Origin of the sequence: Paenibacillus sp. MER TA 81-3, assembly GCF_023713585.1 — a bacterium.
In the GTDB taxonomy this organism is placed as follows: Bacteria; Bacillota; Bacilli; order Paenibacillales; family Paenibacillaceae; genus Paenibacillus_B; species Paenibacillus_B profundus.
This window is the reverse complement of record NZ_JAMAWB010000012.1, coordinates 1-57,671: the sequence shown is the minus strand read 5'-3', so window position 1 is coordinate 57,671 and position 57,671 is coordinate 1. Positions and strand designations below refer to the sequence as shown.

Sequence of the window (57,671 nt, the reverse complement as noted above, 5' to 3'; positions counted from 1 at the left end):
TTCACATATTCTCTTACGATCATTCTTCCTGAAAACACTCTGACGTAAGCGATCTTTTCTCCCGATGGTTCCTTCTCCATTTTAAAGACGACCCCGGATAAGGGCACAGCTTCTCTGGCTTCATTCACCGGAAACAGCTCTGCCACCCCCGCCAACAGTTCGGACACGCCAATTCCCGTCATGGCAGATCCAAAAAAGACCGGATAAAGCTTCGCATCCCTAGTTTGCTGCATCAAGGCTAGTTTTACTTGCTCTTCCGATACTTGCTCCCCGTTCACGCAAGACTCAAGCAAAGCTTCATCATTCCAAGCAGCCAGCTCGATGCATCGCTCCATAAAATCTGGATCCGTATCGTTGTTAAAGCAGTGTTCAACAATGAACGCCTGCTTCGTGCCGATGTTTTCAGCTCTGTATAAAGGGATCACGTTCGCTGTCAGTTTTTCTTGAATGCACTTCATGATCCCGTCGGATTGCGCACCGCTCCGGTCTATCTTGTTCACGAACAGTATCGCAGGAATTTGCAGCTTCATTAACACCGACATTAAAATTTTGGTCTGGGCTTGAATCCCTTCCACAGCCGATATGACCAGAACCGCTCCATCAAGGACGCTGAAGGAACGCTCTACTTCCGCGATGAAGTCCGCATGTCCAGGCGTATCAATAAGATTGACCTTCAAATCGTTCACAAAAAACGAAACGACTGACGCCTTGATCGTGATCCCTCTTCTTCTTTCCAGCTCCATCGAATCGGTTTGGGTATTCCCTTTATCAACTCGGCCAACTTCATCTATGACATTCGTTACATAGAGTAAACGTTCAGTCAGGCTCGTCTTTCCTGCGTCTACGTGCGCAACAATTCCTATATTCATTGTTTTCATGAATTAAAATCCTCTTTTCTCCGTTCATAGTAAGCTCCTCTCGTGTTATATTGCGTTGCCGCATACCAATCACGCTCCAATCAGTTTATTTACACCCATTATATAACAAACTATTTATAGTTGTCACAGATGACTGCACGGAACCCTTACAATGATGTAAGAGTTCTATCACCTAATTGAATGTTGTCTTGAGCAACAACCCACTATAATGGAATCAAACAATACAACACAAAAAGGTGATGACATGAAACGAAGTATCGCAATGCTAGTTATTTTAGTCGTATTTGCATCCATTTTAGCCGGCTGCAACTTTCAACGCATGGGGAAAGATATTTATTATGTTCAGATTACAATGGATGGACAAAAAGAAGAGACTACAGACGATAAAGACAATCCATTTACAACCTATAAATATTCTCTGCCTGCCTTTGACGAAGAAGGAACCGAAAAAACAATGGAATTTACGGCGCAAAAAAACTTGCGTAAAGAAGCATATTTGCGTGTGTACTACTCTAGCAAGAAGGGCGTAACCTCCTGGGAAGAAGTGCAGAAGGACGATCTGCCTGCAAAAGTGAAAGAGAAGCTTGAGTCCGAATAGTTGAAAGAACGACAAAGAGACAGTAGAGTCTACTCTTAGGAGTATGAACCAACTGTCTCTTTTCTGTATGGAACAAGGTCAAGCTCCTATTTACTTCGGCTGCGCTTGGCAAGCTCGCTTCGCGTCATCGTTTTCATTCCGTCTGCTCCTTGCCGTCAGTAGTTTTACAGTTCAATGAAAACTGTTTGCTTATTACAGTAAAGCGCAAAGGAAACAAACACTATGAAATGTTGGGATATTGATGTGCCCCCACTCGGATGTTCATAGCAGATGCCTTCCTAGCAAAATCTTCACATGCTCAGCCATTAGTTGCGGCGGAAAAGGCATTCCTTCCTTAATCCACCATTCCACCAAACCTACGAAAGCTGAACCAACAAATGGAATGACGATATCTTTGTTTAACCCCTTATTTATTGCACCGTCTATATTCACTTCCTCATGCAGCCCTTGGAGGATAACATGAAGGAACCGTTCATGAAAATACGAGGTCCCCTGATTCACTAACATAGTCGAGTAGAATAAATAATTCCTTTCGAAGTATTGAAACACAGGCAGAAAAGAATCCATCAGCTCAATGCTTCCTTGCTCCTGATCTGACGCTGAACATACTTCTAAGAGTTCTTCAAGCTGAGCTTCGATACATTTATCCAATAAATCATATTTATCGACATAATGAAGATAGATCGTTCCTCGGTTCATATTCGCCCGGTCCGAAATATTTTGGATCGTAATGTCCTCGAATTTTTTTCTGACATCAGTTCAATAAATGCGCTCGTAACCGCTTCCCGAGTTTTAAGGATTCTTCGATCTACTTTGGACATGGCGAGGTCACCACACTTCCTAGAAAAAGTAACAAACATATTTCCATCGTATTGTTCCCTAATGAACAAGAGTAAATGATTTGACGATTGAATATGTCATGCATGAATCTATAATAATAGACATAAATTGATTAATCAACAGTTGTTCATTATATTGAGAGGGGAAAACAGAGAATGACAGACACGATAAAAAACAAAGTAGCATTAATTACAGGCGCAACAGGAGGAATCGGGAAAGCGACAGCTATGACACTGGCACGTAAGGGCGCGCAGGTCGTCATCAGCGGTCGTCGGGCTGAATCAGGGAATGAAGTCATGGAGGAAATCGTTGCTCAGGGTGGAGATGCTTTGTTTGTCCTTTGCGATGTCAACAAGGAAGAAGAAGTTCAGAGATTAATAGAGACAACGGTTTCTCAGTACGGGCAATTGAATATTCTGGTCAATAATGCCGGGATCAGCTTAGAAACTGTGCCGCTTGCCCAGGCAGACGGAAATAACTTTCAGCAGATGCTGCAGACGAATGTGATGGGTGTTTTCTATAGCATGAAATATGGAATTCAACAAATGTTACAGCAAGACCAAGGAGGGGCCATTGTCAATCTGGCTTCTATTGCAGGTCTGCATGGTATGCCTTACACAGGTCCCTATACGGCAACCAAACACGCAGTCGTCGGTCTGACTAAGACTGCAGCTCTTGAATACGCAACCAATAATATTCGAGTGAATGCGGTAGCCCCAGGGGCCATTAAGACGGATATCATCGCGAAATCCATTGACCACGGCACCTTTGATGAAGATATGATTAATCGTATGCATCCGATGATGCGTATGGGGCATCCTCAAGAAATCGCCAACGGTATCATCTGGTTGTGTTCGGATGAAGCATCTTTTACCACAGGTTCCATTTTAAACATAGATGGTGGATTTAACGCTAGATAGCATCTAATCCCCTAAAAATAGAGCACAGATCACAAAAATAATAGGGAGCTCATGATGAGCTCCCCAGAGTGTGAAACCATACGTCCACTTGGCCTGAAGTATTTCCATGGATGGCTGGGATCGTATATAAAAATGATCCGCATTGTCAAATTTCTGTCAAGCTTGTTCGGCAAGAGCCAGGCCAGACTGTCCATACATACCTGCATAGTAGGATCTGCATGCAAGCAAGCTCTGATGGGTGCCTTGTTCCACAACCGATCCTTGTTGGATGACAAATATCACATCGGCATTCTCAACGGTGCTCAAGCGGTGGGCAATCAGAATGGTCGTGCGGCCTTTCATCAATTGATTCAAGGCTTGCTGTACCCAGTACTCTGATTCGGCATCCAATGCCGATGTTGCCTCATCGAGCAGCAATATCGGAGCATTTTTGAGCAATGCCCGGGCAATCGCAATCCGCTGCCGCTGTCCGCCGGACAAAGACGCTCCGCGCTCACCCACTTGCGTCTGGTATTGCTCGGGCAATTCCTGAATAAAATTGTGGGCATAAGCAGCCTGAGCCGCGGCAATCACTTCCTCCTGTGAAGCTTGCGGATTGCCATAACGGATGTTGTCTTCAATCGTTCCGCTGAACAAGAAAGCTTCTTGCGGCACATAAGCAATCCGTTGACGAATCTCTTCCAAGGTATAATGTCCGAACGACTTGCCTTGAATTAAGATCTCGCCGCTGTCAACGGGATAGAAGCCCAGCAACAATTTAATCAAGGTGCTTTTGCCGCTGCCGCTTGCACCCACAACAGCCGCCACTTGCCCGGGGAGCACTTGCAGGGACAAATTGCACAGCACCGGGCTGTCGGATTGATAGGCAAACTCAACGCAATCAAATTCCACCATTGCCTCCGAATCACGGTCGCTTGCCACAGAGCCGATCCGTTGCGGCTCCTCCTGCTCCTCCAGCATTTCTTGAATCCGCTGCGCTCCTGCCAACGAATTTTGAATCAAAGACATGGTTGTTCCAATGTTCATGAAGGAATGCGTCAAATGAATTTGCAAGACGGCCAGGGCCGCAACGGCCCCCATGCCAATGATGCCATAGCTATACAGCAAGCTGCCAATAACAATGATTCCGCAAAATGTAATGTAGCTTACAAAATGATTGACGGCTGCCAGCACGCCTTTTTTGTGGGCGATGCGGCGGGAAAGCTGCGTCAGCTTCTCGTTCATGGCTCCATACTGAGCATATACCGGACTAATGTGGAACAATTTCACAAGCTGGATGCCCGCGATAAAGTCTGAAAATTTCTCTGTCAGCTTGGCTATAGAATGAAGAGATTGATCATACATCGCGCGAACGGAGCGCACAAAACGCGTGCTTATATAAAAGGAAACGAGCAAAATCAAAAGGGAAGCGCAAGCAAACTGCCAATGAATGATAAACATCATAATGATGGATCCAATGCTAATCATGATATCCAGCAGCAGAGCAAAAAAGATTCCGCAATACGTCACTTCCAGGGTGGATACATCGTTATTTATCCGTGATAGGAAATCTCCATTATGCGTCCGCTCCAAATGATCGGCCCGAAGCTTGCACAGCTTATGATAGAGACGTTCCCTGATGTCGACGATCGTCAGTTCCACGCTGCGACGAAACAAATAAGTGAATCCGGGTGAAGTCAGGTTCAACAGCAAGATCGAGCCTCCCAAAATATATAGCGCCTGAAACATAAGGGAAGTATCTCTTGACCCTGCAAAATCTACTAAACTCTGGACAACTAAGGTGAATGACAGGATAAACAAGGTGTTAACGAGCCCGCCTGCAATCATGCCAACATAATACTCAACTTTGCGTCGTGTGCTCATAAAGTCCATCATATACTTGATTTCCTTCACATAAGCTAACATCCCGGCGGTTTTCACGTATAGGCCACCTCCTTGCTTCCCATTCGATCCGTTTCGAATTCCTGATGGTACAAACGGGCATAAGAGCCCTTTTTCTCCAGCAGCTTAGCATGATTCCCTGCCTCTTCGATCCGCCCGTCCTCCATGACCCAGATCTCATCCGCATTCTGAATGGTAGACAGCCGATGCGCAATGACGATGGTCGTTCTCTCCTTCATAAGAACGTTCAACGCTTCCTGAACCAGTGATTCAGACTCCGTGTCCAATGCGGAAGTGGGCTCGTCCAACAGCAGGATGGGTGCATCCTTGAGCAGTGCGCGCGCAATGGTGATACGCTGACGCTGCCCGCCAGATAGCAGCGCTCCCCGTTCCCCCACGTCAGTCTGATATCCTTCCGGCAGCTCCATAATAAAGGAGTGTGCGTTGGCTGATTTTGCAGCTTCGATCACTTCATCCATCGAGGCATTCTCCCGCCCGTAAGCAATATTATCTGCAATCGTCCCGCTGAACAAATAGGAATCTTGGGTAACGACCGACAAATGGGAACGCAGTTCCTTCGGATTGCAGTCGCGGATCGATTGGCCAAATACATCGATCTTCCCGCCATCAGCCTGCAGGGGATAAAATCCGCAGAGCAGCTTTATCACAGTGCTCTTCCCCCCGCCGCTGGCTCCCACCAACGCTACAGTCTGCCCTTCCGCTACCGTGAAGCTCAAATTGCGCAGCAGAGGGGAACCACTATTCTCGTATGCGAAATTGACGTTGTGAAACGCGATGGGAGGCTGAGCAGTTCTCACAATGCAATGTCCCTCTTCATTCTCGATGGGTTGATTCATGATTTGGGCCGCTCGTTTTAAAGCTCCGGTCATCTCAAACGTATTCGTAATGAGCGTCGGGATGTTCTGCAATGGCTCCAAACACAAATTCAGCAAGTAAAGAAAGGCAATCAGTTCTCCCGTGCTGAACAATCCTTTCGATATCAAATAACTTCCGTATAGAATAGCGAACACGATCGGACTGATCATGAGCGTGAACAGCACGGGAGTGACTATCGCCTCGCGTTTATTTACGGCCAACCTCTTTTTCAGCGTCAGCAGAAGCAGGGATTGATACGATCGGAACAGGATTCCCTGCAGCAAATAGCTTTTGACCAGCGGCATGCCACTCAATGTATCCTGTAAAATGACATTCATCTGGCCCATGTTTTCCTGTGCTTCTTCCGTGAGGCGCTGCAGCTGCTTGCCTACCCATTGCGAGACGAACAAGGAAACGGGAACAAGCAACAAGCTGAGCAGCACAAGCTCCCATCGGATCCACAGCAAGTAGCCAAAGCAGCCAATAAAAAGCAGGGGATGATAAAACCATTCCGCCACATCGCGAATCATAAATTGATTGATGATCTGGAGGTCATTAGTCACCCTTGACACCATATCGCCCGAGTGTTTCTTTTCCAAATAATGAACAGGCAATTTGCCGATGTGCTTCATCATCTGGTTGCGTAGGTCCCTCATGGCTTGAGCGCTGCTTTTTTCGATGCCGTACACCATGAAATATTTCGCGGGAACTCCAATTGCAATGACGATAAATACGGTATATACAATGCGGGCGACCAACTGCCCGTCCCCGTTGCCGGCATTGGTCGTTAATTGTTCGATTAAGCTGCCGGTCCATATCTCAATAATCGCGGCCGCAACAGCAGAGATGATTCCGACGATCATCCAGCCCATATGGGGTTTTACGAATGACGATAACCAGCGGGCTGATTTCCATAGGGTCAACACATCTTTTCGTTTTCGCAGTGCCACTCATTTGTCTCCCCTTTAAACCATAGTCGTGACGGAACTCCCCAACGAACCGCCTGCATCATCAACATGCGCAGGTGTGCAGGCGGTATATGAGGATGACATGTATTATAGGTTACGTTGGACAAGCAACATCGCTGCTATCGCGATAACACCTCGTGGACGCCGCGCGTTTGCTCGATGATTTGATGGACGACCGCGTGAATCACTTTCACGTTATGCTCTATGAATCCAGGAAGCAGCACATCCTCATGGACACCAATGAGTCGATGCTCGCAATAGGCTTGCCGGGTTGCTCCATCCCATAATGCAGAAGTAACATTATCCGGTCTGTCTGCATCGGAATCCTCCGCAATCAATGCATGAATATTCGCCTCAACCGCGCCCGTATTCACGAGCTGAGATCCATACGTCCAGTACGCGCGCATCTTATGCTTGACCCGTTCGCGAATCAGAGGATTGCTGAGCAGCTGCATCTCCTGTTCACCCACCGCTTCAAGCATTTGATCGATATCGCTTTCGAACTCGTCCACCGTCTGAGCGGCCAGCTTCCGCGTGGAGTCGAGCATAATAATATCCGATACGCGGTACCCTCTCTTTTCCATTGCTTTGGCAATTTCGAACGTCAGATTGCCTCCCAGCGAATATCCGAGCAGCACATAAGGAGACTGAGACTGAATGGCAACGACCGCGTCCACATACCGGTCCAGCATGTCCTCGTAAGATTCGGCATCATCAATGAAATCAATTCCGTATAGGATGCAGCTGTTTTCCATTTGCTTCGCCAGTTCCAAGTAACTTAACCCATACCCGAAGCCGGGAGGCAAGCAAAATACGTTTACAAGACCATTTTCATTTAATTTCGTGAACTGGCTGCTGCTTTTCTCCTCGTACTCGACTTTTACGATCTCATAGGCCATCGCTTCCACTGTCGGGCGCTGAAACACGCTATGGAGAGCGATTTCCGCGCCCAATTCGATGTAGATTCGATGTATCAGCTGCATCAAGTTAATCGAGTGTCCGCCCAACTCAAAGAAATTGTCCTGCACGCCGATTTTCTCGATGCCCAGCACCTCCTGCCAGATCTGTGCCAACTGAGCTTCCTGCGTCGTGCGCGGGGCCACATATTCCGTCCCTGTCATCAAGTGATCCTCAGGCGCAGGCAGCGCCTTGCGGTCTACCTTACCGTTAGGTGTCAGCGGCATCCGATCCAGTTGAACGAAGTGCAGCGGAATCATATACCCTGGAAGCTCTTGCGCTAGAATGCCTCTCAGCTCGTTGGCCGGCAGCGGTCGATCCGCCACGTAGTAGGCGCATAACCGCTTCTCACCGCTGTCGGATTCCCGGGCGATCACGGTCGCCTCCTGAATGGGCTCCACTCTCAATAGATGCGTTTCTACCTCGCCAAGCTCAATCCGGTAGCCGCGTATTTTCACCTGATCGTCAATCCGCCCCACGTACTCGATGCTCCCATCCGGCAGCCATCTTGCCAGGTCGCCCGTCCGGTACATCCGCTCCCTCGGCGCGAATGGATTGTCGACGAACTTCGCTGCCGTCAAGTCGGGACGGTTCAAGTAGCCTCGGGCCAGTCCGTCTCCTGCTATGCACAGCTCCCCAGCCACTCCGATCGGCTGCAGATCGTTCTGAGCATTGACGATATAAATGGTCGTGTTGCTGATCGGGCGTCCGATCGGAACGGTCACGGCATCCTCTGCCACTTCATTCACATCGTGGCATGTGGCAAATACCGTGCTCTCCGTTGGCCCGTACACATGCTTGATTTTGCCCGGCCCAAGCTGATAGAGCGCTTTGCGGACGTGAGAGATGGACACGCGCTCCCCGCCGAACAGTATGGTGCGGATATGGCGCAAGCAGTCTGCTTTCATGTCAATGAGGATGTTGAAGTACGCCGTTGTGATGAACATCACCGAAATGCGCTCGCGTTCGATCAAGCCTGCCAACTTCCCTACCTCCAACAGCGTCTCCTGCGGGATGAGGACCAGCTTGGCTCCATTTAACAAAGCACCGTACATATCAAAGGTCGATCCGTCGAAAGCATAATTAGATAACTGCAGCACGTTGTCCCGTTCGCTAAAATCAATGTAGCTCGTGCCTTGCACGACCCGCACGATGTTGCGATGCGTCGCCAAATTCCCTTTTGGCTTGCCTGTCGTCCCCGACGTATAAATGACGTAGGCCAAATCGGCAGGACCGTTATTCTGTTCCAGATTCGAATCGTCCGCACTGTAAGAGTGTTCGTCATCCAACAGGACGAACGAGGCTTGCACCGGGATTCTCGACTGCAGTTCATGTTGCGTCAGTATGATTTTGGTCCCGGAGTCCTCCAACATGTAGCGGACTCGCTCTTCCGGATATTCCGGGTCGATCGGCACGTATGCTCCCCCGGCTTTTAGAATCGCCAGAATTCCAACTATCATTTCCAGAGAACGTTCAGCCATAAGACCTACCAAGCGATCTGCTTGCACTCCCTTGGTTCGTAATGTCCTTGCCAGTCGGTTCGCCCGCCCGTTCAATTCGCGGTACGTCATTCGCTCGTCTCCGTACACAATAGCCGCTGCGTTAGGAGTCCGTTCAACCTGCTCCTCGAATAGATGCTGAATCGTCTTCTCGCGCGGATATTTCGTCCCCGTGTCATTGAACACCCCGATAATCTCTTCTCTTTCTTGAGCGGACATCATGTTCAATGTTGAAAGTTGCGCGCGGGGGTCATGTGCAATTGCTGCAAGCAACTGCTTGAAATGCAGCATCATCCGCTCCACCGTATCGCGCTTGTACAAAGCGGTTGCATATACCAAGCCGCATAGGATGCCTTCTTCTCCTTCTTCGGCATGGAAAGTCAGGTCGAATTTGGCCGTCATATGTTCATTCGGATACGATTTTAATTGGAGGCCTTCGATTTCGATGCCCCCCTGCTCTGCATTCTCGAGACTGAACATCGTGTCGAACAGTGGATTCCGGCTTAAGTCCCGCGATACGCGCACCTTTTCTACCAGATCCTCGAATGGATAGTCCTGGTGCTCGAAGGCGCCCAAGGTTGTTTCTTTCACTTCCGCCAGGTAGGATAGAAATGCCTTCTCGCTTGCGGGATAATTGCGAACCGCCAATGTGTTGACGAACATCCCGATGAGCGGCTCAAGATCGCCATGGCTTCTGCCCGCAATCGGTGTCCCCACGATGATGTCTTCCTGTCCCGTATACTTATGCAGCAGCGTAGTGTAGGCTGCCAGCAGCACCATGTACAAGGTGGAACCTGTGTCTGACGCCAGTCGGCGCAATTGTTCGCTCAGATGCGGATCGATTGTGAATAACGCGACGTCTCCATCAAATTTTTGAACAGCGGGGCGCACATAATCAGTCGGCAGCTCTAGTACCGGCAATTCTCCTTGTAAACGCTCCAGCCAGTACGCTTCCTGACGCTGCAACTCCCCGCTGCGATCTTCGGATTGCTGCCATACCGCATAATCCTTATACTGAATGCGGAGCGGCGGCAAATCCTCGCCCGCATAGAGCCTAGCGAACTCATCCACCAATATCCCCATCGTAACGCCATCTGAAATGATATGATGCATATCGAACATCAGAATATGCCGCTCCCGCTCTATTTCGATAAGTCCTACCCGCAATAGAGGCCGCAGCTTCAGATCGAAGCTGCGGACAAAGCGCTGTACGAGCTTCTCTGCTTCTTCTTCGTCCGCCTGCACGTACTCCACTGTCAAGCGCGCATCCCGATGTATCCGCTGGACCGGTTCTCCGTTCACCATCTCGAAGCCGGTGCGCAGCGCCTCGTGCCGCGCAATCAGCTGCTGGAAAGCCCCGTCGAATCTAGTGCGATCCAGCGGTCCTTCGAGGGTGATGACTCCCGGCATGTTGTAGCTCAGCTCGGCCCCTTCCAATTGGCTCACGATATACAGGCGTTTCTGGGCCGAAGACAACGGGTAGACGTCTCTTTCCTCAGCCAGCGGGATCACGGCATATTCCTGCTTTTTCATCCCGGCTATCAGTTCGGCCAGCTCCTCAATCGTCGGGTACCTGAACACATCCCGCAGCGGCAGATTGATGTGCATTTCCTTGAACACCTTGCTTGCCAAGGTCGTCGCGCGCAAGGAGTGCCCGCCCAAATCGAAGAAATTATCCTTCACGCTAACGTCCGGCAGACCCAGCACCTCTTGCCAGATTCGGGCCAGCTGCGCTTCCAGCGACGTGCGCGGAGCTACGAACTCTGCTCCAGTATGTGCGCTTCCTTCTGGAGCCGGCAGCGCTTTGCGGTCGATTTTGCCGTTCGGCGTCAACGGCAGCCGCTCCAGTTGGACGAAATACGATGGGATCATATACCCCGGAAGTACTGCGGCCAATGCTCTCCGCAGCTCGCTCACCGTCAGCTCGCGTTCGGCGACGAAGTACGCGCACAATGACTTCTGTCCGCTAACGTCTTCCCGCGCGACGACAACCGCTTCACGGATGAACGGCGTTTTGAGTAGTTGGGTCTCCACCTCGCCGATCTCGATCCGGTAGCCCCGGATTTTCACTTGATGGTCGATCCGCCCCAAATATTCGACGTTGCCGTCCGGCAGCCACCGGGCCAAGTCGCCTGTCCGGTACATTCGCTCGCCCGGAGCGAACGGATTGTCGACGAATTTCTCCGCCGTCAGGTCCGGCCGCTTCCAATACCCCCGGCCTACGCAAGGTCCGCCGATATAGAGCTCGCCCGTTATCCCGACCGGCAGCAAAGAATGGTGTTCATCCAGAATGTACATCGTCACACCCGGCAGAGGTTTGCCGATTGGCACCGTTCGCAGCCCTTCCGTGCTCGCCTGCTCGAAGTAGCAGGAATCGATGGTCGTCTCCGTTACCCCATAGCTGTTGACGATCCTCATTTGCGAACCGAATCGTTCCAGCAGCTTCTGGAATTCTTCCTTCGGGCAATGATCCGCCCCCACGACTGCCAGCTTCATGCTGCTGATGTCCAGCTTGTTCTCGTATACATATTCCATCAGCGGAATGACGAGCGACGGAGTGACATCGAACATCTGAATCCGATGCTTGCGAATGAGCTCGTAGATTTCGGCCGGGTTCGCCCTGGACTCTTCCGGACATAAAATGAGTTCACCCCCATGCAGCAGCGCGCGGATCAGGTCTCCCGAGAAAACATCGAATGAAAAGCTCGCCCACTGCATCCAGCGCATGCTCTCTTCCTGCAAGCCGTATTCGCGCTCCCACGCGGCCGACAAGACTGCCATCTGTCTGTGCTCGATCATGACCCCTTTCGGCTTGCCCGTCGTTCCGGAGGTATAGATGACATAGCTCAGATGCTCCGGCTGATTCACCCGTTCCAGATTGGAACCGTCTGCGCCGTAGAACGCTTCTTCATCCAGCATGATCCTTCTGCCGGAGAATGCGGCCCGCGCTTGCAGATGGCGCTGGGCCAGCAGCACTTGCGCGTTCGAATTGTCCAGCATATAGTGAATCCGATCCTCCGGATATTGCGGGTCAATCGGCACATAGGCTCCGCCGGATTTCAAGATGGCCATAATGCCCACGATCATCTCCAGCGAGCGATCAGCCATGATGCCGACCAGTTGTTCGGGCTTCACGCCCTCGGCCCGCAGCGTGCGCGCCAGCCGGTTCGCCCGTTCGTTCAGCTCCCGGTACGTCAACTGCTTGTCCTCATGCACGACCGCAATCCGATCCGGCGTGCGCTCCACCTGCTCCTCGAACAGTTCCGGCACCGTCTTCTGCTGCGAACGCCCTGCCTCCGTATCGTTGAACACATGCCGAATCTGCTCCTCTTCCTCCTCCGTGAGCATGCCGAGCGAAGCCAGCAGCGCCTCCGGCTCGTGCGCAACGGCTTCAAGCAGCCGCCCGAAATGCTTCGCCATTCTTTCTATCGATTCCGGTCGGTATAGCGCCGTGGCGTATTCCAGACTGCACGCCATCCCTTCCGCGCCTTCCGCCACGTCCAGGCTCAGGTCGAATTTCGCCACCTTGTATTCAGCCGGGTACGGCTTCAAGCGAAGCCCTGCGAGCTCAAAATCCTTGTCGTCCATATTCTGCAAAGCAAACATCGTATCGAACAGCGGATTGCGGCTCAAATCTCGCGTGACCTGCAGCTTTTCCACCAGTTCTTCGAACGGGTAATCCTGATTCTCGAAGGCGCCCAAGCTCGTTTCTTTCACTTCTTCCAAGTATTCCAGGAACGTCTTAGAGCCTGCCGGATAATTGCGGATCGCCAGCGTATTGACGAACATGCCGATAAGCGGCTGCAAATCGCCGTGCGTTCTGCCCGCATTCGGCGTCCCCACGATAATGTCTTCCTGGCCTGTATACTTATGAAGCAGAATCGTATAGGCAGCAAGCAGCACCATGTACAATGTCGTTCCGCTCTCGGCCGCAACCCCGTGCAGCGCTTCGCTTAGCCGAGGATCGATCGCGAATTCGAAGGTATCCCCTTCATAGCTCTGGATGGAAGGACGCGCATAATCCGCCGGCAGTTCCAGCACCGGGAGCTCTCCGCCAAGCGCCTGCAACCAATAACTCTCCTGCTGCTTCATGAGCTCCTGCTGCGGCTCGGACTGCTGCCATGCGGCATAATCCTTATACTGAATGCGCAGCGGCGGCAGTTCCTCGCCCCCGTACAAGCGGACGAACTCCTCCACCACAATTCCCATCGACACGCCGTCGGAGATAATATGATGCATGTCGTACATCAGAATATGCCGATCCTGATCCAGCTCGATCAGCCCCACTCGCAGAAGCGGCGGCTTCTCCAGATCGAACGGGCGAATGAATGAGCGAACGACGGCTTCGGCTTCCTCTTCGCTCGCCTGCATTATCTCTACCGAGAAATTCACTTCGCGGCATACACGCTGCACCGGCTCGCCATTCACCATCTCAAAGCCGGTGCGCAGCGTTTCGTGGCGCCTGATCAAGCTGCCGAACGCCTCCTCGAACCGATTCCGGTCAAGCTGTCCTTCGAGGAGCATCACCCCCGGCATGTTGTAGCTCTGCTCTGCCCCTTCGAGTTGATGCAAAATGTACAGCCTCTTTTGCGCCGAAGATACCGGGTACCAATCCCTTTCATCCAGCAGCGGAATCTGTCTGTATTCCTGCCGCTCCATCCCGTCAATGAGACGTGCCAGCTCTTCAATGGTCGAATGACGGAAGATATCCCGCAGCGGCAGGCTGACATTCATCTCCTTATGCAGCTTCCCGGCGAGCGTCGTCGCACGCAAAGAGTGTCCGCCAATCTCGAAGAAACTGTCCTTCACGCTGACCTTCTCAAGTCCGAGCACCTCTTGCCACAGTTGCGCCAGCTTGGACTCCAGCGGCGTCCGCGGCGCGACATGCTCTTTTCCGGTCATGATGAGGCCTTCCGGCTCCGGCAGCGCTCTGCGATCGACCTTTCCGTTCGGCGTCAGCGGCATCTGATCGACCTGCACCAAGTGTGTCGGGATCATATAGGCCGGCAAGTCTTGCGACAGCGCTGCCCGCAGATCACCCGCCATCAGCTCTGCATGCGCTGTATAGTACGCGCACAACATCTTCTGGCCGCTTTCGTCCGGCCGCGCGATTACGACTGCGTCCAGCACCGATTCCACTTTCAACAGATGCGCTTCCACCTCGCCAAGCTCAATCCGGTAACCGCGAATTTTCACTTGATCATCGATTCGTCCCACGTATTCGAGCGTTCCATATGGCAGCCATCTCGCCAGATCGCCTGTGCGGTAGAGCCGTGTTCCCGGCACGAAGGGGTTATCCACGAACTTCTCAGCCGTCAGCTCCGGACGATTCCAGTACCCTTGGGCCAGTCCGTCTCCTCCGGTGTACAACTCGCCGACCACTCCTACCGGAAGCAGCTTGCCTGCTTCATCCAGCACGTACACTTGCGTATTGGCGATTGGACGTCCGATCGGAATAGAGAGCCGCTCCATATCGGCGGCGGAAATCTCGTGGCAGCAGGTAAAGGTCGTATTTTCCGTTGGACCGTACCCATTGACCAGACGAATGTCCTTATACCGCTCCAGCACTTTTTTGGCATGCGTTTGAGAGACGACATCTCCACCCACCAACAATTGCTGGACTCCTTGCAAGGCTTGAAGTTGGTTCTCGACCATCACGTGGAAGAGTCCTGCCGTTAACCACAGGATCGTCACTTGATACTGTTGAATGGCCTGTGTCCACTCGGTCAACGATAGATTCCCCGGAGGCAAAATGGCCAGCGCAGCTCCATTCAGCAAGCAGCCCCAAATCTCGAACGTTGCCGCATCGAACGATATCGTCGAGCCTTGCAGAAATACGTCCTTGCTGCTGATGTCCACATAATTGGCAGCGGCAACGAGCCGGACCACCCCTCGATGCGTGACGCAGACTCCTTTCGGAATTCCCGTCGATCCAGATGTATAGATGATGTAGGCCACATCGTCCGCAGTCCCTGCCGCATCCGTCAAGTTCGGCCAGCTTCCTTCCAGAGCCGTCTCGGCCGCTGCATCGAGCAGGACGGAATCGATGCTGTTCGGCATGCTGGTCTGCAGATGCGCCTGCGTGAGCAGCACGCTGATTGCCGTATCTTCCAGCATGGCGTTAATCCGTTCCTCCGGATAGTCAGGATCGAGCGGAACGTATGCCCCGCCTGCTTTGAGGATTCCCAGCAGTCCGATCACCATCTCCAGGGATCTCTCTGCGCTGATGCCAACCAATGTGCCCCGTGCTACTCCTCGTTCCCGCAGGAGATGGGCAATGCGATTAGCAGCGGCATTCAGTTCCGCATAGGTCAACCGTTTGTCCTCGAATAGCGCCGCCACCGCATCCGGCATTCGCTCCGCTTGCTCCTCGAACAGCTGGTGGATTGTCTTCTGACGCGGATATTCCGTTCGCGTATCGTTCAGAATGGCAAGCAGATGATGCTGCTCATGCTCGGACAACAGCTCCACTTTTCCGATTTCTAGCTCCGGTTGAAACAATACGACCGACAGCAGGCGGAAGAGATGAGCGATCATTGATTCGACATAGTCCGAACGGTATCGATTATCATCAAAGCTCATGCGTAATTGAATGCGGTCATTTACGAATTCAAATTGAAATGCGGCTTCTGCGGCTGCGCTTTGTTCCAATGAAGCAGTATGTATGTTTGTATAGGAAACGAGTGTATTCACGATAGGCAATCCTTGGGGATCCACTTGTAAATTCAATTGCCGAAACATTTTACGGAAAGGAAGGTGCTGATGCTCAAGCGCCTCACTGACTGACGCTTTGATTTGCCCTAACAACGATTTGAACGTGCTTTTACTGTTCACATTATTTTTAATCACCAGAAAATCATGGATAGGCGGATGCTCCCCATGTAACGCCGTATATGCAGGCATACCTACCAACACATTTTCGTGATTGGTATATTTATAGAGCAAGCTTGTCACTCCTGCCAATACGATCATGTACACGGCCATATCCGATCCGTTCGCCAGGGTGATGATTCTCTGTGACAACTCAGGCGGCAGTGTGCGATTGATGACGCCCATGGCGTTTACACGCCCCATATTGTTATTGGAGGAATTGCTATATGGAAGAACGCTTATACTGTCTTCGGAATCAAATTTCTCGTTCCAATAAGCCTCTTCCTTATCAAACACCGACTTCATTCGTAAACATCCCCTATCCTACTGTTTTATTGAAAAGACCGGGAGTGTGCGGCCCAATTTAGAGCGAACACACACTCCTGGATCCATGTGCTTGTTAGGTCCGTCTGAAATCGTCTAGAATGCGAACTCTATCGTTTCAATAGAACGCTGATTGTTAACGGATTGCTCATTGCACTTGATATCGCGTAACCGAATGTGGGGGTCTTCGACGATTTGAGCCAGCACAAGCAGGAAGTCTCTCATGATCTTATGAATCATGGCAGCCTTGAACAACTTGGTGCCGTATTGGAAGCCTCCCTTAATCACATCATTGTCTTCGGAAACGAACAGCGTGAGATCGAATTTCGCATCGATCGGATTGTCAAGCACATAAGGAGACAAGGTTAGAGCTTCCAATCGCACCTCATGGTCCTCTGTATTTTGCATGACAAACATCGTGTCGAACACCGGATTCCGGTTTGCGTCCCATTGCACATTCAGGCGTTCTACCAGTTCCTCGAACGGATAATCTTGATGCTCGAAGGCGCCCAAGGCCGTTTCCTTCACTTCCTCCAGATAGGACAGGAAGGTCTTGTCTCCTGCCAGATGATTGCGAATGGCCAATGTGTTGACAAACATCCCGATGAGCGGCTCCAAATCCGCATGCGCTCTTCCCGCGACAGGAGTTCCCACGATGATGTCTTCCTGTCCGCTGTATTTGGAGAGCAGCACAGTATATGCGGACAACAGAACCATGTATAGCGTGCTCTCGCGATTCGACGCAAGCTGGCTCAACCGTTGGGTGAGAGCGGCGTCGACTTCGAACTCGATCTGCGCTCCTTCGAAGCTGCGGACGGCAGGCCGGTCGTAATCGGTCGGCAGCTCGACAACCGGCAATTCCCCGGCCAGCTTCTCCAACCAATACGCTTCCAGACGTTTCATGTGCTCGCTGTGCACTCCGGACTGCTGCCACACCGCGTAATCCTTGTATTGAATGCGGAGCGGAGCCCGCTCCTCTCCCGCATACAACTGTGCGAACTCGCTGACCAGATTCCCCAAGGAAGCACCGTCGGAAATAATGTGATGCATGTCGAACATCAAAATATGACGCTCTCGTTCCAATTCCACCAGCCCAACACGGAGCAGAGGCGGCTTCCGCAAATCAAACGTGCGGATGAAGCGGCGAATGAGCTGCTCAGCATCCTGCACGGTAGCCGCCTTACGGTGCTCAACGACAAACTTCACGTTGCGGTGCACGCGCTGTATCGGCTCCCCGTCAACCATGTCGAAGCCGGTGCGCAGTGTCTCATGCCGCGAAATCAGCTTCAAGAATGCCAATTCAAAGCGCTCGCGATCCAGCGTTCCTTCGAGCGACACGACTCCCGGCATGTTGTAGCTCAGATCTGCCCCTTCCAACTGGCTCACGATGTACAGCCGCTTCTGGGCGGATGACAACGGGTAGACGTCACTTTCCTCAGCCAACGGGATCGCGGCATACTCCTGCTTCTCCATCCCGGCTATCATCCCGGCCATCTCCTCAATCGTCGGGCACCGGAATACATCCCGCAGCGGCAGATTGACGTGCATTTCCTTGAACACCTTGCTTGCCAAGGTCGTCGCGCGCAAGGAGTGTCCACCCAAATCGAAGAAATTATCCTTCACGCTAACGTCCGGCAGACCCAGCACATCTTGCCAGATTCGGGCCAGCTGCTCTTCCAGCGGCGTGCGCGGAGCTACGAACTCCGCTCCGGTATGCAAGCTGCCTTCCGGCTCTGGCAACGCTCTGCGGTCAATCTTTCCGTTCGGCGTCAACGGCAGCCGGTCCAGCTGCACGAAGTACGACGGAATCATGTATCCCGGCAGCTCCTGAGACAAGGCCCCTCTCAGCTCCGCCGCCGACAGCGGCCGCTCCGCCACGAAGTACGCGCACAGCTGCTTCTGTCCCCCGTCATCTTCCCGGGCCATGACGGTCGCTTCCTGCACGGATTCCACGCTCAAGAGCTGCGACTCCACTTCTCCGAGCTCAATCCGGAACCCGCGAATTTTCACCTGGTGGTCGCCGCGGCCCACATATTCGATGGTGCCGTCCGGCAACCACCGCGCCACATCTCCCGTCTTGTACATGCGCTCGCCCGGCGCGAACGGGTTAGCGATGAATTTCTCATCCGTCAGTTCTTGGCGTCCCCAATATCCGCGCCCTACGCTATCTCCTGATACATAGAGCTCACCGGCGATGCCAATCGGCTGAAGTTCCAGCTTGCCGTTCAAGATGTAGATGGCCGTGTTCGCGATTGGCGCGCCGATTGGCGGCAGCCCGACCGCGATATCGTCCGGCTCCATCGTATAAGCGGTAACCACATGCGTTTCCGACGGGCCATAATGATTGTGCAGGCTGATGCGAAGCCGCTGCAGGCACGCTTGGACCTGCGGCGTGACGACGAGCTGCTCCCCAGCGGTAATAATGTGTCTGACACAGCCTGGGAAGCGTTCTGCCCATTCCGGCTCGGCGAAGATGAATTTCAGGAACGCGACCGGAAGATACAGCACCTCAATCTCGTTGTCCTGAATCCATGTGAACAATTGCGCCGGATCTTTGCGAGCATCGTTCGGAATCAAGCACAGGCAGCCCCCAAACAGCAGTGCAGAGAACATCTCCTGATAGCACACATCGAAGCTGTTCGACGCATATTGCAAAATGCGAGATGGAAGCGGAATGCTCGTTCCGGCCTGCTCGAAATGCAGTAAATTGATCAAATTGCGCTGTTCCAGCATGACACCCTTCGGATTGCCCGTCGTGCCGGACGTGTAGATGATATAGAGCAGATTCGAAGGCACGCTCTCATTCGGCAAGTTCCCATCGTGCCCTTGATAGAGGGCTGCATCGTGAATATCTATCTTTTCCGCCTCGGCCGGAATTACCTCGAACCAGGCCTGCTCCGTCAATGTCAGCTTAGCGCCGCTGTCCTCCAGCATGTAACGGATCCGCGTCTCCGGATATTCCGGATCGATCGGGACGAACGTTCCGCCCGCCTTGAGCACAGCCAATACGCCGACGACCATGGCGCTCGAACGCTCGACCATGATTCCTACGGGCCGCTCTGATGCGACCCCTCTGTCCTTCAGCACCCAAGCCAGCTGATTCGCCTTCCGGTTCAGCTCCCGGTACGTCAGCATCTCGTCACCGAAAGCGACGGCTGGCGCATCCGGCGTTCGGTCCGCCTGCTCCTCGAACAGCTGATGGATGGTCTTCTCGCGCGGATAGTCCATGTCCGTCGCGTTGAAAATATTTTGTATCTGAGCCTGTTCTTCGGCAGTCACCATCTGCAGCGAAGCAAGACTAGCACTCGGGTTTCCGGCCACGGCATCGATTAGCTTCGCAAAGTGGCCCGCCATCCGTTCCACCGTCTCGCGCTCGTATAGCTCGGTAGCATATTCGATGCTGCACGCGATCTCCTCTTCCGCTTCCTCGGCCTGGAACGTCAAGTCAAACTTCGACACGGTATGCTCGCTCTGATAGTTCTCAATATGCAACCCGTTGATATTCATCTCGCCCTGCTCCGCATTTTGCAAAATAAACATCGTATCAAAGATTGGATTCCGGCTCATATCCCGCGCGACCTGCACATTCTCCACCAGATCCTCGAACGGATAGTTCTGGTTTTCATAAGCGCCCAAGGTCGTGTCTTTTACTTCCTCCAAGTAGGAATGGAATGTCTTCTCGCCCATCGGATAATTGCGGATGGCCAGTGTGTTGACGAACATCCCGATGAGCGGCTGCACATCTCCATGGTTTCTGCCTGCGATCGGCGTGCCTACGATGATGTCTTCCTGGCCCGTATATTTGTGCAGCAGTGTTGTATAGGCCGCCAATAGCACCATATACAACGTTGCGCCGCTCTCCGAACCGATCTGCCGCAATGCAGCGCATTGGTCCCGGCCGATAACGAATTGCAGTATATCTCCCCGGAAGCTCTGAACAGCAGGCCGTACATGGTCCGTTGGCATTTCCAGCACCGGCAGCTCTCCGCTAAGCGCCTGCAGCCAATAGGCTTCCTGTTGCTTCATCTGCTCTTGCCGCGCGTCGGATTGCTGCCATGCGGCAAAATCCTTGTACTGAATGCGCAGCGGCTGCAGTTCTTCTCCGCCGTACAAGCGGACGAATTCGTTGATGAGAATTCCCATCGAAGTGCCGTCGGAAACGATATGATGCATATCGAACATCAGAATATGGCGTTCCTGAGCCAATTCGATCAATCCTACACGCAGGAGCGGCGGCTCCTCAAGCTTGAACGCGCGCACGAATTGACGCAGCCTTGCTTCGGCTTCTTTGTCGCTTGCTTGCATATACTCCACCGCAAAGCCCACATTCTCGTATATCCGCTGCATCGGTTCGCCGTTAATCATTTCGAAGCCGGTGCGGAACGATTCGTGCCGAGCAATCAGCTCGCGGAACGCCGCTTCGAACCGCTCCCGATCGAGCGCCCCCTCCAGCAGCAGCATGTTCGGCATGTTATAGCTAAGCTCCGCTCCTTCCAGCTGATGCAAAATATACAACCTCTTCTGGGCCGAGGATAGCGGATAATGCGCTTGCTCTTCGACCAGCGGAATGGACGTGTACATCTGCTGTCCCAATCCGGCAATGCGCTCGGCCATCGCTTCGAGGGTCGGGTGCTTAAATACGTCCCGCAGCGGCAGCTCGATGCTCAGCTCCTTATGCAGCTTGCTTGCCATCGTAGTGGCGCGCAAGGAGTGTCCACCGAGCTCGAAGAAGTTGTCATTTACGCCGACCTTCTCCAGTCCGAGCACCTCCTGCCAGATTCGGGCCAACTGCTCCTCCTGAGGCGTGCGGGGCGCAATATATTCCGCGCCTGTCTGCACATGCTCTTCCGGCGCAGGCAGCTCTTTCTGGTCAACCTTGCCGTTCGGCGTCAGCGGCATCCGCTCCAGCTGGACAAAATAGGTCGGGATCATGTATCCCGGCAATTGTTGCGCCATAGCGCCGCGCAGCTCGCTAGCCGATAACGTGCTCTCCGCCACAAAGTATGCGCACAGTTGCTTCTCGCCGCTTCCGGTTTCCCGGGCGACCACGGTCCCTTCCAGGACAGACTGGACTTTCAGCAGATGCGCCTCCACTTCGCCTAACTCAATGCGATAGCCGCGTATTTTAACCTGATGGTCGATTCTGCCTACATACTCGATGTTTCCATCCGGCAGCCATCTTGCCAAGTCGCCTGTCCGGTACATCCGCTCACCCGGAACGAACGGGTTGTCCACGAACTTCTCCGCCGTCAATTCCGGACGGTTCAAGTAGCCCCGCGCGAGCCCGTCTCCGGCTACGCACAATTCTCCAGCCACCCCAATCGGCTGCAAGCCGTTCTCTTCGTTGACGATGTAAATCGTTGTGTTGCTGATCGGGCTTCCAATCGGAACATTGAGGGCATCCGCCGCCACTTCATTCACGTCGTGACAAGTGGCAAAAACCGTACTCTCCGTCGGACCGTAAACATGCTTGATTTTGCCTGGTCCCAAATGACGAAGCGCTTTGCGGACATGGCTGACGGAAACGCGCTCTCCGCCGAACAAAATGGCGCGAATATGGCGCAGGCAGTCAGCCTTCACATCAACGAGCACATTGAAGAACGCGGTAGTAATGAACATGACGGAGATGCGCTCGCGTTCAATTAGCTCTGCGAGCCGTTCTACATCCAACAAGGTCTCTTGCGGAATAAGAACGAGTCTGGCTCCGTTCAGCAAAGCTCCGTACATATCGAATGTCGATCCGTCGAAGGCATAGCTGGATAGCTGCAGCACATTGTCCTGCTCCCCAATCTCGATATAGTCAGCGCCTTGAACGACTCGCACGATATTGCGGTGCATCGTCAAATTCCCTTTCGGTTTGCCCGTCGTGCCCGACGTGTATATGACATATGCCAAGTCGGCAGGACCGTTGTTCAGATCCAGATTCGTGCTATCGCTGCTATAAGAGAGCTCATCATCTAAGATGACGCGTGTGCCTGCCCCCGGAATTCGCTCTTGCAGATGACGCTGCGCTACGATGATTTGCGTCCCGGAGTCCTCGAGCATGTAACGGATTCGCTCTTCCGGATATTCCGGGTCGATTGGCACGTACGCCCCTCCAGACTTCAAAATCGCTATTATCCCCACCATCATGTCTAGGGAACGTTCAACCATCAGACCCACCAAACGGTCAGCCCCTGCACCCTCGGCTCTCAGCGTCCTAGCCAACCGGTTCGCCCGTTCGTTCAATTCACGGTATGTCAACTGACTATTCTCATACACGACGGCAATCGCATCAGGGGTTCGTTCCGCCTGCTCCTCGAATAAGCGGTGAATCGTCTTATCCCGCGGATATTCCGTTCGCGCATTATTGAATACGGTGGTAATCTCCGCTTGCTCCGCCTCGGTCGCCAGCTCAAGTTCCCCTACGGTCACTTGCGGGTTGGCCGCGATTTGTTCCAGAACATTCACCAGATGACCTTGCAACCGCTCCATGCTCGTCCGATCAAAAACGCGCGCATTGTAATCGAAGTTAATAATAATTTCTTCTCCTGGCACGACGATGAAGTTGAAATCATAGTTCGTTTGCTCGGCCACTTCGACGTTCGTTATCGCCAGCATTCCCTGATCGTCGTTGCCTGCTTGCTCCATCTGTTCATCCATCGGGTAGTTCTCGAACACCATAATCTGCGAGATTAAATCTTGCTTTTGCGAACAGCGGGCCTGAATTTCATACAACGGATAATAGTCGTACTTACCAGATTCTAACGCCTGCTCTTGCAGCCGCCCCATCACTTCCGCGAAGCTCGTCTTCGCCTCGCAGCTGACCCGGACCGGTATCGTGTTGATGAATAACCCAATCATCGCTTCGATTCCCGGAATTTCCGCCGGTCTGCCGGATACGACGCTGCCGAACACCGCGTCACGGGTTCCGTTGTATTTCTGCAGAATGATCCCCCATGCCGCTTGCAGCAGCGTATTCAAGGTGACCTGATGCTGTCTAGCCACCCTGCCCATGTGTCCGCTCAAGGTTTTGCCTAATTCGCAGGTCAGCTTCTCGGCAACGTATTCTTCGCCCGGGCCTTGCGCCGTCTGTTGCGGCAATGCCGCTTGCTGATCATATCCAGCGAGATATTCGCTCCAATATGCGGAGGCCGCTGCTTCATCTTGCTGCTCCAGCCATTCGATATATTGACTGTACGCCGGTACCGATGTCGTCTGCTCAGGGTGGTACTGATGCAAGTGGACGGAGTACGTGTCAAATAGCTCTTTGGCAAGCTGCGGCAAGCACCAGCCGTCCATCAAAATATGATGCGAGCTCCAGATCACTTGATAACTTGTTTCTCCCGTACGCATGACCATTACGCGCATCAGCGCATCCTGCTCCAGATCGAATCCGCGAGCATGATCCTCAGCTGCCGATTTTTCGATGCATCTGTTCCGATCCGCTGCTTGCAGCTCCCGCAAATCTGCATAAGCGAATCCAATTCGCTTATCGCGGAACACGACTTGCAGCGGTTCGCCACTCCAGCCGCTCAGAAAGTTCGTTCGCAGCACGGCGTGATTGTTCGCCAATGCGTCCAAGCTCTTGACGAAGACATCTGTATCGAGCTCACCTTCTATCGTAAATCGAGTCTGTTCATGATACGCCCCCGACTGCCGGTCCATTGCGCTGTGGAACCACATGCCTTTCTGCATTGGCGTCAGCGTATAAATATTTTCGATTTCGCCGTTGCGCCGCGTTTGTTCCGCGATCCGATCAAGCTCCTCCACGCTCAATCCTTGCAGCAAGACATCGCTCGGCGTTAATTCAGGCCGTTCCTTTGCTGCGCAATGGTCAATGATCTCCTGCAGGCTCGCCCGCAGACATCCGGCCAACTCTTCGATGGTTTCCTTGCGATATTCCTTGCCGCTGTAGCTCACGTCCAGCGATAGCAAGCCATCCACGATCATTCCGCTAATATCCAAACTGTAATTGCGCGCCTGTTCGTCGCTCATATCCGAACCGCTTGAATAAGATGATAGTTCCAGCTCGTTGCCTTGCAGATCCTGATCGAACTGTCCCAAATAGTTGAAGCGAAGTTCAGGCGTGAACGCTTCCGTCCATGCAGGTTCTTGCGCAGACGATAAATATCGGCAGATACCATACCCGATGCCCTTGTTCGGAATACGGCGCAAATTCTCCTTCACCTGCTTGATCCGATAAGACAAAGTCTTGTCTGGCTCCGCTTCAATCAAAACTGGATATTCGCTTGTAAACCAACCCACGGTGCGCGTAATGTCGATATCGGTCATGATGGACTCCCTGCCGTGACCTTCGAGCGTAACCAGAACCCGATCGTGACCGCACCATTTGTGCACGGCCATTCCCAATGCCGCCAGCAAAATATCGTTCATCTCCGTGTTGTACGCCCGGTGAACATGCTTGAGCAGACGATCCGTATCCTCCCTGCTCCATTGAACGTTCACGGATTCGCTTTCGCGCTGCAACAAGCATGCCGCGTCCCAGTCTTTAGGCAGAGGCTCGGCGTCCATCTGCGCGATGCGCTGCCAGTATGCCCGTTCATTCTCCAAGGCAGAACTGTGCGCGTACGCTTCGAGTTGCTCCGACCAGATGCGGTAGCTATCGGTTTTGACCGGAAGACGAATCTCTTGTCCCTTCAACGCTTGCCCGTACCCATCTGCAATGTCTTCAAGCAATATCCGCCAAGAGATGCCGTCTATGACGGAATGATGGATGACGATCAATAGATGATCCCCGTCTGCACAGTGGAACAATCCCGCTTTCACCAATGGACCCGATTGCAGATCGATGCCGCTCTGAATCTCATTCGCCTTGGCTTCGAGCGAACGGCCGCACTCCGGATCTTCCTTGAAGTCCGCCACGTCCAAACTGTAGAGATCGCCTTCGCTGATTCCACGGTTCCATGCCTTATACCCGCCATGTTCGGTCTTGCGGAAGACCATGCGCAGCGCGTCGTGGTGCTCGACGATTTTATGCAACGTTTTGCGAATCGCCGCTTCGTCGAACCCTTCCTGCCTGTGCAGCATAATCGATTGGTTGAAGTGATGCGGATTCGCGAATTCCTGTTCCATGAACCAGCTTAAGATTGGTGTCAGAGGGATTTCCCCTGCCACTTCTCCTTGATCAGCCACTCTGGCGACTGGCCGGGCCTGTAGACTTAACTGCGTGATGGTCGGGTATTTGAACAACTCCCGGATTTCCAGCTTGTATCCGGCCTGCTGCAGCCGGGAAACGACTTGAATCGATTTGATGGAGTCGCCGCCAAGCTCGAAGAAATGATCATTCGTTCCGACCCGCTCGATGCCCAGCACCGCCTGCCATACGGCTGCGATTGTCTTCTCCACCTCAGTGCGCGGCGCGACATATTCGGTTCCGGTATGCACACTTCCCTCCGGGCTCGGCAGCGCCCTGCGGTCGATCTTCCCGTTCGCCGACAGCGGCAATCGCTCCAGCTGCACGAAGTAGGACGGAATCATATAGTCCGGCAATTCCGAGGACAGCGCTGCTCTCAGCTCGCTCGCCATCAGCTCGCCGTCTGCGGCGAAGTAAGCGCACAATGACTTCTGACCGCTCTCCTCCTCCCGCGCGACGACGACCGTTTCCCGGATGGCTGTCATTTGCATCAGTTGGGCCTCGATTTCGCCAAGCTCGATTCGATAGCCCCGAATTTTCACTTGGTGGTCGAGCCGGCCTAAATATTCGATGTTGCCATCCGGCAGCCAGCGGGCCAAGTCGCCCGTCCGGTACATCCGCTCGCCTGGCTTGAAAGGAATTTCCACGAATTTCTCCGCCGTCAGCTCCGGCCGTTCCCAGTAGCCTCGAGCCAAGCCTGCGCCCGCGATGCATAATTCTCCGGCTACGCCGATAGGCTGCAGTTGATTCTGCCGGTTCACGATATAAATTTGCGTATTATCAATCGGCTTCCCAATCGGGACACTCGTATACGGTTGCCCCGCCTCGCAATCAAAATACGTCACATCCACGGTCGCTTCCGTCGGCCCGTACAGGTTGATAAGCCGCGCTCCATTCACCGGCGCAATGCAGCTCTGGAACCGCTCCGCCTGCGAAGCGGTTAGTGCCTCTCCGCTCGCGAACACCTGCCGCAGCGAAGTGAGGCCGCGCTCCCGTTCCGCGATCGGCTGTTCCTCGACATATTCAAGGAAGGCATTCAACATGGACGGCACAAAATGCATCGTGCTGATATGCTGCCGCTCGATCGTATCCAGTATGACGGCCGGGTTCTTTTCCCCGCCGACCGGCAGCAGGCACACTTTGGAACCTACGAACGCCCACCAGAACAGCTCCCAGACAGAGACGTCAAACGTAATCGCCGTCTTCTGCATAATCGTATCGCTCGGACCGATTGGGTACCGTTTCTGCATCCACAGCAAGCGGTTAATGACCGAACCATGCTCCACCAGAACGCCCTTCGGTCTGCCTGTCGTGCCCGACGTGTAGATGACATAAGCGGCATCGCTGGCCTGGTTGACCCGTTCAGGATTCGCGCCGTCGCCGGCATAGGAGCTTGCTTCATCCAGATTGACGATGCGGCCTGCAAAGGACACGTCCTCTCCCGCACGGCTCTGAAGCAAAAGCACCTGCGCTCCCGAATCCTCCAGCAAGTAGCGGATGCGCTCTTCCGGTGAATCCGCGGCAATCGGCACATACGCCCCGCCAGCTTTCAAAATCGCCATGATGCCAACCATCATCTCCAGCGAACGCTCAGCCATGATGCCGACCAGCTGATTCGGCTGCACTCCCAATGACCGTAACGTCCAAGCCAAGCGGTTCGCGCGTTCGTTCAGTTCCCGGTACGTCAGCTGTTCCTGCTCGAACAGGACCGCCGCCGCATCCGGGGTTCGTTCGGCCTGTTCTTCGAACATCTGATGGATCGTCTTCTCCCGCGGATACTCCGCTGCCGTAGCGTTGAACGCAAGCATCAGCTGCGTTTTCTCCCCGGCGGTCGCCAGTTCCAGCTCGCCCACGGCCATGTGCGGGTTGGCCGTAATCTGCTCAAGCACATGCACGAGATGACCCTGCAGCTGCTCTATGCTCTCCCGGTCGAACACGTTGGCGTTATACTCCAAGCGAATCGCCATTTCGTCACCCGGCATGACGATCAAGTTGAAATCGTAGTTCGTTTGTTCCGCCACCTCGACATCGGCAATCGCCAGACTGCCCCGCTCATCGCTTCCCGCTTGCTCCATCTGTTCTGCCATCGGATAGTTCTCGAACACCATAAGATGGGAGATGAGATCCTGCTTCTGCGCGCACTGCGCTTGAATCTCATACAGCGGATAATAATCGTACCGCCCAGACTCCAATGCTTGTTCCTGCAGTCGTCCCATCACCTCGGAGAAGCTCGTCTCCGCTTCGCAGGCAACACGCACCGGAATCGTGTTGATGAACAATCCGATCATCGATTCGATCCCTGGGATTTCCGCCGGTCTGCCCGACACGACCCCACCGAACACCACATCGTCCGTGCCATTGTATTTCTGCAAAATAATGCCCCATGCCGCCTGAATTAACGTATTCAGCGTCACCTGATGCTGCTTGGCCACCTGGCTCATCCGCCCGGTCAAGGTCTTGCCCAATTCGCACACGATATGCTTCGCGGCGTAATCATCGTTTCGTCCTTGTCCCTTCGCTTGCGGCAGTACCGTTTGCTGGTCATAACCAGACAGGTAATTCGTCCAGTACGCGGATGCCGCCTGCTCATCTTGTTGTTCCAACCACTCGATATATTGACTGTACGAGGCTGCCGTTGTCCGCTCGAGATGCTGATTCTGGACAAAAGCGGAGTACGTGTCGAACCATTCCTGGGTTAGCTGCGGCAAGCACCAACCATCCATCAGAATATGATGGGTGCTCCACAACACCTGGTAGCTCTCTTCCGCTGTGCGCACCACCGATACGCGCATGAGCGCATCCTGCTCCAAATCGAATCCCCGTACACGGTCCTCTTGTTTCAAAGTCTCGACACGTGCTTTTCGCTCAACTTCCGGCAAAGCGCACACATCTTCATAAGTGAATCCAAGCCGCTTGTCTCTAAAGACAATTTGCAGCAGTTCGCCGTTCCAGCCGTTATAGAAGTTCGTCCGCAGTACGGCATGTTGCTTAGCCAATGCATCCAAACTATTGGCGAAAATCTCCACATCGAGTTCGCCCTGGAGAGTGAACCGTGTTTGTTCAAAATACGCGCCCGCATGCCGATCCATGGCGCTGTGGAACCACATCCCCTTTTGCATCGGCGTAAGTGCATACATATTCTCGATGTCTCCGATGCGCTGTGTCTGCTTCGCTATTAGCTCCAAGTCCTCGACGCTCAATCCTTGCAGCAGGATATCGCTCGGCGTCACCTCCGGCCGTTCTTTGGCCGTGCAATGGACGATGATCTCCTGCAAGCTTTCATATAAATATTTGGATAATTGTTCAATTGTCTCCTGGCGGTATTCCTTCCGGCTGTAACTCAGCTCCAGCGACAATGAACCGTCTGCAACCATTCCATTAATGTCCAGCGCATGGCTGCGGACTAGTTGAAGGCTCACTTCCATGCCGCTTGAATGCGGAGATGCTTCCATCTCATTGTTCTTCATGTCCTGATCGAACTGTCCCAAGTAATTGAAACTGATATCCGGCTCCGCTCCTACCCAGTCGGCTTCATCCTGAAGCCCGGACATATAGCGGCAGATGCCGTAGCCGATGCCTTTGTTCGGAATACGCCGCAGGTCTTCCTTCATCTTCTTGATGCGGTAAGACAAGCTCTTGTCCGCTTCCATCTCGAGCAGCACCGGATATTCGCTCGTAAACCAACCGACGGTGCGCGTAATGTCAATATCCGCCATGATGGACTCCCGGCCGTGGCCTTCCAGCGTTACGAGCACCTTGTCGTGACCGCACCATTTATGCACGGCCATTCCCAACGCCGTCAGCAAGATATCGTTCATTTCAGTGTTATATGCCCGATGGACATGCTTCAATAGTTGTTCGGTATTCTCTCGGCTCCATTGGACAATCACGGATTCACTATCTTGCTGTACGGAGCATTCCGCTTCATAATCCTTGGGCAGAGGCTTCGTTGCCGTCTGCGCGATACCCTGCCAATACAACCGTTCCTGCTGCATGAGAGGACTGCGCGCATACTCGGCGAGCTGTTCGGACCAAGTGCGGTAAGAATCAGTCTTGATAGGCAGACGCAGCGCTTGGCCCTTGAGCGCTTGTTCGTAGCCTGCAGCGATATCTTCGAGCAGGATGCGCCAAGAAACGCCGTCAACGACCGCATGATGGATGACGATGAGCAAATGATCACCGTCCGCGGCGTGGAACAGCCCGGCTCTCACCAATGGGCCGGCCTGCAAATCGATGCCGCCCTGTATTTCATTCGCTGCGGCTTCGAACACCTGATCACACGCTTCAACCTGCGTGAAGTCCGCCACATACAGACGATAGAGCTCGCCTTCCCTGATCTCGCGATTCCATGCGGCATATTCTTGCTCCGTCTTGCGGAACACCGTCCGCAGCGCATCGTGATGCTCCACGATTTTCTGCAGCGTCTTGCGTAGCGCGGCTTCGTCGTAGCCTTCTTTGCGATATAGCATGATCGATTGGTTATAATGATGCGGCTCGGCGAGCTGCTGCCCGAAATACCAGCGTTGGATCGGTGTCAGCGGCACCGCTCCGCTTACTTCTCCTTGGTCGGCCATTCTGCCGACAGGCTGGATATGCGGACTGAGCTCCGCGATGGTCGGATATTTGAATAAATCCCGGATTTCCAGCTTGTAGCCGGCCTGATGCAGCCGGGAAGACACTTGAATCGATTTGATGGAGTCGCCTCCAAGCTCGAAGAAATGATCCATCAATCCAACACGCTCTGCGCCTAATACAGCCTGCCACACGGCTGCCAGTGTCTTCTCCGCCTCGGTTCGCGGCGCGACATAGTCAGTTCCGGTATGCGCGCCTCCTTCCGGAGCCGGCAGCGCTTTACGGTCGATTTTTCCGTTCGGCGTCAACGGCAGCTGCTTCAACTGGACGAAGTACGATGGAATCATGTACCCCGGCAGTTCTGCGGCCAATGCTCCCCGCAGCTCGCTCACTGTCAGCTCGCGTTCGGCGACGAAGTATGCGCACAATGACTTCTGCCCGCCGGCGTCTTCCCGCGCGACGACGACCGCTTCACGGATGAACGGCGTTTTCAGCAGTTGGGACTCCACTTCGCCAATCTCGATCCGGTAGCCCCGGATCTTCACTTGATGATCGATCCGCCCCAAATATTCGACGTTGCCGTCTGGCAGCCACCGGGCCAAGTCGCCTGTCCGGTACATTCGCTCGCCCGGAGCGAATGGATTGTCGACGAATTTCTCCGCCGTCAAGTCCGGCCGCTTCCAATACCCCCGGCCTACACAAGGTCCGCCGATATAGAGCTCGCCCGTTATCCCGACCGGCAGTAAAGAATGCTGATCATCCAGAATGTACATCGTCACACCCGGCAGAGGTTTGCCGATTGGCACCGTTCGCAGCCCTTCCGTGCTCGCCTGCTCGAAGTAGCAGGAATCGATGGTCGTCTCCGTTACCCCGTAGCTGTTGACGATCCTCATTTGCGAACCGAATCGTTCCAGCAGCTTCTGGAATTCCTCCTTCGGGCAATGATCCGCCCCTACGACTGCCAGCTTCATACTGCTGATGTCCAGCTTGTTCTCGTATACATATTCCATCAGCGGAATGGCGAGCGACGGAGTGACATCGAACATCTGAATCCGATGCTTGCGAATGAGCTCGTAGATTTCGGCCGGGTTCGCCCTGGACTCTTCCGGACATAAAATGAGTTCACCCCCATGCAGCAGCGCGCGGATCAGGTCTCCCGAGAAGACATCGAATGAAAAGCTTGCCCACTGCATCCAGCGCATGCTCTCTTCCCGCAAGCCGTATTCGCTTTCCCACGCGGCCGACAAGACTGCCATCTGTCTGTGCTCGATCATGACCCCTTTCGGCTTGCCCGTCGTTCCCGAGGTATAGATGACATAGCTCAGGTGCTCCGGCTGATTCACCCGTTCCAGGTTGGAACCGTCCGCGTCGTAGAACGCTTCTTCATCCAGCATGATCCTTCTGCCGGAGAATGCGGCCCGCGCTTGCAGATGCCGCTGGGCCAACAGCACTTGCGCGTTCGAATCGTCCAGCATATAGTGAATCCGATCCTCCGGATATTTCGGATCGATTGGCACATAGGCGCCGCCGGATTTCAAGATGGCCATAATGCCCACGATCATGTCCAGCGAGCGATCGGCCATGATGCCGACCAACTGTTCGGGCTTCACGTCCTCGGCCCGCAGCGTGCGCGCCAGCCGGTTCGCCCGTTCGTTCAGCTCCCGGTACGTCAACTGCTTGTCTTCATGCACGACCGCAATCCGATCCGGCGTACGCTCCACCTGCTCCTCGAACAATTCCGGCACCGTCTTCTGCTGCGAACGCCCTGCCTCCGCATCGTTGAACACATGCTGAATCTGAGCCTTCTCCTCCTCTGTGAGCATGCCGAGCGAAGAAAGCCGCGCCTCAGGCTCTTGCGCAACGGCCTCAAGCAGCTGGCCGAAGTGCTTCGCCATTCTTTCAATCGATTCCGGTCGGTATAGCGCCGTGGCGTATTCCAGACTGCATGCCATCCCTTCCGCGCCTTCCGCCACGTCCAGGCTCAGGTCGAATTTTGCCACCTTGTATTCAGCTGGGTACGGCTTCAAGCGAAGCCCTGCGAGCTCCAGATCCTTGCTGTCCATATTGTGCAAAGAAAACATCGTATCGAACAGCGGATTGCGGCTCAAATCTCGCGTGACCTGCAGCTTTTCCACCAGCTCTTCGAACGGGTAATCCTGATTCTCGAAGGCGCCCAAGCTCGTTTCTTTGACCTGCTCCAAATATTCCAGGAACGTCTTCGAGCCTGCCGGATAATTGCGGATCGCCAGCGTATTGACGAACATGCCGATAAGCGGCTGCAAATCACCGTGCGTTCTGCCCGCATTCGGCGTTCCCACGATAATGTCTTCCTGGCCTGTATACTTCTGAAGCAGAATCGTATAGGCAGCAAGCAGCACCATGTACAATGTCGTTCCGCTCTCTGCCGCAATCCGGCGCAGCGCTTCGCTTAGCCGAGGATCGATCGCGAATTCGAAGGTATCCCCTTCGTAGCTCTGGACGGAAGGACGAGCATAATCCGCCGGCAGTTCCAGCACCGGAAGCTCTCCGCCAAGCGCCTGCAACCAATAACTCTCCTGCTGCTTCATGAGCTCCTGCTGCGGCTCGGACTGCTGCCACGCGGCATAATCCTTATACTGAATGCGCAGCGGCGGCAGTTTCTCGCCGCCGTACAAGCGGACGAACTCCTCCACCACAATTTCCATCGACACGCCGTCGGAGATAATATGATGCATGTCGTACATCAGAATATGCCGATCCTGGCTTAACTCGATCAGCCCCACTCGGAGGAGCGGCGGCTTCTCCAGATCGAACGGGCGAATAAAGGAACGGATGGCGGCATCGGCTTCCCCTTCGCTCGCCTGCATCATCTCCACCGAGAAATTCACTTCGCGGCATATACGCTGCACCGGTTCGCCATTCACCATCTCAAAGCCGGTGCGCAGCGTTTCGTGGCGCCCGATCAAGCTGCGGAACGCCTCCTCGAACCGATTCCGGTCAAGCTGCCCTTCGAGGAGCATCATCCCCGGCATGTTGTAGCTCTGCTCCGCCCCTTCCAGCTGATGCAAAATGTACAGCCTCTTTTGCGCCGAAGATACCGGGTACCAATCCCTTTCATCCAGCAGCGGAATCTGTCTGTATTCCTGCCGTTCCATCCCGTCAATGAGGCACGCCAGCTCTTCAATGGTCGGATGGCGGAAGATGTCCCGCAGCGGCAGACTGACATGCAGCTCCTTGTGCAGCTTGCTTGCGAGCGTCGTCGCACGCAAAGAGTGTCCGCCAATCTCGAAGAAACTGTCCTTCACGCTGACTTTCTCAAGTCCGAGCACCTCTTGCCACAGATGCGCCAGCTTGGACTCCAGCGGCGTCCGCGGCGCGACATGCTCTTTTCCGGTCATGATGAGGCCTTCCGGCTCCGGCAGCGCTCTGCGATCGACCTTTCCGTTCGGCGTCAGCGGCATCTGATCGACCTGCACCAAGTGTGTCGGGATCATATAGGCCGGCAAGTCTTGCGACAGCGCTGCCCGCAGATCACCCGCCATCAGCTCTGCATTCGCGGTATAGTACGCGCACAACATCTTCTGGCCGCTTTCGTCTTGCCGCGCGATTACGATTGCGTCCAGCACCGATTCCACTTTCAACAGATGCGCTTCCACCTCGCCAAGCTCAATCCGGTAACCGCTAATTTTCACTTGATCATCGATTCGTCCCACGTATTCGATCGTTCCATCCGGCAGCCATCTCGCCAGATCGCCTGTGCGGTAGAGCCGTGTTCCCGGCACGAAGGGGCTGTCTACGAACTTCTCAGCCGTCAGCTCCGGACGATTCAAGTAACCTCGGGCCAGTCCATCTCCTCCGGTGTACAATTCGCCGACCACTCCTACCGGAAGCAGCTTGCCTGCTTCATCCAGCACGTACACTTGAGTATTGGCGATCGGACGTCCGATCGGAATGGAGAGCCGCTCCGTATCGGCTGCGGAAATCTCGTGGCAGCAGGTGAAGGTCGTATTTTCCGTTGGACCGTACCCATTGACCAGACGAATGTCCTGATACTGCTCCAGCACTTTTTTGGCATGGGTCTTCGAGACGACGTCTCCTCCCACCAATAATTGCTGGACTCCTTGCAAGGCTTGGAGTTGGTTCTCGACCATCACGTGGAAGAGTCCCGCCGTTAACCACAGGATCGTCACTTGATGCTGTTGAATGGCCTCTGTCCATTCGGTCAACGAAACATTTCCCGGAGGCAAAATGGCCAGCGCAGCTCCATTCAGCAAGCTGCCCCAAATCTCGAACGTTGCCGCATCGAACGATATCGTCGAGCCTTGCAGAAATACGTCCTTGCTGCTGATGTCCACATAATTGGCAGCGGCAACGAGCCGGACCACCCCTCGATGCGTGACGCAGACTCCTTTCGGAATTCCCGTCGACCCGGACGTATAGATGATGTAGGCCACATCGTCCGCGGTCCCTGCCGCATCCGTCAAGTTCGGCCAGCTTCCTTCCAGAGCTGACTCTGCCGCTGTATCGAGCAAGACGGAATCGATGCTGTTCGGCATGCTTGTCTGCAAATGCGCCTGCGTGAGCAGCACGCTGATTGCCGTATCTTCCAGCATGGCGTTAATCCGTTCTTGCGGATAGGAAGGATCGAGCGGAACGTATGCCCCGCCTGCTTTGAGGATCCCCAGCAGTCCAATCACCATCTCCAGCGATCTCTCTACACATATGCCAACCAAAGTGCCCCGTGCTACTCCTCGTTCCCGCAGGAGATGGGCAATGCGATTGGCAGCGGCATTCAGCTCCGCATAGGTCAGCTGTTTGTCCTCGAATAGCACCGCCACCGCGTCTGGAGTTTGTTCCTCCTGCTCTTCAAACAATTGGTGTATCGTCTTATCCTGCGGGTAGTCTGCTGCTGTATCGTTGAATTCATAAAGAAGCTGAGCTGTCTCCTGCTCTGATAGCAGGTTCACGTCTTGCAGCTCTCTTTCCGGGTTATATAAAACGTCGGCAAATAAAGAGTTAACATGGTTCATTATTTGCGTAATGAACGGTTTATCGTATCGATTTTCGTTATAGGTCACATGTAATGAAATCACATCTTGTTCCCATTCAAATTGGAATAGGATATCGGAGACTACACTCTGACTGAATTCAACGGTATGTATTTCTTTCATGGAAACCATCGTATTTACGACAGGAACTCCATTTACAGCTTCTAAATGCAAATGCTCCGTCATCTTCCGAAAAGGGATGTTCTGATGATTGATTGCTGCGGTAAGCGTAGTTTTCAATTCGGTCAACAACGATTTAAAGGTACGGTTTGCACCTAGCTTATTTTTGAGAATCACCACATTGTTGATAGGCCGCCGTGTGTCCTTGGACTTTCTAACGATTGGCATGCCTACGATGACACTCTCTTCACCTGTATATTTGTAAAGCAAGCATTGGATGCCTGCTAGTAAGATCATGTATTCGGCCAGATGGGAACCTCTGCTCATATGACTAATTCGTTGTGATACGTCGGCAGATAGTCTGATGGAATTGGAATGATCGCGAGCTGCAACGCTGATTGAAGCTGTGGAGTAAGGCAGGATCGCAGGACTATCTTCAGCATCGAATTGCGCATTCCAAAAATCGGTTTCCTTTTCAAATGCCAAGTTCATCTTCTCCTCTCTCAATGGGGTACAACCAAGCTATTGCCGCTCCTATCCACCGGAGTGTGTGCTATTGCTATAAGTGCGTGTTCAAAAGATTACTTTTCAGCACCGAGAAGGTTGCAAGAACGATCTCTTCTACATAAGCGATAGCGCACACTCGCAACCGGTGAACAGAAGATTAGAACACAAAATCGATTTCTTCTGCTAAGGACGCCTCTTCATCTTCCTCTGCATTGCCGTGTAAGTGAATGTCACCTAAGCGGATAGCAGGCTGCTCACAGATCTGAGCCAAGATAGACAACAGATCCTCGGCAAAGTTGTCAACCATGTTTGTTGTAAACAATCGGGTGCAATATTCAAAGTGCCCGCTCATTACACCGTCTTCCAGCGCAATCTCCAGTGTCAGATCGAATTTGGCGACGTTGTGATGTTGCGTATACGGTTCTATGGTCAGCTCTCCAATGCGAACGTTCCGGTCTTCTGTATTTTGCAAGACGAACATGGTGTCAAACAGCGGATTTCTGCTTGGGCTCCAAACGGCCTGTACGTGCTCCACAAGCTCTGCAAACGGATAATCCTGATTTTCATAAGCAGCCAAGGTCATTTCCTTAACCTCATCCAGGTAGGAGAGGAATGACTTCTCCCCGCACGGATAGCTGCGCAATGCAAGCGAGTTGACGAACATCCCGATGAGCGGCTCCACATCCGCATGCGTTCTTCCCGCGATCGGAGTGCCCACGATGATATCTTCTTGATCTGAGTATTTATGCAGTAAAATCGTATAGGCCGCTAACAACACCATGTACAGCGTCGTGCCGGTATGCTCGGCGAGCCGCTGCAGCCCCCCGCTCATGTGCGAATCGATTACAAAATCAAGGGTGTCTCCTTCATGGCTCTGATGAGTCGGTCTTGCAAAATCGGTTGGCAATTCCAGCTGCGGGAGCTCGCCATCCAATGCGTCAAGCCAATACGCTTCCTGTTGTTTTATCCGTTCACTCTGCGCCTCTGATTGCTGCCATGCGGCATAGTCCTTGTATTGGATGCGCAGTGGCGGCAGCTCCTCCCCGCTGTACAAGCGGGCAAATTCCTCCACCAATATGCCCATGGAGACTCCATCAGAGATGATGTGATGCATGTCAAACAACATAATATGATGTTCCCGGTCTAATTCGATCAGACCGACACGCAGCAAGGAAGGCTGCTCCAAATCAAAGGTGCGGACGAATTGGTTCGCGATTGCTTCAGCCTCTTCTTCATTTGCCTGCATATACTCCACCGCAAATGCCGTATCCTGATGTACACGCTGCATCGGCTCGCCGCCCACCATCTCGAAGCTGGTGCGAAACACTTCATGACGTGCGATTAATCCGCGAAATGCTGCCTCGAATTGATTCCGGTCCAGTTGCCCTCTGATCGACATCGCTCCCGGCATATTGTAGCTTTGTTCTGCCCCTTCCACCTGCTGCACGATGTACAGCCGCTTCTGCGCAGAAGACAACGGATAATAATCGCTTGCTTCGACCTGCGGAATGGTCTGGAACTCTCGTTGTTCCGTTCTGCCGATAGCGAGCGCCATGTCTTCAAGAATCGAATAGCGGAACACGTCTCTCAACGGCAGATTGATGTTCAGCTCCTTATGCAGCTTGCTAACCAAGGTGGTGGCGCGCAAGGAATGTCCCCCAAGTTCGAAGAAGTCGTCCTTCACGCTGACGTGCGCCAGTCCGAGCACTTCTTGCCAGATTCGCACCAGCTTCACTTCGAGCAGCGAGCGCGGTGCAACATGTTCCTTGCCACTGCGCATGCTTCCTCCCGGAGCCGGAAGCGCCTTGCGATCGAGCTTCCCGTTCGCTGACAACGGCAGTCGCTCCAGCTGCACGAAGTACGATGGAATCATGTAGCCCGGCAATTCTACAGCCAACGCTGATCTCAGCTCGCTTACCGGCAATTCGCTATCTGCGGCGAAGTAGGCGCACAATGCCTTCTGCCCGCTCTCATCTTCCCTCGCGACAACGACCGCTTCCCGAATGAATTCCACTTGCAGCAGCTGGGCCTCGATCTCGCCGAGCTCGATGCGATATCCCCGGATCTTCACTTGATGGTCGATCCGGCCCAAATATTCGATGCTGCCGTCCGGCATCCAGCGGGCTAAGTCGCCCGTCCGGTACATCCGCGCGCCAGGCTTGAACGGAATCGTCACGAATTTCTCGGCCGTGAGCTCCGGCCGCTTCAAGTAGCCTCGCGCCAAGCCCACACCCGCGATGCATAATTCTCCGGCTACGCCAATCGGCTGCAGTTGATCTTGACGATTGACGATATAAAGTTGCGTATTGTCAATCGGCTTCCCAATCGGCACGCTCGTATATGGCTGCCCGGCCTCACAGTCATAGTACGTCACGTCTACGGTCGCTTCCGTCGGCCCGTACAGATTGATCAGGCGCGCTCCACTCGCCGGGGCAATGCAACGCTCGAATCTCTCGACTTGCGAGAGGGTCAGCGCCTCGCCGCTTGCGAACACCCGCGAGAGGGTCGCTAAGCTGCGCTCCCGTTCCGCAATCGGCTGGTCCTCGACATATTCGAGGAAGGCATGCAGCATGGACGGCACAAAATGCATCGTGCTGATATGCTGCTGCGCGATCGTATCCAGAATGACGGCCGGATTCTTCTCCCCGCCGACCGGGAGCAGGCACACTTTGGAACCGACGAATGCCCACCAGAACAACTCCCAGACGGAGACGTCAAATGTGATCGCCGTCTTCTGCATAATCGTATCGTTGGCGTTGATTGGATATTGCTTCTGCATCCACAGCAAGCGGTTGATGACAGAGCCGTGCTCCACCAGAACCCCCTTCGGTTTGCCCGTCGTCCCCGACGTATAGATGACATAAGCAGCATCGCTTGCCTGGTTGACCCGTTCCAGATCCGATCCATCTTCGGCGTAAGAGCTCGTATCGTCCAGATTGACGATGCGGCCTGCAAAGGACACGCTCTCTCGAGAGAGACCCTGCAGCAAGAGCACCTGCGCTCCCGAATCTTCCAGCATATAGTGAATGCGCTCCTCTGGAAAATCCGGAGCAATCGGCACATATGCCCCGCCAGCCTTCAAAATCGCCATGATGCCGACCATCATCTCGAGCGAACGCTCGACCATAATGCCGACACGCTGATCCGGTTGGACGCCTTGCGCTCGCAGCGTCCGGGCCAAGCGGTTCACACGCTCGTTCAGTTCCCTGTACGTCAACGTTTCCTGCTCGAACATGACCGCCACCGCATCTGGAGTTCGTTCAACCTGTTCTTCGAACATCTGATGGATCGTCTTCTCCCGCGGATAGTCCGCCGCCGTATCGTTGAATACATCTACAATTTGCGCTTTTTCCGCTGCAGTCGCGAGCTCCAGTTCTCCCACCGATATTTGCGGGTTGGCCGTAATTTGCTCAAGCACATGCACCAGATGCCCCTTCAACCGCTCGATGCTCGTTCTGTCGAACATGCTTCCGTTGAAGTCGAAACGAACGACGAGTTCTTCGCCCGGCACGACCATTAGATTGAAATCATAGTTCGTTTGTTCTGCCACTTCGACGTCCGTGATGCTTAGCGTTCCGCTGTCCTTGCTTCCGGTTTGCTCCATCTGCTCATCCACCGGATAGTTCTCGAACACCATAATATGAGATATTAACTCCTGCTTTTGCGCACACTGTGCTTGTATCTCATACAACGGATAATAATCGTATCGGCCAGAGTCCAATGCCTGCTCCTGCAGCCGGCTCATCACCTGAGTAAAGCTCGTCTCCGCCGCGCAAGCGACGCGCACCGGAATCGTGTTGATGAACAGCCCGATCATCGTTTCAATGCCCGGAATTGCTGCTGGTCTGCCCGAAACGACTCCGCCGAACACCACATCGTCTGTGCCGTTGTATTTCTGCAGGATGATGCCCCAGGCCGCCTGCAGCAATGTATTCAGCGTCACTGAATGCTGCTTGGCCAGCTGGCTCATCCGTCCTGTCAAGGTCTTGCCCAGTTCGCACACGACATGCTCCAGCACGTAAGCTTCGTCTCGCCCTTGCGTCTTCCCTTGCGGCAGCACCGTCTGTTGGTCGTACCCTGCTAAGTATTCGCTCCAATACCCAGCTGCCGCTTCCTCGTCCTGCTGTTCCAACCACTCGATATACTGGCTATAGGATGACTGAGGGTACGCTGCTGGCAGTGACTGTTCATCGTGATGCTGCTTCATGTAGGCTCTATATGTGTCGAACAGCTCTTGCGTCAGCTGCGGCAAGCACCAGCCATCCATGAGAATGTGGTGAGAGCTCCAGAGCACGCGGCAGCTTGCTGCTCCCGTGCGCATCAGCGCTACTCGCACCAACGCATCCCGCTCCAAATCAAATCCCTTCAGCTTATCTTCCCTTGCGGCGTGCTCGATATGTGCAGTCTGCTCGGCTGCTGACAGATGGCTTAGATCTTCATAGACGAATGCAATCCGCTTGCCCCGGTACACAATTTGCAGTGGTTCGCCGTTCCATCCGCTATAGAAGTTCGTCCGCAATACCGCATGGCGCTTAGCCAATACGTTCAAACTCATGGCGAAGACATCCACATCGAGTACTCCCTGTATGGTGAATCGAGTTTGCTCGAAATAAGCGCCCGCCTGTTGATCGATAGCGTTGTGGAACCACATGCCCTTTTGCATCGGTGTCAACGCATATATATTTTCGATCTCGCCGACGTGCCGCGTTTGCTTCACAATCAGCTCCAGTTCCTCCACACTCAATCCCTGCAACAGCACGTCGCTCGGCGTCAGTTCCGTGCGTTCTTTCGCCGCGCAGTGCGCGATAATCTCCTGCAAGCTCTCACGCAGTCGCCCGGCCAGTTCCTCCATCGTCTCCCTGCGGTATTCCTTCCGGCTGTAGCTCAGGTCAAAGGACAACGATCCGTCCGCAATGCCTCCGTTGATGTCCAATGCATATTGGCGCACTTGATTGCCGCTTGCATCCAAGCCGCTCGAATACGGGGACATCTCCATCCCGTTGTTGTTCAGATCTTGATCGAACTGCCCCAAGTAGTTGAAGCTGATCTCGGGTGCTGCGCTCCACGCTGCCTCTTCCATTGTTCCGGTCAGATATCGGCAGATGCCATACCCGATCCCCTTGTGCGGAATTTGGCGCAAGTCCTCTTTCACCTTTTTGACGTGATGGGACAAGCTCTTGTCTGGCTCTATCTCAAGCAGCACTGGATACTCGCTCGTAAACCAGCCCACCGTGCGCGAGATATCGATGTCCTCTATGATGGACTCGCGGCCGTGTCCTTCCAGATTCACAAGCACGCGATCGCGGCCGCTCCATTGCTGGATGGCCATTCCGAGCGCTGTCAACAAAATGTCGTTCATATCGGTGTTGTAGGCCCGGTGTACGTGCTTCAACAGTTGTTCCGTATCCTCCCGGCTCCATTGGACGCTGACAGATTCGCTATCCCGTTGCAAAGAAACACTCGTTGTCCGATCTTTTGGCAGAGGCTTCGTGTTCGACTGCGCGATACGCTGCCAATACGATCGTTCCTGCTCCATGGCCGGACTCTGCGCGTATCCGCTCAGCTGCTCGGACCAGGTTAGATAGGAGTCCGTCTTCGCAGGCAGACGAATCGCTTCTCCCTTCAGCGCCTGCTCGTAACCTGCCGCGATATCCTCCAGCAAGATCCGCCATGAGACTCCGTCGACAACGGCATGGTGAATAATGATTAACAAATGATGCCCATGCGCGCAAGTGAATAACCCAGCTCTCAACAGCGGCCCTGCTTGCAAATCAATACTGCTCTGTATCTCGTTCGCCTTCGTTTCGATTGCCTTGTAGCAAGCGGGATCATCCGTAAAGTCCGCCAAGTCGAGGCTGTAGAGCTCGCCTTCTCCGATCCCTCTGTTCCAGGCGGCATACCCGTGCTCCGTCTTGCGGAATACCATCCGCAGCGCATCGTGATGCTCGGCGATCTTCTCCAGCGTCTTGCGAATCGCCGCTTCGTCGAAGCCTTCCTTCCGGTATAGCATGATCGATTGGTTATAGTGATGCGGGTCGGCGAACCGCTGCCCGAAGAACCAGTGTTGAATCGGCGTCAGCGCCGCCTCACCGGTCACTGCGCCCTGGTCGGCTTTCCTGCCAATCGGCTGAATATGCGGACTTAGCTCCGCGATAGTCGGATATTTAAACATGTCGCGTATCTCCAGCTTGTAACCGGCCTGATGCAGCCGGGAAGACACTTGAATCGATTTGATGGAATCGCCGCCCAGTTCGAAGAAGTGATCCATCAGTCCAACCTGCTCTGTGCCCAATACAACCTGCCACACGGCTGCAAGTGCCTTCTCTGCCTCAGTTCGCGGCGCAACATGCTCTGCTCCGGTATACGCGTTTCCTTCTGGAGCCGGCAGTCCCTTGCGATCAACTTTGCCGTTCGGTGTCAACGGCATGCGCTCCAATTGCACAAAATGCGCAGGGATCATATAGCCTGGCAATTGTTGGGCCATTGATGCTCTCAGTTCACCTACCGTTAGAGCGCTGTCTGCAACGAAGTACGCGCACAGCACCTTCTGTCCGCTTCCATCCTCCCGCGCGACGACGGCCGCTTCGCGGACGCCTGCCGCTGCCAGCAGCTGGGACTCCACTTCGCCAATCTCGATGCGATACCCTCGAATCTTCACTTGATGGTCGATCCGGCCCGCATATTCGATATTGCCGTCCGGCAGCCAGCGCGCCAAGTCGCCCGTCCGGTACATCCGCGCGCCCGGCATGAACGGATTGTCCACGAATTTCTCGACGGTCAAGTCCGGTCGATTCAGATAGCCGCGGCCGACGCCGGCTCCGCCGATATATAATTCACCCGTGAGACCGATAGGCTGCAGCGAGCAGTTATCATCCAGAATATACATCGTTACACCCGGCAACGGCTTGCCAATCGGCAACGTTCGCAACGAATCCGGCGTTGTCCGTTCATAGTAGCAAGCATCGACGCAAGCTTCGGTCACGCCATAGCTATTCAGTATTCGCATGTGTGAACCGCAGCGTTCGCTCAGCTTATGGAATTCTGCCGTCGGGCAGTGGTCCGAACCCACGATCAACATCTTCAGGCTGCTAATGTCCAAGTTGTTGTCGTACACATAATCCATGAACGGGATGACGAGGGCCGGTGTCGATTCGAACATCTGTATCTGATGCTTGCGAATCAACTCAGAGATAGCCGCCGGGTTCGCCCGCGCCTGCTCTGGACACAGAATGAGCTCTCCTCCATACAGCAGCGTGCGGACCATATCCCCCGAGAACACGTCAAACGAGAAGCTGGCCCACTGCAGCCAGCGGATACCTTCCTCCTCCAGGCGATATTCGCGTTTCCAGGCGTCAGCTATGGCCACTAGTTGTCTATGCTCGATCATGACGCCTTTCGGATTGCCCGTCGTTCCTGATGTGTAGATGACGTACGATAAATGCGTCGGCTCATTGAGCGGCTCCAAGTTGGTTCCGTCTTCATGGTAGAACGCTTCTTCGTCCAGAATCACCCATGTCCCGGCAAACGCTACGCTTGCTTGTAGATGACGCTGGGCCAGCAGCACCTGCGCGTGCGAATCGTCCAGCATGTAGCGAATGCGATCCTCCGGATATTTCGGGTCAATCGGCACATAGGCTCCGCCGGATTTCAAGATGGCCATAATGCCCACGATCATGTCCAACGAGCGATCAGCCATGATGCCGACCAGTTGCTCAGGCTCCACACCCTCGGCCCTCAACGTGCGCGCCAGGCGATTCGCCCGTTCGTTCAGCTCCCGGTACGTCAGCTGCTTGTCCTCGTGTACGACCGCAATCCGATCCGGCGTGCGCTCCACCTGCTCCTCGAACAATTCAGGCACCGTTTTCTCCTGCGAGTGCCCTGCCTCCGCTCTGTTAAACACATGTTGAATCTGAGCCTTCTCTTCCTCCGTAAGCATGCCGAGCGAAACCAGCTTCGCCTCCGGCTGGTCCACAATGGAATCGATTAATTGTTGGAAGTGCTGTGCCATACGTTCTGCCGTGTCTGGTTTATACAAGGCAGTCGCATATTCCAGACTGCATTCCAGCCTGTCATTTTTTTCCGATACATCCAAGCTCAAATCAAATTTGGACATCGTGTATTCGCTAGGATACGGCGTCAGCCGCAGTCCTTCGAGAGGGAAAGTCTCGGGCTCCGTATTATTTAAAGCGAACATAGTGTCGAACAGCGGATTACGGCTTAAATCTCTCGCGACCTGCAACTTGTCCACCAATTCTTCAAACGGATAGTTCTGGTGTTCATAGGCCCCCAAGGTCGTTTCCTTGACTTCCGCCAGATAGGAGCGGAATGTTTTCTCCCCTGCTGGATAATTGCGAATAGCAAGCGTGTTGACGAACATCCCGATGAGCGGCTGCAGATCCCCATGGGTTCTTCCCGCAATTGGCGTGCCCACGATGACATCCTCTTGGCCCGTATACTTATGAAGCAGGATGGTATAGGCTGCGAGCAGCACCATGTACAGCGTTGTCCCGGTTTCGACCGCAATCCGGCGCAATCCTTCGCTCATTTGCGGATTGATGTCGAATAAAAGCGTGCAGCCAGCATACTGTTGCACGGCAGGACGCACATAATCCGTCGGCATTTCCAATACCGGAAGTTCTCCGCGGAACACGTCCCGCCAATATCCTTCCTGCCGCTTCATCCAATCCTGCTGCACTTCGGACAGCTGCCATGCGGCATAATCCTTGTACTGGATACGCAGCGGCTCCAACGCTGCTCCGGCGTACAAACGGACGAACTCTTCCACCACGATCCCCATCGAAACGCCGTCGGAAATGATGTGGTGCATATCATACAGGAGCACATGACGCTCCTTCGCCAATTCGAGTAAACCTATTCGCAGCAACGGCGGCTTCTCTAAATCGAACGTGCGGACGAAATCTCGTACGATCGCCTCGACATCTTCCTCATCCGCCTGCCGATATTCCACTGCAAAATCCACTTTCTCATATACTCGCTGCACCGGTTCGCCATTAACCATTTCAAAGCCGGTACGCAATGTTTCATGACGCGCTACGATTCCGTGGAACGCTTCTTCGAATTTCTCCTGATCGAGCATACCTTCAAGGAGCAGTACGCCCGGCATATTGTAGCCTTGCTCGGCCCCCTCAATCTGGTGGAGAATATACAGCCTCTTCTGCGCAGAGGATACCGGGTAATAGTCTCTCGTTTCAATCGCTGGTATGGACATATATGTGCGTTGTTCCATCTCTGCAATCGCGCAAGCCATCTCCTCTATCGTCGAGAAGCGGAAGACATCCCGCAACGGCAGATTGACATTCATCTCTTGGTGCACCTTGTTCACCAACGTGGTCGCACGCAAGGAATGCCCGCCAAGCTCAAAGAAATTGTCTTTGACGCCGATGCTTTCCAGTCCAAGCACATCTTGCCAGATACGCGTCAAGTCGGACTCCAATAGGGTCCGCGGCGCTATATATTCCGTGCCGGTATTTACGCTGTCTTCCGGAGCCGGCAGTGCTTTGCGGTCGATTTTCCCATTAGCCGTCAGCGGCATCCGCTCCAATTGCACGAAATATGCGGGAATCATATAGGCTGGCAACGCATGCGACAGTTCTTGCCTCAATTCGCCCACCGTAAGCTCACGGGCGGCTACGAAGTACGCGCATAACTGCTTCTCCCCGTGTCCGTCTTCCCGTGCGATGACGATGGCCTCCCGAACAGGATCCACCTTCGTCAATTGCGCTTCCACTTCGCCGAGCTCGATCCGGTAGCCGCGAATCTTTACCTGATGATCGATCCGTCCCAAATATTCGATATTGCCATCCGGCAGCCAGCGGGCCAAATCGCCCGTTCTGTACATACGTCCGCCTGACTCGAAAGGACTATCCACGAACTTGTCAGCCGTCAGTTCTGGACGGTGCAGATAACCGCGCGCCAAGCCATCGCCCGCTACATACATCTCTCCAGCTACACCCACAGGCACGCATTGGCGATTCGCATCCAGCACATATACCTTCAAGGTCGGGATCGGGCGCCCGATATTGCTTTTCGCTTGCTCGATTTCCACTTGAGTAATTTCTTTATAAGTGACATGGACCGTCGTTTCCGTTATTCCATACATATTGATTAACTGGGTATGCGGATATTTCGTTTTCCAATCTTTCAGCAGCTGCGGATTTAATGCTTCTCCTCCGAAAATGACTTTTCTTACTTTCAGTTCTTGTCCGGGCTCTGCCAGCGCTTCCCGCAGCAGCTGATAAAAATAAGTCGGTGTCTGGTTCAATATGGTCACTTGCTGCTCGTGAAGCAGTTCCAGGAACTGTGCCGGATTTTTGGCGGTCAATTGCGGCACGACCACCAATCTGCCTCCGTATAACAGCGCCCCATACATCTCCCAGACCGAGAAATCAAAGCAGAAGGAGTGGAACAATGTCCACGTATCCGCCGAATTGAAGTCGAACAGATTTTTGCTGTTGAACAATAAGCGCACGACATTTTTATGTTCAATCAATGTCCCTTTCGGCTTACCCGTTGTACCAGAGGTGTAGATGACATAAGCCAAATCGGACGGCTTGCTCGGCGTTGCTGGATTAGAGCTGTCTTCAACATAGGATTGCTCGTCATCAAGCATCACGACTGTCCCATCAAAGCCAACTTTGTCCCGCAGATCATGCGGAAGCAGCAGCACCTGCGCTCCAGAATCGTCCAGCATGTAGCGAATCCGCTCTTCCGGATATTCCGGATCAATTGGCACATAAGCTCCGCCGGCTTTTAAAATCGCCAGAATACCGACTATCATTTCTGGTGAACGATCGGCCATAATGCCCACCAAGCTATCCGTCTGCACGTCTTTTGCCCGGAGCGTATGCGCCAAGCGATTGGCACGTTCGTTCAGCTCCCGATAAGTTAACTGAGCATTCTCGAAAATTACGGCCACTGCAGCCGGGGTACGTTCCGCTTGTTCTTCGAACAGCAGGTGAATCGTCTTCTCCCGCGGATAGTCCGCTCCCGTATCATTGAACCGATCCACAAGCTGAACCTTCTCTTCTGCCGTCAACATCTCCAACCGATCTAACCGGTCCGCCGGCTCGCCAGTGACGGCTTCAACCAACTGGCGGAAGTGCTGTGCCATCCGTGCGACCGTTTCCCGCTGGAACAAGGCGGTGGCGTATTCGATGCTGCATGCCAGCCCTTCCGCTTCTTCTTCGATATGGAAGGTCAGGTCGAACTTCGCGACAGGATGTTCTGCCGGATGCGGCAACAGCTGCAGCCCATCGATATCGAACGTTCCCTGCTCCGTATTCTGCAGGACGAAGACCGTATCGAACAACGGATTGCGGCTTGCGTCCCGCGGCACCCGCACATTTTCCACCAGTTCCTCAAATGGATAATCCTGATGCTCATAGGCCCGCATCGTTGTGTCTTTGACTTCCTCCAAAAAGGACAAGAATGTCTTCTCTCCGGCAGGATAGCTGCGAATGGCCAGTGTGTTGACAAACATTCCGATGAGCGGCTGCAGATCTCCATGCGTTCTGCCTGCGATCGGCATTCCCACGATGATGTCTTCTTGCCCCGTGTATTTATGCAGCATGGTCGTATAAAGTGCCAACAGCACCATATATAATGTAGCTCCGGACTCAGCAGCTAGCTGCCGCAGGCGCTCCGCCTCGCGCCGCTGAATCGTGAACTCGAACGTATTGCCTTCATAGCTTCGGAACAGAGGCCGCGCATAGTCCGTCGGCAATTCCAAGACCGGCAGTTCCCCGCGCAGCGCATCCAGCCAATAGGCTTCCTGCTGTTTCGACCAATCCTGCTGCGCTTCAGACTGCAGCCAGGCGGCATAATCCTTATATTGAATACGTAAAGGCGAGATCTCTTCTCCACGGTACAACCGGACGAACTCTTCGATCAGAATCCCGATCGAGGCCCCGTCGGATATGATGTGGTGCATGTCGAACAGCAGGAGATGGCGCTCCTTCGCAAGCTCGATCAGACCGATTCGCAAGAGCGGAGGCTTCTGCAAATCAAACGCGCGGATGAAAGCATGAACGGCTTCACCGGCTGCTTCTTCACTTGCCTGCGCATACTCCACCGCAAAATCCACTTCTTCGTATACCCGCTGCACAGGTACGCCATCCACCATCTCGAAGCCAGTGCGCAGCGTCTCATGACGCGAAATCAGCTTACGGAACGCTGTTTCGAGCCGCTCCCGATCAAGCGGTCCTGCGAGCGTCATCACGCCCGGCATGTTATAGGTCTGTTCGGCGCCCTCCAATTGATGCAAAATATATAGCCGCTTCTGGGCCGAAGACACTGGATAGCATTCTCTTTCGCCGACCTGAGGGATCGCTCTGTATTCCTCTTGCTCCATCCCGCCAATCACTTGCGCCTGCTCTTCAATAGTCGGGAAGCGGAACACCTCGCGCAGCGGCATGCTCACATGCAGCTCCTGTTGAAGCTTGCTTACCAGCGTCGTTGCACGTAAAGAGTGTCCGCCAAGCTCGAAGAAACTGTCCTTCATGCTGACCTTCTCAAGTCCGAGCACTTCTTGCCAGATATGCGCCAGCTTGGATTCCAGCGGAGTCCGCGGCGCGACATGCTCTATTCCTGTCATGATGCGGCCTTCCGGCTCCGGCAGCGCTTTGCGATCGACCTTTCCGTTCGGCGTCAGCGGCATCCGCTCCACCTGCACCAAGTGTGTCGGGATCATGTATCCCGGCAGCTCTTGCGACAAAGCCGATCTCAGCTCGCTTGCCGTAAGCTCTTTATCCGCTGCATAATACGCGCACAACATATTCTGGCCGCTTTCGTCCTTCCGTGCGATCACGGCAGCACTCTGAACCGGCTCCACTTTCAGCAGATGCGCTTCCACCTCGCCAAGCTCAATCCGGTAACCGCGGATTTTCACTTGATCATCGATTCGTCCCACGTATTCGATTGTTCCATCCGGCAGCCAGCGCGCCAAGTCGCCTGTGCGGTATAGCCGTGTTGCCGGCACGATAGGGCTGTCTACGAACTTCTCTGCCGTCAGCTCCGGACGGTTCAAGTAACCTTGGGCCAGTCCGTCTCCGCCTGTATACAACTCGCCGATCACGCCTGCCGGAAGCAGCTTGCCCGCTCCATCCAGCACATATGCTTGCGTATTGCCGATCGGACGCCCGATTGGAATGGACGGCCGCTCCATATCGGCTGCGGAAATCTCGTGGCAGCAAGTGAAGGTCGTATTTTCCGTCGGACCATATCCATTGATTAGCCGAATTCCGTTATACCGCTCCAGAACCTTTGTGGCATGCGTCTTGGAGACGACATCGCCGCCCACCAACAATTGTTGGACTCCCTGCAAGGCTTGGAGCTGATTGTCGACCATGACGTGGAACAGTCCTGCCGTTAACCATAGGATCGTCACTTGATGCTGTTGAATGGCCCGTGTCCATTCGGTCAACGATACATTGCCCGGAGGCAACACAGCCAACGCAGCTCCATTCAGCAAGCTGCCCCAGATCTCGAACGTTGCCGCATCGAACGATATCGTCGAGCCTTGCAAAAATACGTCTTTGCTGCTGATGTCCACATAATTGGCATCGGCAACGAGCCGGACCACCCCTCGATGCGTGACGCAGACTCCTTTCGGAATTCCCGTCGATCCGGACGTATAGATGATGTAGGCCACATCGTCCGCGGTCGCCGCCGTATCTGACAAGTTCGGCCAGCTTCCTTCCAGAATCGTCTCTGCTGCTGCATCAAGCAAGACGGAATCAATGCTGTTCGGCACGCTTGTCTGCAGATGCGCCTGCGTGAGCATCACGCTGATTGCTGTATCTTCCAGCATGGCGTTAATCCGTTCTTGAGGATAGGAAGGATCGATCGGAACGTATGCCCCGCCAGCTTTGAGGATTCCCAGCAGTCCAATCACCATCTCTAGGGATCTCTCTGCGCAAATACCAACCAATGTGCCTCGTGCTACGCCTCGATCCCGCAAGAGATGAGCAATTCGATTGGCAGCGGCATTCAGCTCCGCATAGGTCAACCGTTTATCCTCAAATAGCACCGCCACCGCGTCCGGAGTTCGTTCTTCCCGTTCTTCAAACAATTGATGTATCGTCTTCTCCCGCGGGTACTCGACAACTGTATTGTTGAACACGTCTACAATCTGCGCTTTCTCAGCTGCTGTCGCCAATTCCAATTCTCCCACCGGTATTTGCGGGTTGGCCGCGATTTGCTCCAGCATGTTCACTAAATGACCCTTCAACTGCTCCATACTCGTTCTGTCAAACACGATTCCGTTATAATCCAGACGAATCACAATTTCGTCCCCGGGCATGATGACCAGGTTGAAGTCATAGTTCGTTTGTTCCGTTACCATGACATCCTTCAATTTCAGCCCTTTGCCATCAAGGCTTTCCAATTGCTCGATTTGCTCTTCCATCGGGTAGTTCTCGAATACCATGATATGATTGATCAGTTCTTGCTTCTGCGCGCTCTGCGCCTGAATCTCATACAGCGGATAGTGATCGTGCTTGGCGGATGCCAGCGCCTGTTCCTGCAGCCTGCACATGATGTCGGCGAAGCTCTCCCCCGTATCGGCGGTAACGCGAACAGGAATCGTGTTGATGAACAGGCCGATCATCTCTTCAATCCCCGGCATGTCCGCCGGTCTCCCCGATACGACGCCGCCGAATACCACGTCGCCGGTTCCGTTATACTTCTGCAACATGATGCCCCATGTTGCTTGCAGCAACGTACTCAGGGTCACCAAATTCCGTTTCGCCGCCTCGTTGAGCCGCACGCTCAAGTCTTTGCCCAGTTCGCAATCGATGTGCTCCGCAGCGTATGCTTCGCTTCGTCCTTGATCTTTCCCTTGCGGCAGCGCCGTATGCTGGTCGTATCCAGCCAAATACTCGGACCAATATGCGGATGCCGCCTCTTCATCTTGCTGTTCCAACCATTCAATATATTGACTGTACGCAGGTACCGTTGTCTTTTCGAGATGCCGATGCCGCACATAGGCAGAGTACGTATCGAACACTTCTTTGGCAACCAGCGGCAAGCACCAGCCGTCCATCAGGATATGATGCGAGCTCCAGAGCACGTGATAGCTCTCTTGTGCCGTACGCATCACTAACACCCGCATGAGCTCATCTTGCTCTAAGTCAAACCCGCGCAGCTTGTCTTCATTCACAGCGTTCTCGATATGCGCTCTTTGCTTAGCCGGCTTCAGAGCGCTCACATCTTCATAAGCGAACCCAATCCGCTTGTCACGGTATACGATTTGCAGCGGTTCGCCCTTCCAACCGTTGTGGAAATTCGTCCGCAACACAGTATGCCGCGCTGCCAATGCGGTCCAGCTCTTGGCGAAGGCATCCACGTCGAGATCCCCTTGCAAGGTAAACCGCGTTTGTTCAAAATACGCGCCCGCCTGCCGATCCATGGCGCTGTGGAACCACATACCTTTCTGCATCGGTGTCAACTTGTACATATTTTCAATGTCCCCGATGTGCTGTGTCTGTTCCACGATCTGCTCCAGTTCCTCCACACTCAGTCCCTGCAGCAAGACATCGCTCGGGGTCAATTCCGGCCGCTCCTTCGCAGTGCAGTGCGCAATGATTTCCCGCAGAATCTCTTGCAGCATCCCGGCAAGATCCTCAATCGTCTCCCTTCGATATTCCTTGCTGCCATAGCTTAGATCGAAGACTAACGAGCCATCCATAATCATTCCGTTGATGTCCAGCGCGTATTGGCGCGCTTGGTTGCCGCTTGTGTTCGAGCCGCTCGACAAGGGAGACATGAGCATCCCGTTGCTCTGCAAATCCTGATCGAACTGCCCCAGGTAGTTAAAGCTGATTTCTGGATTCGCGCCCCAAGAGGCTTCATCCGGGAGGTCGGACATATAACGGCATATGCCATACCCAATGCCCTTGTTCGGGATTTGGCGCAAGTCCTCCTTTACCTTTTTAATCCGGTAGGACAAGCCCTTGGCCTGCTCCATTTCGAGCAGCACCGGATACTCGCTTGTAAACCAACCTACAGTGCGTGAAATGTCGATGTCTGCGATGATGGCCTCGCGGCCGTGTCCTTCCAGATTCACCAGCACCCGGTCGCGGCCGCTCCATCTCTGCACAGCCGTCCCTAGAGCTGTCAACAAAATGTCGTTCATTTCCGTGTTATATGCCTTGTGCACGTGTTTCAATAGCTGCTCTGTGTCCTCTGGGCTCCATTGGACGATGACGGATTCGCTATCCTTCTGCAAGGAGCAATCCGCTTCATAATCCTTAGGCAAAGGATTCATTTCCGTCTGTGTGATACGCTGCCAATAGGTACGTTCATTGATTACAGCCTGACTGTCAGCATAAGAGGCCAGTCGCTCCGACCAAGTGCGATAAGCATCGGTTTTGCTCGGAAGACGAACCTCTTCTCCCTTCAACGCTTGCTCGTAACCAACCGCGATATCTTCCAGTAAAATGCGCCAAGAGACGCCATCAATGACAGTATGGTGAATGACGAGCAGTAAATGATCCCCATCCGCGCATTGGAACAATCCTGCCCGCACCAATGGCCCTGTCTCGATGTCGATCCCGCCTTGAATCTCGTTCGCTTGCGCTGCAATCAACGGCCCGCAAGCCGATTCATTACGGAAGTCCGCCACATTCAGCCTGTATAGCTCGCCTTCTCCGATTCCTCGGTTCCAAGCGGCGTATCCGGATTCAGTCTTGCGGAATACCATCCGCAACGCATCGTGATGCTCAGCGATCTTCTCCAGCGTCTTGCGAATCGCTGCTTCGTCGAAGCCTTCCTTGCGGTACAGCATGATCGATTGGTTATAGTGATGCGGATCGGCGAACCGTTGTGCGAAAAACCAACGCTGGATCGGTGTCAGCTCCGCTTTCCCAACCACTTCGCTCTGATCGGCCATTCTTCCGGCTGGCTGGATGTGCAGACTCAGCTCCGCAATGGTCGGGTATTTGAATAAATCCCGGATCTCCATTTTGTAGCCGGCCTGACGCAATCGGGAAGACACTTGAATCGACTTGATGGAATCGCCGCCAAGCTCGAAGAAATGCTCGCTCGCGCCGACCCGTTCTATACCCAATACAGCTTGCCACACGGCAGCCAGCATCTTCTCCGCTGCAGAACTCGGCTCCACATATTCCGTTCCGGTATGCGCGCTTCCTTCCGGAGCCGGCAGCCCCTTGCGGTCGACCTTGCCGTTCGGCGTCAATGGCATCTGTTCCAGCTGCATGAAATACGATGGAATCATGTATCCCGGCAGTTCTTCCGCCATCTTTCCCCTCAGCTCATTCACTGTGAGCTCGCGGTCTGCCACGTAGTATGCACACAGCACCTTCTGTCCGCTTCCGTCCTCCCGTGCGACAACGACTGACTCTCGAACGGACTCCGCTTTGAGCAATTGAGATTCAATTTCGCCTATCTCGATGCGGTATCCCCGAATCTTCACCTGATGATCGATCCGCCCCAAATATTCAATATTGCCGTCCGGCAACCAACGCGCCAAGTCGCCCGTCCGGTACATCATCTCGCTTGGCGCATATGGATTGTCGACGAACTTCTCGGCCGTCAGATCTGGCCGATTCAAATATCCTCTTCCCACACAAGCCCCGCCGATATATAGTTCACCCGTTATCCCGATCGGCTGCAACGAGCGGTTATCGTCCAGTACCATCATGGATACGGCTGGTAATGGTTTGCCTATCGGCAGCGTTCGAAGCGCATCGGAATCCGTCTGTTCGAAATAACTGGCATCGACGCACGCTTCGGTTACGCCATAGCTATTCAGAATTCGCATTTGTGAGCCGAATCGTTCCATCAGCTTCTGGAATTCTTCAGCCGGACAGTAATCCGAGCCGATGATTAACAATTTCAGACTGTGAATGTCCATTTTGTTGTCGTATATATATTCCATCAGCGGGACAACGAGGGCCGGCGTCGACTCGAACATCTGGATGCGATGCTTGCGAATCAATTCGCAGATAGCTTCCGGGTTCGCCCGCGCGTGATCGGGACACAGAATAAGCTCTCCGCCATTCAAGAGTGTGCGGACCATGTCTCCCGAGAATACGTCGAACGAGAAGCTCGCCCACTGCAACCAGCGAATGCCCGCCTCATGCAAGTGATACCGGGATTTCCAGGCGTGTGCCATGGCCACCAGCTGTCTATGCTCAATCATGACCCCTTTCGGCTTGCCTGTCGTCCCTGATGTGTAGATGACATAGCTCAAATTAGACGGGTCATTGTTCGATTCAAGGTTGGTGCCGTCTTCGTCGTAGAACGCATTCTCATCAAGAATCACCCATGTGCCGGTGAACGCAATTCGTGCCTGCAGATGACGCTGGGCCAACAGCACCCGCGCGTTCGAATCATCCAGCATATAGCGGATGCGCTCCTCCGGGTATTCCGGATCGATTGGCACATAAGCCCCGCCAGCTTTCAAGATAGCCAGAATGCCCACTATCATCTCCAGCGAGCGGTCTGCCATAATGCCCACTAATTGCTCTGGCTGCACGCCCTCGGCTCGCAATGTCCGCGCTAGCCGATTGGCCCGTTCGTTCAATTCCCGGTATGTCAACTGCTCATCCTCATACACGGCCGCAACATGATTGGGCGTGCGCGCCGCCTGCTCCTCGAACAATTGGTGCACGGTCTTGTCCCTAGGGAACTCTGCGGCCGTGTCGTTGAATTGGGTCAATATTTTACGCGCTTCTTCGTTGTTCAACATGGTCAGCTCGTGCAGCGTCTGATGCGGATTATGCAGAATTCCATCGACTATGGTAAGCATCTGCTCGATAATTCGAGTGATTTCATGCTCTTCGAACAATTGGATCTGATAATCGACATTGATGACAAGCTGTTGATCGTCAAGCATATCTTCGACATGAACCGCGAAGTCATCCACTTCGTGACCGCAAAAACTGCTCCGCTGCTGAATGCTGAGCTGTCCATAGCTGGACCAATTAATCGGCATATAGTCCACAGACACACCATAGAGATCTTGGATATCGCTGTGCTTATGCTCCTTTCTCAAATCCAGAATAAGCTGGTTGTACGGATATTTCTGATGACGCAAATTCGTCTTTTGCTCTTTGGAGACATTATGTAGGATGGAAATCAGATCTTGGTTGGGATCAAGCGACAATCGAGTCGCGACTGTGCTTACAAACATGCCCAACATTTCTTTTTCTTTTCTTGATGTCCGGTTCGCGTATGCTGTCCCCACAGCAATATCCAAATTTCCAGTTGTTTTATATAAAAACATGTATACCGTTGCCAAAAATAGTGTGAACAGGCTAATGTTGTGTTGCTCGCTGAAGACCTTCAGCTGTTCGTAACGCTCGCCGGTGAGGGCTACGTACGCTCTTTTCGCCTCAGTGCTTATGGAGTATGGAGGATACGGTTTAATTCCTGTCGTCTCGGGCATGGTTTTGAACTTTTCCAGCCAATATGCCTTATCTTTCTGATAGCGATCGGACTTTTCATATTCCTGCTCCGCATAAATGTAATCGAGATAAGAGTTCTTCTTGTCTTTGGCCGAGAACGTTCCATTTGTAAGCTCCATATAGGTTTGCACGATTTTATTGCCTATAAGATGCGAAGTTACGCCATCAGCTATAATATGGTTAATTTTTAAGTGAATCCAATACTCTTGATTGTTAACGTTAAATACTGTGAAATTATATAATTTATCATCAAAAATACTGATTGGAATTCGATTGAAACGATTCAACCAGTCTTTAGCTTCCAAATGGTCATCCCATTCCATATAGTCTACTTCTGGAGTGATAGCCGATTCGGGCTCGAGCCGCTGAATGGGTTGATTGTCTTGAGTCATGATTCTGATGCGGAAAGCATCGTGTTGCGTAATTACTTGGCAGATAGACTCCTTCAGCACAGCCGCGTCTACCTCGCCTCGAATGACTAAAGTTCCTGCAACGGTAGAGACGGTGGTATTCGGATGCATCATTTCCATATACCATATTCTTCGCTGCGCCTGCGTCAATGGAAATAATTTGTTCGGATTTTCGTTCACATGGACTCTCCCCTATTAGAAATATTCGTAACTGTCTAGGTACACAGCTATTTGAATGTTCTTCTGGATGAGTAAATAAACATTTCCGTACAGAAATGGATTAAAACCGTTATCGTTATAGAGTAGAGGGATATTTCACTTATGATTGGTTAGGTTTAATTTGGTTTGGTTAGGTTAGATTTGGGCATATCCCGTGCGATAGTGCGAGTAGGTAGCTTGAATACGGTTCGAAAAGGCAGGTATAGCGTTTCTTGGGGTCATCAAAGGTGTATGGCCAGGGCAAGCCGATCTGGCACATGTGTTAAATAGCCGCATGGTTGGTGGAAACAGATCATTGAGATTCGCCGAAGAATCCAGATAAAGATACTTCACCCCCTTATATGCAATAAAGCGAAGTAATTTAATTCATTTAAAAGACATCCTTATAAGTTAATTATTACCACCACGTATTATAGTATCATTGGTTGTATTTAACAATATCATTTACTATAAATTAGTATAATATATTAATTTTCCGTAAATTAAAGGTTTATATTGTCATGAATATGACATAAATATCCGCGTTTAAAAGAACATGAAAAATCCCCATTTGAACTGTACCCCATAGGATAGACACCTTTAAAAAAAGTGCCCGCCCTACGGGGTTGCTCGAAGTCCGAAAAACATCATCGCCTATCTGGAAAAAACCTACTTGTATTCCAATAGTAACCACACTTGCGAGCACGAACGGCCCGCTTCCGTAGAATAATCCACACATACCGAGCAGGAATAACAGACCGGAAACGACAGCCAAGACCCGTCGATTCGACATACGCGCTGCACTGTAGGTACGATAAATGTAAAGGGCAACAGCGGAAACTGTACGGGTTACAATTCAATTAAGTAAACAGCTTTTAATACGCACTTGTTTATTTAATGAGGTAATTTTTAATGTCATTATTCAATTATAGGACCTTTCCACTGCGTCGAGTAAAGCAGTTAAGAATTAGATTGGACTCAGCCATGTATCGTTCTTGTTGAAGCATCTCGCGGGGGTGTTGGATGTACACTCCCAGCCACTCCCCAGTCACCACTCCGTCGATCGATCTTTCCCTATCGCCGCCGATCACGGTAAGCGCAGAGTCTTTAATCGGCTTCAATCTTTGCGCAGCTTCGTTCGCCGCTTTGAGCACTTGAGGCTTTAAGCTCTTATAGGCCTCTTTCATATCTTTTTTCTTTTGCTCCCAAAACAGTTTAGATTGAAGGCAATCGTTCGTCCGCCCCTTTGCTGCATCCTCCCCTTGCATCAGAAGAGGTACGATATACTTACAGGGGGAATGATTTGCAACTGTCTAAATGAAAGGGAGAGTGAAGAATCGCTCAAAGGGGCAGCAGGGGTCTTCTCCAAGCGGCATGTAACTCTGACTCCTCCTCATCGGGTTCCTGCCTTTCTGACTGTATGGGAGAATGGAGCTAAGGGCCGAGCGACAATATGCGTTTGTTCGAAAGAGGAGGAAAAGGTGACACCCATAAAAAAAACCTCCCCCGTTTCACCGAGGCCACTGAAAAAGTCCCTTAGTCCTGAAAGAGACAATTCTTCATTTTTTTGAAGAGTCTGTCTCTTTTTTTCGGTATAATCAAAGTATCTCATCAAAGGCTGGTGATCTCTGTGCTCCCGAAG

Annotated in this window: 10 protein-coding genes and 1 pseudogene (1 of these 11 running past the window's edge); 2 read left to right on the top strand and 9 right to left on the bottom strand. The window is 53.2% G+C overall.

All coding sequences use genetic code 11. From position 1 onward, the window contains the following. A protein-coding gene (locus M3650_RS18250; RefSeq protein ID WP_251576822.1) for an elongation factor G crosses the window boundary here: on the bottom strand, positions 1 to 878 show its 5' portion. Its footprint begins 1,102 nt before the window's first position; 878 of the gene's 1,980 nt are visible here — the first part of the coding sequence; the start codon lies at positions 876 to 878; its stop codon lies off the left edge, out of view. Positions 879 to 1,122: 244 nt separating this feature from the next. On the opposite strand from M3650_RS18250, the gene M3650_RS18245 reads away from it, so the two are divergent. Further along, a complete protein-coding gene (locus M3650_RS18245; RefSeq protein WP_019421066.1) occupies positions 1,123 to 1,476 on the top strand; it encodes a YxeA family protein in 354 nt (117 codons plus the stop codon). Positions 1,477 to 1,737: 261 nt separating this feature from the next. On the opposite strand, the pseudogene M3650_RS18240 reads toward M3650_RS18245, so the two are convergent. Next, a pseudogene (locus tag M3650_RS18240) lies at positions 1,738 to 2,297 on the bottom strand (TetR/AcrR family transcriptional regulator). 174 nt (positions 2,298 to 2,471) lie between these two features. Here M3650_RS18240 and M3650_RS18235 point away from each other — a divergent pair. Beyond that, positions 2,472 to 3,236, top strand: coding sequence for an SDR family NAD(P)-dependent oxidoreductase (locus M3650_RS18235; protein ID WP_251576821.1), 765 nt, complete (start codon positions 2,472 to 2,474; stop codon positions 3,234 to 3,236). 156 nt (positions 3,237 to 3,392) lie between these two features. On the opposite strand, the gene M3650_RS18230 is transcribed toward M3650_RS18235, so the two are convergent. The 7 genes from M3650_RS18230 to M3650_RS18200 all read right to left on the bottom strand — a co-directional run. Continuing rightward, positions 3,393 to 5,156, bottom strand: a complete 1,764-nt coding sequence (locus M3650_RS18230) for an ABC transporter ATP-binding protein (protein WP_019421062.1) — start codon at positions 5,154 to 5,156, stop codon at positions 3,393 to 3,395. Continuing rightward, positions 5,153 to 6,943, bottom strand: a complete 1,791-nt coding sequence (locus tag M3650_RS18225; protein WP_251576820.1) for an ABC transporter ATP-binding protein — start codon at positions 6,941 to 6,943, stop codon at positions 5,153 to 5,155. The genes M3650_RS18230 and M3650_RS18225 overlap by 4 nt, the downstream gene beginning before the upstream one ends. A 137-nt stretch (positions 6,944 to 7,080) precedes the next feature. Next, positions 7,081 to 16,593 carry a non-ribosomal peptide synthetase gene (locus M3650_RS18220; RefSeq protein WP_251576819.1) on the bottom strand — a complete coding sequence of 3,171 codons (9,513 nt, stop codon included), beginning with the start codon at positions 16,591 to 16,593 and terminating at the stop codon, positions 7,081 to 7,083. A gap of 114 nt (positions 16,594 to 16,707) precedes the next feature. Beyond that, on the bottom strand, positions 16,708 to 35,952 hold the full coding sequence (locus tag M3650_RS18215; protein WP_251576818.1) for a non-ribosomal peptide synthase/polyketide synthase: 19,245 nt from the start codon (positions 35,950 to 35,952) through the stop codon (positions 16,708 to 16,710). A 178-nt stretch (positions 35,953 to 36,130) separates the two neighbouring features. Then, complete coding sequence (locus M3650_RS18210) at positions 36,131 to 56,011, bottom strand: non-ribosomal peptide synthase/polyketide synthase (RefSeq protein WP_251576817.1); 19,881 nt, start codon at positions 56,009 to 56,011, stop codon at positions 36,131 to 36,133. A 944-nt stretch (positions 56,012 to 56,955) separates the two neighbouring features. Beyond that, entirely contained in the window at positions 56,956 to 57,216 is a 261-nt protein-coding gene (locus M3650_RS18205; protein WP_251576816.1) for a hypothetical protein, read from the bottom strand. Between the two features lie 206 nt (positions 57,217 to 57,422). Next, the coding region (locus tag M3650_RS18200) for a hypothetical protein (RefSeq protein ID WP_251576815.1) at positions 57,423 to 57,671 on the bottom strand (249 nt) is incomplete at its 5' end.

Bases quoted from the DNA above. Each gene is read 5' to 3' on its own strand.
- M3650_RS18245 (WP_019421066.1), top strand. From the start codon at position 1,123: ATGAAACGAAGTATCGCAATGCTAGTTATTTTAGTCGTATTTGCATCC.
- M3650_RS18235 (WP_251576821.1), top strand. From the start codon at position 2,472: ATGACAGACACGATAAAAAACAAAGTAGCATTAATTACAGGCGCAACA.
- M3650_RS18220 (WP_251576819.1), bottom strand. From the start codon at position 16,593: ATGAAGTCGGTGTTTGATAAGGAAGAGGCTTATTGGAACGAGAAATTT.
- M3650_RS18205 (WP_251576816.1), bottom strand. From the start codon at position 57,216: ATGAAAGAGGCCTATAAGAGCTTAAAGCCTCAAGTGCTCAAAGCGGCG.